The 51,087-nt window shown below is 33.1% G+C and carries 50 protein-coding genes, 1 pseudogene and 1 riboswitch (1 of these 52 cut by a window edge); of the genes and pseudogenes, 31 read left to right on the top strand and 20 right to left on the bottom strand.

Features of this window, described 5'->3' with window-relative positions; all coding sequences use genetic code 11:
• The 7 genes from ACNQGO_RS08800 to ACNQGO_RS08830 all read left to right on the top strand — a co-directional run.
• Positions 1-476 carry the 3' portion of an ion channel gene (locus tag ACNQGO_RS08800; RefSeq protein ID WP_417985028.1) on the top strand. Its footprint begins 469 nt before the window's first position, so only the last 476 of its 945 coding nucleotides appear in the window; its start codon lies off the left edge, out of view; the stop codon is at positions 474-476.
• 87 nt (positions 477-563) lie between these two features.
• Positions 564-1,460 (top strand): MerR family transcriptional regulator, encoded by an 897-nt coding sequence (locus ACNQGO_RS08805; RefSeq protein WP_417985029.1) that lies wholly within the window; start codon positions 564-566, stop codon positions 1,458-1,460.
• Positions 1,461-1,496: 36 nt separating this feature from the next.
• Positions 1,497-2,972: a phytoene desaturase family protein gene (locus tag ACNQGO_RS08810; RefSeq protein WP_417985030.1), complete on the top strand. Its 1,476-nt coding sequence runs from the start codon at positions 1,497-1,499 to the stop codon at positions 2,970-2,972.
• 1 nt (position 2,973) lies between these two features.
• Positions 2,974-3,813, top strand: coding sequence for a phytoene/squalene synthase family protein (locus tag ACNQGO_RS08815; RefSeq protein WP_309760330.1), 840 nt, complete (start codon positions 2,974-2,976; stop codon positions 3,811-3,813).
• Positions 3,814-3,863: 50 nt separating this feature from the next.
• Entirely contained in the window at positions 3,864-4,304 is a 441-nt protein-coding gene (locus ACNQGO_RS08820) for a sterol desaturase family protein (RefSeq protein WP_309760327.1), read from the top strand.
• Positions 4,305-4,468: 164 nt separating this feature from the next.
• Entirely contained in the window at positions 4,469-4,930 is a 462-nt protein-coding gene (locus ACNQGO_RS08825) for an SRPBCC family protein (RefSeq protein WP_417985031.1), read from the top strand.
• Complete coding sequence (locus ACNQGO_RS08830; protein WP_417985032.1) at positions 4,930-6,225, top strand: cryptochrome/photolyase family protein; 1,296 nt, start codon at positions 4,930-4,932, stop codon at positions 6,223-6,225. The genes ACNQGO_RS08825 and ACNQGO_RS08830 overlap by 1 nt, the downstream gene beginning before the upstream one ends.
• Positions 6,226-6,301: 76 nt before the next feature.
• Here the strand turns inward: ACNQGO_RS08830 and ACNQGO_RS08835 are convergent, their stop codons facing one another.
• From ACNQGO_RS08835 to ACNQGO_RS08875, 9 genes are all read right to left on the bottom strand, one after another.
• Positions 6,302-7,723, bottom strand: a complete 1,422-nt coding sequence (locus tag ACNQGO_RS08835) for an SDR family oxidoreductase (RefSeq protein ID WP_417985033.1) — start codon at positions 7,721-7,723, stop codon at positions 6,302-6,304.
• A 230-nt stretch (positions 7,724-7,953) separates the two neighbouring features.
• Positions 7,954-8,553 carry a GTP cyclohydrolase I FolE gene (folE, locus tag ACNQGO_RS08840; protein ID WP_417948080.1) on the bottom strand — a complete coding sequence of 200 codons (600 nt, stop codon included), beginning with the start codon at positions 8,551-8,553 and terminating at the stop codon, positions 7,954-7,956.
• A gap of 50 nt (positions 8,554-8,603) precedes the next feature.
• A complete protein-coding gene (locus ACNQGO_RS08845; protein WP_417985034.1) occupies positions 8,604-9,287 on the bottom strand; it encodes an SDR family NAD(P)-dependent oxidoreductase in 684 nt (227 codons plus the stop codon).
• A 57-nt stretch (positions 9,288-9,344) separates the two neighbouring features.
• Positions 9,345-9,629, bottom strand: coding sequence for a TIGR03643 family protein (locus tag ACNQGO_RS08850; protein WP_309758573.1), 285 nt, complete (start codon positions 9,627-9,629; stop codon positions 9,345-9,347).
• Between the two features lie 52 nt (positions 9,630-9,681).
• Positions 9,682-11,166, bottom strand: coding sequence for a cryptochrome/deoxyribodipyrimidine photo-lyase family protein (locus ACNQGO_RS08855; protein ID WP_417978929.1), 1,485 nt, complete (start codon positions 11,164-11,166; stop codon positions 9,682-9,684).
• Between the two features lie 8 nt (positions 11,167-11,174).
• The gene (locus ACNQGO_RS08860; protein WP_417985035.1) at positions 11,175-12,476 is read right to left on the bottom strand and encodes a DASH family cryptochrome; all 1,302 of its coding nucleotides are present in this window, start codon (positions 12,474-12,476) and stop codon (positions 11,175-11,177) included.
• Positions 12,452-12,586 (bottom strand): DUF2256 domain-containing protein, encoded by a 135-nt coding sequence (locus ACNQGO_RS08865; RefSeq protein WP_417944634.1) that lies wholly within the window; start codon positions 12,584-12,586, stop codon positions 12,452-12,454. The genes ACNQGO_RS08860 and ACNQGO_RS08865 overlap by 25 nt, the downstream gene beginning before the upstream one ends.
• Positions 12,586-13,893: an ABC1 kinase family protein gene (locus ACNQGO_RS08870; RefSeq protein WP_417944633.1), complete on the bottom strand. Its 1,308-nt coding sequence runs from the start codon at positions 13,891-13,893 to the stop codon at positions 12,586-12,588. Before ACNQGO_RS08870 ends, ACNQGO_RS08865 begins: the two co-directional genes overlap by 1 nt.
• Complete coding sequence (locus ACNQGO_RS08875) at positions 13,893-14,552, bottom strand: TetR family transcriptional regulator C-terminal domain-containing protein (RefSeq protein ID WP_309757017.1); 660 nt, start codon at positions 14,550-14,552, stop codon at positions 13,893-13,895. Before ACNQGO_RS08875 ends, ACNQGO_RS08870 begins: the two co-directional genes overlap by 1 nt.
• A 116-nt stretch (positions 14,553-14,668) precedes the next feature.
• Here ACNQGO_RS08875 and ACNQGO_RS08880 point away from each other — a divergent pair, with 116 nt between their 5' ends.
• Complete coding sequence (locus ACNQGO_RS08880; RefSeq protein ID WP_417985036.1) at positions 14,669-15,583, top strand: TIGR01777 family oxidoreductase; 915 nt, start codon at positions 14,669-14,671, stop codon at positions 15,581-15,583.
• Between the two features lie 2 nt (positions 15,584-15,585).
• On the opposite strand, the gene ACNQGO_RS08885 is transcribed toward ACNQGO_RS08880, so the two are convergent.
• The 4 genes from ACNQGO_RS08885 to ACNQGO_RS08900 all read right to left on the bottom strand — a co-directional run bounded on the left by ACNQGO_RS08885 (position 15,586) and on the right by ACNQGO_RS08900 (position 18,599).
• Positions 15,586-16,125: a YceI family protein gene (locus ACNQGO_RS08885; RefSeq protein ID WP_417985037.1), complete on the bottom strand. Its 540-nt coding sequence runs from the start codon at positions 16,123-16,125 to the stop codon at positions 15,586-15,588.
• Positions 16,126-16,303: 178 nt separating this feature from the next.
• Positions 16,304-16,855, bottom strand: coding sequence for an acyl-CoA thioesterase (locus ACNQGO_RS08890; RefSeq protein WP_417985038.1), 552 nt, complete (start codon positions 16,853-16,855; stop codon positions 16,304-16,306).
• The gene (locus ACNQGO_RS08895; protein ID WP_417944628.1) at positions 16,856-17,221 is read right to left on the bottom strand and encodes a 6-phosphogluconate dehydrogenase; all 366 of its coding nucleotides are present in this window, start codon (positions 17,219-17,221) and stop codon (positions 16,856-16,858) included.
• 7 nt (positions 17,222-17,228) lie between these two features.
• Positions 17,229-18,599 carry a DNA recombination protein RmuC gene (locus tag ACNQGO_RS08900; protein ID WP_417978938.1) on the bottom strand — a complete coding sequence of 457 codons (1,371 nt, stop codon included), beginning with the start codon at positions 18,597-18,599 and terminating at the stop codon, positions 17,229-17,231.
• 136 nt (positions 18,600-18,735) lie between these two features.
• Here ACNQGO_RS08900 and ACNQGO_RS08905 point away from each other — a divergent pair, with 136 nt between their 5' ends.
• On the top strand, positions 18,736-19,374 hold the full coding sequence (locus tag ACNQGO_RS08905) for a Pr6Pr family membrane protein (protein ID WP_417944626.1): 639 nt from the start codon (positions 18,736-18,738) through the stop codon (positions 19,372-19,374).
• A gap of 144 nt (positions 19,375-19,518) precedes the next feature.
• Here the strand turns inward: ACNQGO_RS08905 and ACNQGO_RS08910 are convergent, their stop codons facing one another.
• Both ACNQGO_RS08910 and ACNQGO_RS08915 read right to left on the bottom strand, forming a co-directional pair.
• Entirely contained in the window at positions 19,519-22,959 is a 3,441-nt protein-coding gene (locus ACNQGO_RS08910) for a choice-of-anchor J domain-containing protein (protein ID WP_417978939.1), read from the bottom strand.
• A gap of 243 nt (positions 22,960-23,202) precedes the next feature.
• Entirely contained in the window at positions 23,203-23,580 is a 378-nt protein-coding gene (locus ACNQGO_RS08915; protein WP_417978940.1) for a hypothetical protein, read from the bottom strand.
• 171 nt (positions 23,581-23,751) lie between these two features.
• Between ACNQGO_RS08915 and ACNQGO_RS08920 the strand changes: the two genes are divergently transcribed.
• Together ACNQGO_RS08920 and ACNQGO_RS08925 are read left to right on the top strand one after the other, a co-directional pair.
• Positions 23,752-24,327, top strand: a complete 576-nt coding sequence (locus tag ACNQGO_RS08920; protein ID WP_417978941.1) for a pseudouridine synthase — start codon at positions 23,752-23,754, stop codon at positions 24,325-24,327.
• 58 nt (positions 24,328-24,385) lie between these two features.
• A complete protein-coding gene (locus tag ACNQGO_RS08925; RefSeq protein ID WP_417978942.1) occupies positions 24,386-24,841 on the top strand; it encodes a tRNA (cytidine(34)-2'-O)-methyltransferase in 456 nt (151 codons plus the stop codon).
• On the opposite strand, the gene ACNQGO_RS08930 is transcribed toward ACNQGO_RS08925, so the two are convergent.
• The 3 genes from ACNQGO_RS08930 to ACNQGO_RS08940 are packed head-to-tail and all read right to left on the bottom strand — an operon-like array spanning position 24,838 to position 27,795.
• A complete protein-coding gene (locus tag ACNQGO_RS08930; RefSeq protein ID WP_417978943.1) occupies positions 24,838-25,620 on the bottom strand; it encodes an ABC transporter ATP-binding protein in 783 nt (260 codons plus the stop codon). The genes ACNQGO_RS08925 and ACNQGO_RS08930 overlap by 4 nt on opposite strands.
• A complete protein-coding gene (locus ACNQGO_RS08935) occupies positions 25,620-26,651 on the bottom strand; it encodes an iron chelate uptake ABC transporter family permease subunit (RefSeq protein ID WP_417978944.1) in 1,032 nt (343 codons plus the stop codon). The genes ACNQGO_RS08930 and ACNQGO_RS08935 overlap by 1 nt, the downstream gene beginning before the upstream one ends.
• Before the next feature lies 1 nt (position 26,652).
• Positions 26,653-27,795 carry an ABC transporter substrate-binding protein gene (locus ACNQGO_RS08940; protein WP_417978945.1) on the bottom strand — a complete coding sequence of 381 codons (1,143 nt, stop codon included), beginning with the start codon at positions 27,793-27,795 and terminating at the stop codon, positions 26,653-26,655.
• A 202-nt stretch (positions 27,796-27,997) separates the two neighbouring features.
• On the opposite strand from ACNQGO_RS08940, the gene ACNQGO_RS08945 reads away from it, so the two are divergent.
• The 10 genes from ACNQGO_RS08945 to ACNQGO_RS08990 all read left to right on the top strand — a co-directional run bounded on the left by ACNQGO_RS08945 (position 27,998) and on the right by ACNQGO_RS08990 (position 37,455).
• Complete coding sequence (locus tag ACNQGO_RS08945; protein WP_417978946.1) at positions 27,998-28,921, top strand: ABC transporter substrate-binding protein; 924 nt, start codon at positions 27,998-28,000, stop codon at positions 28,919-28,921.
• Positions 28,921-29,298 (top strand): DUF5522 domain-containing protein, encoded by a 378-nt coding sequence (locus tag ACNQGO_RS08950; RefSeq protein WP_417985039.1) that lies wholly within the window; start codon positions 28,921-28,923, stop codon positions 29,296-29,298. The genes ACNQGO_RS08945 and ACNQGO_RS08950 overlap by 1 nt, the downstream gene beginning before the upstream one ends.
• Positions 29,299-29,331: 33 nt before the next feature.
• Complete coding sequence (locus ACNQGO_RS08955; protein WP_417968815.1) at positions 29,332-29,697, top strand: four helix bundle protein; 366 nt, start codon at positions 29,332-29,334, stop codon at positions 29,695-29,697.
• 59 nt (positions 29,698-29,756) lie between these two features.
• Positions 29,757-30,272, top strand: coding sequence for a bifunctional adenosylcobinamide kinase/adenosylcobinamide-phosphate guanylyltransferase (locus ACNQGO_RS08960; protein ID WP_417985040.1), 516 nt, complete (start codon positions 29,757-29,759; stop codon positions 30,270-30,272).
• A 90-nt stretch (positions 30,273-30,362) separates the two neighbouring features.
• The gene (locus tag ACNQGO_RS08965; protein ID WP_417985041.1) at positions 30,363-31,007 is read left to right on the top strand and encodes a Dph6-related ATP pyrophosphatase; all 645 of its coding nucleotides are present in this window, start codon (positions 30,363-30,365) and stop codon (positions 31,005-31,007) included.
• A 123-nt stretch (positions 31,008-31,130) separates the two neighbouring features.
• On the top strand, positions 31,131-32,807 hold the full coding sequence (cobT, locus tag ACNQGO_RS08970; RefSeq protein WP_417985042.1) for a nicotinate-nucleotide--dimethylbenzimidazole phosphoribosyltransferase: 1,677 nt from the start codon (positions 31,131-31,133) through the stop codon (positions 32,805-32,807).
• 88 nt (positions 32,808-32,895) lie between these two features.
• On the top strand, positions 32,896-33,702 hold the full coding sequence (locus ACNQGO_RS08975; protein ID WP_417985043.1) for an adenosylcobinamide-GDP ribazoletransferase: 807 nt from the start codon (positions 32,896-32,898) through the stop codon (positions 33,700-33,702).
• A complete protein-coding gene (gene cobC / locus ACNQGO_RS08980) occupies positions 33,687-34,223 on the top strand; it encodes an alpha-ribazole phosphatase (RefSeq protein ID WP_417985044.1) in 537 nt (178 codons plus the stop codon). Before ACNQGO_RS08975 ends, cobC begins: the two co-directional genes overlap by 16 nt.
• Before the next feature lie 40 nt (positions 34,224-34,263).
• A riboswitch (cobalamin riboswitch) is annotated at positions 34,264-34,532 on the top strand.
• A 31-nt stretch (positions 34,533-34,563) separates the two neighbouring features.
• Positions 34,564-36,393, top strand: a complete 1,830-nt coding sequence (locus tag ACNQGO_RS08985; RefSeq protein WP_417985045.1) for a TonB-dependent receptor domain-containing protein — start codon at positions 34,564-34,566, stop codon at positions 36,391-36,393.
• Positions 36,394-36,396: 3 nt separating this feature from the next.
• A complete protein-coding gene (locus ACNQGO_RS08990; protein WP_417985046.1) occupies positions 36,397-37,455 on the top strand; it encodes a YncE family protein in 1,059 nt (352 codons plus the stop codon).
• Between the two features lie 195 nt (positions 37,456-37,650).
• Here ACNQGO_RS08990 and ACNQGO_RS08995 read toward each other — a convergent pair whose 3' ends face one another.
• On the bottom strand, positions 37,651-39,078 hold the full coding sequence (locus ACNQGO_RS08995; RefSeq protein WP_417985047.1) for a S41 family peptidase: 1,428 nt from the start codon (positions 39,076-39,078) through the stop codon (positions 37,651-37,653).
• 121 nt (positions 39,079-39,199) lie between these two features.
• On the opposite strand from ACNQGO_RS08995, the gene ACNQGO_RS09000 reads away from it, so the two are divergent.
• Genes ACNQGO_RS09000 through ACNQGO_RS09015 form a run of 4 tightly spaced genes read left to right on the top strand, consistent with a single transcriptional unit; the run spans position 39,200 to position 41,345 of the window.
• Positions 39,200-39,709, top strand: coding sequence for an RNA polymerase sigma factor (locus ACNQGO_RS09000; protein WP_417944607.1), 510 nt, complete (start codon positions 39,200-39,202; stop codon positions 39,707-39,709).
• Positions 39,696-40,181, top strand: a complete 486-nt coding sequence (locus ACNQGO_RS09005; protein WP_417985048.1) for a hypothetical protein — start codon at positions 39,696-39,698, stop codon at positions 40,179-40,181. Before ACNQGO_RS09000 ends, ACNQGO_RS09005 begins: the two co-directional genes overlap by 14 nt.
• 53 nt (positions 40,182-40,234) lie before the next feature.
• A complete protein-coding gene (locus ACNQGO_RS09010) occupies positions 40,235-40,810 on the top strand; it encodes a DUF4252 domain-containing protein (protein WP_309757885.1) in 576 nt (191 codons plus the stop codon).
• A 1-nt stretch (position 40,811) separates the two neighbouring features.
• Positions 40,812-41,345 carry a DUF4252 domain-containing protein gene (locus tag ACNQGO_RS09015; protein WP_417985049.1) on the top strand — a complete coding sequence of 178 codons (534 nt, stop codon included), beginning with the start codon at positions 40,812-40,814 and terminating at the stop codon, positions 41,343-41,345.
• An 82-nt stretch (positions 41,346-41,427) separates the two neighbouring features.
• Here ACNQGO_RS09015 and ACNQGO_RS09020 read toward each other — a convergent pair whose 3' ends face one another.
• A complete protein-coding gene (locus tag ACNQGO_RS09020; RefSeq protein ID WP_417985050.1) occupies positions 41,428-43,269 on the bottom strand; it encodes a hypothetical protein in 1,842 nt (613 codons plus the stop codon).
• 485 nt (positions 43,270-43,754) lie between these two features.
• On the opposite strand from ACNQGO_RS09020, the gene ACNQGO_RS09025 reads away from it, so the two are divergent.
• From ACNQGO_RS09025 to ACNQGO_RS09050, 6 genes and pseudogenes are all read left to right on the top strand, one after another.
• Positions 43,755-43,916 (top strand): hypothetical protein, encoded by a 162-nt coding sequence (locus tag ACNQGO_RS09025; protein WP_417978961.1) that lies wholly within the window; start codon positions 43,755-43,757, stop codon positions 43,914-43,916.
• 169 nt (positions 43,917-44,085) lie between these two features.
• Positions 44,086-44,751 (top strand): annotated as a pseudogene (locus ACNQGO_RS09030) (TolC family protein); the annotation flags it as partial.
• Between the two features lie 437 nt (positions 44,752-45,188).
• Positions 45,189-47,411 (top strand): AAA family ATPase, encoded by a 2,223-nt coding sequence (locus ACNQGO_RS09035; RefSeq protein ID WP_417985051.1) that lies wholly within the window; start codon positions 45,189-45,191, stop codon positions 47,409-47,411.
• Positions 47,393-48,319 (top strand): UvrD-helicase domain-containing protein, encoded by a 927-nt coding sequence (locus ACNQGO_RS09040; RefSeq protein WP_417947451.1) that lies wholly within the window; start codon positions 47,393-47,395, stop codon positions 48,317-48,319. Before ACNQGO_RS09035 ends, ACNQGO_RS09040 begins: the two co-directional genes overlap by 19 nt.
• An 86-nt stretch (positions 48,320-48,405) precedes the next feature.
• On the top strand, positions 48,406-49,533 hold the full coding sequence (locus ACNQGO_RS09045) for a 3'-5' exonuclease (protein WP_417947453.1): 1,128 nt from the start codon (positions 48,406-48,408) through the stop codon (positions 49,531-49,533).
• Between the two features lie 210 nt (positions 49,534-49,743).
• Complete coding sequence (locus tag ACNQGO_RS09050; RefSeq protein ID WP_417968784.1) at positions 49,744-50,874, top strand: DUF418 domain-containing protein; 1,131 nt, start codon at positions 49,744-49,746, stop codon at positions 50,872-50,874.
• The last annotated feature ends 213 nt before the right edge of the window (positions 50,875-51,087 follow it).

Here is a 51,087-nt window from a genome sequence, read left to right on the forward strand (position 1 = left end):
TAAAATTTTCACACAATGCACTTGTTGCACCTTATGGCGAAGGAACTGGATTAATGATTCGGGTAGCACCTTTTAAAAACACCAATCTTACTGATGCTTTGGCAAAAGTTACGCTGGGAATAAGCATCAAAGAAAATGGACTAATGACCAATAAATTTTTTGCCTTGGACCTAGAATTGGATAAAATAAATTTGTTAACTCTAAGCTGGACACTCGTGCATCCCATAACCGAGGATAGTCCGCTATATAAGTATACACAAGAGGATTTTGAAGCTATTCATGGTGAAATAATAGTCATGATCACCGCTTTTGACGATATGTTTAGCAACACGGTAGCCATAAGAACATCGTATACTTTTAATGAGTTGGTTTATGGAGCTAAATTTGAACCCATGTTCACCAGGAGTACCGATAATTCTAAAACAATCCTAAATTTAGATCTGTTGAACGTTTACAAAAGGGTTTCTTTACCATAAATTGCTCTTTTTTTATGTGTTTTGGAATTTTAAAAGCTGTTTTTAATTAAATTTATTTTACATTTGTTCAATAAATTTGAATAAACGATGAACAATGTAAAAAATGTGTTTAGTATTAAGGATCTTGAGAACCTTTCGGGCATCAAGGCGCACACGATACGTATTTGGGAAAAACGCTACGATATTTTGCAGCCCATGCGTACAGATACTAACATTCGTTTGTATGATTTGGCGAGCTTACAAAAATTATTAAACATCACGTTGTTACACGATTACGGCTATAAAATTTCAAAAATAGCTACGTATCCACAGGAAAAAATACCTTCTTTAGTACGTGAAATAATTTCGAGCAAAACAGCAAAAAGTCATGCCATAAGTGAGTTTAAAATGGCTATGATGAACTTTGATCAGGAGCTTTTTTTTAATACCTACAATTGGTTAATTGCAGAAAAGTCGTTCAAAGAAATTTTTCACCAGGTTTTTATTCCGCTGATGAATGAATTGGGATTGCTGTGGCAATCCGATACTATAACTCCAGCTCATGAACATTTTATTAGTTATTTGATTAAACAAAAATTATTGGTCAACACTGAGAAACTTCAAGTGTTGAAGCAAACTAAATTGGATCGTATTTTTGTGTTATCACTTCCTATGAACGAAATTCATGAATTAGGACTGATGTACTTAAACTATGAAATTTTATTGCATGGCTACAAAACCATTTACTTAGGGGAGAGCATGCCAATCGAGAACTTGAAAGATTTGAAAAAACATTTTAGTTCTATTATTTATGTATCGTACATGACAGTGCAACCCGAAAGAGATGTTGTGGATAGTTATGTTCAAAAAATGTCAGAAGAATTACTAGATGATACTACTGAATTATGGTATATTGGTCGCATGGTTGAGTTTGTAAAAAAAGAAAAATTATCTCAAGGAATAACAATTTTTAATTCCATCAACGAATTAGTCGATTGGATTTAATTATTTGTTTAAACTATTTGTATATTTGCTAAACAAATGAAGAATATTAAAAAGATTACAATCATAGGTTCTGGTTTCTCTGCTTTGGCTGCTTCGGCGTACCTAGCGCAAAGTGGATATGATGTTACAGTATTCGAAAAAAACGATGCTATTGGTGGTCGTGCTAGACAATTAAAAAAAGATGGGTTTACCTTTGATATGGGACCAAGTTGGTACTGGATGCCAGACGTTTTTGAACGTTTCTTTGCTGATTTTGGAAAAAAAACTACCGATTATTATGAGCTTATAAAATTGTCTCCAGCCTACCGCGTGTATTATGGAATTGATGACTTTATAACCATTGCCGATAATTTAACTGAAATTATAGCTGCTTTTGAAGCTATCGAAAAAGGAAGCGGTGCTCTGCTGCAGGATTTTATGGCTCGAGCCAAAAGTAATTATGATATTGCCATTAAAGATTTAGTGTATCGTCCGGGCGTTTCGCCATTGGAATTAATTACTCCAAAAACTGCTATGAAAGTAGGTGAATTTTTTAGCAACATCAGTAGAGATGTTCGCAAGAAATTCAAAAACAAAAAGCTGATTCAAATTCTAGAATTTCCAGTTTTGTTTTTAGGCGCCAAACCTTCAGATACTCCATCGTTTTATAGTTTTATGAATTACGCCGACTTTGGATTGGGAACTTGGCACCCAAAAACAGGAATGTTTGATGTAGTTCGTGCCATGGAAAGTCTGGCTAAAGAGTTGGGAGTGAAATTTCAAACGAATGCCAACATTGAGAAAATTATTGTCGAAAATAAAACCGCTGTAGCCATTCAAGTTAATGGTGAACGTATAGATTCTGATTTGGTTTTGAGTGGTGCTGATTACCACCACACCGAAACTTTATTGGAGCAGGAGCACAGAGCCTATACAGAGAAATACTGGGATAGTAGGGTTTTTGCACCTTCGTCTTTATTATTTTATGTGGGTTTCAATAAAAAAATCGATAACATTTCGCATCACGCTTTGTTTTTCGATGTAGATTTTTATCAACACGCTAAATATATTTACGATGAACCACAATGGCCTAAAGAACCTTTGTTTTATGCGAACTTCCCTTCGTTAACAGACAAAACTGCTGCTCCTGAAGGAATGGAATCGGGCTTTTTTCTAATACCTTTAGCACCAGGAATCAATGATACTGAGGCGTTGAGAGAGGAATATTTTGATAAAATAATTGATCGTTTTGAAACTTTAACAGGTCAAAGTATCAAAAACAATATTATATTTAAACAATCTTTTTGTAAAAATGATTTCGTGTCAGAATACAACTCATACAAAGGAAATGCCTATGGAATGGCAAACACTTTATTACAAACCGCATTTTTGAGACCAAAGTTAAAGAGCAAAAAGGTTAAAAATTTATATTTCACAGGTCAGTTGACCGTGCCGGGACCAGGCGTTCCACCTGCATTAATTTCTGGAAAATTGGTGTCGGAATTAATTAATAAGCAATTTTCAGAACAATAGTATGAAGCAATTATTTGATGATGTATCTTTTAAATGTAGCAAGTTAGTTACTAAGAATTATAGTACTTCTTTTTCACTGGCGGTGTATATGTTATCACCTGTTATTAGAGATGCCATTTATAGCATCTATGGTTTTGTTCGCTTTGCGGATGAAATTGTCGATTCTTTTCATGGATACGATAAGGAAAGTTTAATTACAGAGTTTGAGGATGAGTATTACAAGGCCAAAGACCGTGGCATCAGCTTAAATCCTATCTTGAATTCGTTCCAGCAAACGGTAAAGCAGTACAATATTACAGATGATCTCGTTCAAGCTTTCTTGAAAAGTATGAAATTAGATCTTATTAAATCAGATTACAACAGCAAGGAAGAGTATGATGATTACATCTACGGATCAGCTGATGTAGTGGGATTGATGTGTTTGAAGGTATTTGTAGCAGGAGATGACAAGCGTTATGCGCAGCTCAAAGACGAAGCGATGCGATTGGGATCAGCTTTCCAAAAAGTAAATTTTTTACGCGACTTGAAAGATGATAACTTGGTTTTGAATCGGAATTATTTCCCTGGAGTCGATCTAAATTCATTCGACGAAAATGCTAAAAAATCAATTATCAATGAAATTGAAGAAGATTTTAGAGTAGCCTACGAAGGAATTGTTAAACTACCTATTGAGGCTAAGTTCGGTGTTTATACCGCTTTTGTATATTATAAAAAATTGCTTAAAAAGCTAGAAAATACACCTTGTGAGGAAATAGGAAGTGCCAGAATTCGAGTTTCAAACTATACTAAAGCCGGATTATTAGCCAAATCTTTTGTTTCCTATAAATTGAAGTTAGTTTAGATTACCCTTACTTTTTTTAAAAAAATTGTTTGACTTTAATACAGAATAAAATGATATTTTTTTTGATTTTTCTAAGTACTTTTCTAATAATGGAATGTATTACGTGGTGCACCCATAAATATGTAATGCACGGTTCTATGTGGTATTTCCATGCCGATCACCACCAACCAAAATATGCTAATATTTTTGAACGAAACGATATCTTTTTTGTAATTTTTGCCGCCCCAAGTATAGCACTTTTTTACTACGGAGTAGAGGGAGGTTTGAATTACAAATTCTTCATAGGTTTGGGAATTATGTTTTACGGTTTGTGTTATTTTATGATTCACGATGTACTGATTCACCAACGTTTCAAATGGTTCAAACACACTAATAACAAGTATTTAATTGGTTTGCGAAAAGCACACAAAGTACACCACAAACACTTGGGTAAAGAACATGGCGAGTGTTTCGGAATGTTATTCGTACCGTTCAAATATTATAAAATATAAGTTTAATTGGGGCGTCACCCCACTTTCACTAGCGTTACAGCGGGGTCGGGCAATCCGTTCCCGCTTTTTTTATCCTGCTTAAAAAAGCAGCACAAAAAAGAGCTCCACTGCTGTCCCTTACGCGAGTCTGTTACTAAGACATCATTTATTTTAAAACACCAAAAATGAAAATATACAAACAAGAAACCGTGCAGCATGTCAATGCCACTGTAGAAGAATGCTGGACTTTTTTCTCTAATCCAAGAAATCTTCAAAAAATTACACCAGAAGGAATGGGTTTTCAAATCACTGATTTTGATCAAAAATCAATGTATCCCGGCCAAATTATTCAATACAAAGTAACGCCTCTTTTAGGAATTACCTTATCATGGATGACATTGATTACTCAAGTAAAAGAAAACAGTTATTTCATCGATGAACAAAAATTTGGGCCTTACAGTTTTTGGCACCACAAGCATTTCTTTGAAGCAACACCTACTGGAACTAAAATGACAGATGTGGTGCACTACGGATTGCCATTAGGGATTTTAGGACGTATAATGAATACGTTAGTGGTGAAAAACAAATTAAAATCCATTTTTGAATATCGGGTTACTAAAGTGGATGAACTATTCAATAATAAGTAATGAGCAAGCAAGTAGTTTCCATTTTTTGGTTCAGACGCGATTTGCGTCTCGAGGATAACATAGGATTGTTTCACGCGCTGAAATCTCCATATCCTATAATACCTGTTTTTATTTTTGATGAGGCAATTTTAAAAAAGTTGCCAAAAAATGATCCACGGGTTGGTTTTATCCATGAAAATCTTTCTAAAATAAATGCACAACTAGAGGAAATAGGAAGTTCCCTTTTAATTCAAAAAGGAGAAACTGAAACTGTTTGGCAATCGTTATTGACACAGTATGATGTCAAAGAAGTTTTTTTTAATAAAGATTATGAACCGTATGCTGCAAAACGTGATGCTGCTATTTGTGAATTATTAGAAGCAAATCATGTTGTTTCGTATTTATTTAAAGATCAAGTAATTTTCGAAGAAAAAGAAATTACTAAAGCAGATGGATTGCCGTACACCGTGTACACTCCTTTTAAAAATAAATGGTTAGAAAAATACAAATCGATGGCTCCAGTTCAGGAGTACGATGCCACTTCACTTTACGCTAATTTTCATAAAAATAGTTTTGTGATACCTACTTTAAACGAAATTGGTTTTGAAGAAAGTAACATCAAAGTTAAGCCACATAATCTTAAATTTATAAGCAATTACCAAGACACGCGAGATTTTCCAGCGATGGATAAAACCTCGTATTTATCCCCTCATCTAAGGTTTGGAACAGTTAGTGTTCGCAAATTAGTTAACTGGGCTTTTCATAAAAATGATGTTTTTTTGAGTGAACTTATTTGGAGAGAGTTTTTTATGCAAATCCTTCACAGTTTTCCTAAAGTAGTCAATCGTAATTTTAAATCGGCGTATGATGGCATTCAGTGGCGCAATGACGAAGCTGATTTTAAGCGTTGGTGTTCAGGAAATACAGGTTATCCTATGGTAGATGCAGGAATGCGCCAGCTCAATGAAACCGGCTACATGCACAATAGAGTTCGTATGGTGGTTGCTAGTTTTTTATGCAAGCATTTATTAATCGAGTGGCAGTGGGGCGAGGCATATTTTGCTGAAAAATTATTGGATTATGAGATGTCATCCAATGTAGGGAATTGGCAATGGGCAGCAGGTACCGGTTGTGATGCAGCTCCGTATTTTAGAGTGTTCAATCCCGAAATTCAACAAAAGAAATTTGACGAAAAAGGAGTCTACATCCGCAAATGGATTAAAGAATTCGATTTGGGTTATGGAAAACCTATGGTAGAGCACGCTATCGCTAGAGATAGAGCTATTGCTACCTATAAAGCTGGAATTTTAAAATAAAATACAGATTGAACAGTGTATAAATAGTTCAATCTGTATGGTCCTTGTTCTAGTAGACATTGAAAAGGATATTTTTTTATTCCTTAATTAATTTATTGAGCATTCCATTAAAGATAAAACCATGGAAAGGTAAAACAGAGTACCAATAGAGTTTACCCCAAATTCCTCTGGGTCTAAAAGTAGCTGATTGGTATAAAGTTTGATTTATAATTTTAAATTCGAGCCAGGCTTCTCCCGGAAGTTTCATTTCGGCAAACAAAATAAGTTTACCCTCTTCCTTATTGGCATACAAAACCCTCCAAAAATCCAAAGCGTCTCCAGAATGTATATCGTGTCTGTTGGTTCTTCCTCGTCTGGAGCCCACACCACCGTATAATTTATCAATAAAGCCACGTAAGTTCCAGAGCCAATCTCCATAATACCAGCCTGAGTCGCCACCTATAGACCAAATTTTGTTGATGGTAAACTCCCGATCAATAAGTTCCATTTTTCGACGGTCGATAAAACAATCCTTTTTGGGAACTTTTAAGTAGCCCGACATATTAGTTGTAAAACGACCACTCACCAAGGAATCTTTCCAACTGGATGCTACTTTATCTTCATCAACTTTGATCAAAGCACGTGAGAGTCCTTGTTGGTAAGTCATAGGCGTTACGTGCAGCAATTCATTAATTCGGGTATCACTACAAACTACTTCTACTTTCATACTGCTGACTAACGCAGATGCCAATCTGTAAGACGTTGAAGTTACAAAATACAACCAGTAGGAGGACAATTTAGGTGTCATTACTGGCACAGTAAAAATCCATCGTTTTAGATGTTTTGCTTCTGCAAAACCCAAAAGCATTTCTTTATACGTTAATATATCTGGTCCGCCAATGTCGAAACTTTGGTTGTAAGTAAGCGGATTTAATAGTGATTTAGATAAAAATTCAAGCACATCAGGAATGGCAATAGGCTGACATCTGGTATTGAGCCATTTTGGGGTAATCATAACGGGCAGCTTATTTACTAAATCCCGAATAATATCAAAGGAGGCGCTTCCTGAACCTACTATAATCCCAGCTCGTAAAGTGGTAGTGGCAAATGAACCTGTATTTAAAATTTCTTCTACTTTTTTTCTTGAGGACAAATGTTTTGATAACGATGTATCGTTTACAATACCACTCAAATAAATCACCTGTTTCGCTTTGGTAGTATTCAAGCGGGTTACAAAATGATGCGCGGATAGGCTCTCAAGTTCATCATAATTAGCGTCAGATCCTGACATGGAGTGAATCAAGTAATACGCAGCATCAATCTCATCGGGTATCGCTGTTAATGTATCTTCATCAAGAAAGTCAACTTCTATGATTGTGATATGGCTGACGCAGTCAATTGGACAATAAAATCTATTCTTATCTCTTACACAACAGATTATTTCGTGACCTTGTTCTACCAATAATGGTAAAAGTCGCTTCCCGATATAACCTGTTGCACCTGTTAAGAGAATTTTCATAATATTTAACTTTAGTAACTTAAAAATAAGATAAATAAAAGGTGTTATTTTTTGTATCCTAACGAAAATTTAAACCATACTTTGAATAAAATAGCTATAATGTAATTTAAAGCGAAGTCCTAAAGTATCATTATACAAACACTTCTCTCTATATTAAAAAAATAGATTTGTAATTAAAGAGCAACAATTTTTTTTGTCTTAATCCATTGTCTAACCCTTGTAAAGTAAAGTTAACTCAATTTATTTGAAAGAAGACTAATAAACTCTTTCCTTGTTTTATCTTTCTCAAAAGCACCTGTAAATGAAGAGGTTGTCGTGACAGAATTTTGTTTTTGAATCCCACGCATCTGCATACACATGTGCTGTGCTTCGATTACAACTGCTACTCCAAGTGGGTTTAAAGCATCCTGTATACAATTCTTTATTTGGTCTGTCAATCGTTCTTGCACTTGCATTCTTCTGGCAAAAGCATCAACCACTCTAGGAATTTTACTTAAACCAACAATCTTTCCATTTGGAATATAAGCCACATGTGCTTTTCCAAAAAATGGTAACATATGATGCTCACACATCGAATAGACTTCGATATCTTTTACCACAATCATTTGTTTGTGATCTTCTGTAAACATAGCTGATCTCAATATTTCTAATGGATCGAGCCCATAACCATGTGTTAAGTACTGCATGGCCTTAGCAACACGTTCCGGAGTTTTAAGTAAACCTTCGCGGTTTACGTCTTCGCCTAAGTTTTCAATAATTACTTTATAATTATCAGCTAGAGCATCCGTTATTTCAGTATCGTATTGTTCAATTTTCTCGTAACTTTTCATTTCTTTTATCATTGTATTCTGTATTTCAATTTTATGGTAATCAATTTTTTTTAAATTTTAAATGTAACTATTCCATAGTCCATTTCAAATATTTGACCGGATATGGATTTAGCATTTTCAGAAATTAAGAAGTGGGCCATGTTCGCAACTTCTGCAGGTTTTAGATAGCCTTTCATTGGGTGGCGTTCTATCATGTTTTCTTTCATACGGTCGTTTCTTAGAATACCAGCTGCAAGAGATGTTTCGGTAATAGTTGGTGCTATAGCATTGATGCGTACAACCGAAGCTAGTTCAGCCCCCAATGATTTTACCAATCCTTCGACACCCGCTTTTGCAGTAGCGATGCTCGCGTGAAAGGGCATCCCTAATTTTGCCGCTACTGTGCTGAACAGAACGATTGAAGGATCTGTACCTTTTCTTAGAACAGGTAAATATTTTTGAATGGCCTTCACTGCACCAATCACATTAATTTCAAAATCGTTTTTGAAATCGTCAATGCTTAAACTTCCAATAGGTTTCAAGTTAATAGAACCCGGGCAATAAATCAAAGTGTCTATCGCTTCAATTTCAGGAAGTGCTTCTTTTAAAACATCTACCGAAAAATGTTTGAGGTTGGGGTGTGTGATCTCAGGAGCATTTCTGCTGATGTTGTAAACTATGTTTGTTTCTAATTGTTGCAACAAAATGGCACTACCAATTCCTTTACTACCACCAATGATTACTATATTTTTCATATCTATTATTAATCAGTTATATAAATTAAGGGCAAGTTTATTTATAGGTATCTAAAATTATCTTTTTGAAATTTTATTGTTATTGATTTGTCGCTGCATGGTACATTTAAAACGACCCTCGCGGAATTCGCGTAATTTTTCATGTTTGGTTTTACGACCTTGCACACGTTCACGCCACATTCTAAAACTAGACGGTTTCATTTCGGTTCGCATCAAGTTGATTACTTCCTGCTCTTTTAATCCAAATTGCAGTAAAATAGCATCAAAAGTGGTTCGGTCCTCCCATGCCATTTCGATGATTCTGTCTTTTTCTAAATCGGTAAGTTCTTTTTTTGTGGTCACGCTATTTTAAATATTAAATTCTTGTACTTGTTTAAATTCGGTTTGTTAAATATTATTCACTATCGCCAATATCTGCCATAGTATGTAATCGTAATATTCGGGTACTTTCTTCTTTTACCAGTGGGTTTTTCTTCATTTTCCATAAAAAATCACTAGCAAATTTCCGTGTTCTTTCCATATTCACAATAGGTTTTGGATAATTGACACCAACTTCAAAGTCGTTAAATTTTTGATCCAAATACGTCATTTTATACGGTTCATGAATAAAAGCACGGGGTAAGCTTCTTAATTCTGGAACCCATTTTCTAATGAATTCACCTTCAGAATCGTGTTCGTAGCTATTTTTTATCGGATTGTAAATACGCAACATATTAATGCCTGTTTCACCCGCTTGCATTTGCAACTGCGGAAAATGGATACCTGGCTCAAAATCTAGAAACATTTGTGATAAATGTTGTGTTGCTTGCTGCCAAGGTTGCCATAAATTATGAGTAAAAAAGGAAACTAACATCGCTCTCATCCTAAAATTTAGATAACCAGTTTCATTTAGGCAGCGCATACAAGCATCTACCAATGGGAATCCTGTTTGTCCCGTTTTCCAGGCAATAATGTAATTTTCATTCACTTTTTTATCCAAAGAATGAAAACCTTTATTTACGCTTTCGAACTCCATAATTTCCTCCATTTCAAATTTTTGTATGAAATGAGCTTGCCAAGTCAGTCTGGATAGGAACGAGTCTATTTGTTTTTTATCATTGCAGTGTAATTTAAAGGTGGCTGCTTTTTGTAAAACTTGTCTAGAGGATAAATTTCCCCAAGCTATATAAGGTGACAACCTGCTGCAACTTTTTCGCGCTAGTAAGGGTTTTGATATGTGAGAACTATAATTATGATAGCGTTCATCAAAAAAAGTCTTGAGGTATTTCTCGGCCATAGTAGCACCTCCTTTTTGGAAAATGGTATCAGGGACAGTTGCTAAATCTGCTTTTTCGAAAACAGTTTCTAGTTCATTGATTTCCTCAACACTGATATAATGATCTGGTTTTGGATCAAAGTCAAACTGCGGCTGATTCATATAATCTTCCCATTTAGAAACCCAATTATTTCTGTTTTTGAGAGCTCTAAAAATACCATTATTGATATTTTCTTCCCAGTTGATTAAATTATTTTTACAGAAACGTTTAAAGGTTTTATCTCTTTCATAGGTGATTTTCAAACCTGTTTCTTGGTGAGAATATACATTGTCAATTTTATAAGTTTCCTCTAAAATATTAAAAACTTGAAGTACTTCTGATGAAACGGCTAGCACTTTAGTATTGGATTTTTCCAATTGCTTGTTGATATCTAACAGAGATTGCTTTATAAAATTCCAATGTCTCTTGCTGTAATGGGAATCATTTTCTAGTGATTTTTCGAAAACATAAAGAAACAAGGTCGGAATACCTGTTTTAGTTGCATTAAAAATTGCTTCGTTATCTTGTAAACGAAGGTCTCTTTTAAACCAAACTACATTTATATGTTTTTTATTTATACTCATCTATTTTTTTAAAATAATTTTTGTTGCAGCCACAATTTCTGAAATTTAAATTGCCCGTCATAATTGGATGCTTGCAACTTGATATTAAATTTACGATCTCTAGGGTCGTTTCCTACTCCTGAAACATACATCCAGTTTCCGTAGTTGCTGTGTACATCATAATCTACAAGCATGGCTTCAAAATACGCTGCTCCAATACGCCAATCAATCAGTAAATCTTTGGCAAAATAAGACGCTACATTTTGTCTGCCACGGTTACTCATGAAACCTGTTTCGCGTAGTTCGATCATATTGGCATTTACAAATGGTTCTTTTGTGGTCCCGTTGATCCAACCCTTTATCGCTAATTGATTGTTTTTCCAATCGTAATCTCTATCTAATATTCCACCAATTTTAAATATGGTGTCTCCATTTTTCAAGGAAATGTATTTAAAATAATCTCTCCAAATCAATTCAAATATCAGCCAATAAGTAGATTCGTTTTTTTCTATCTCTTCTTCATAATTCAGAATCTCCCAATAAATCCTTCTAGGCGAAAGTGTACCGTTTGCCAACCACGGTGAGAACTTAGAACTAAAATCGGCTCCTATTAAACCATTACGCGTCAGTTTGTAAACGCTTAATTTTTTGGTTTCCCAAAAATAATTTTTCAGTCTTTTTAAGGCTTGATTTTCACCACCTAAAAATGGAAATGCTGATCTTGGATCTGGGATAAAAGCATCAAAACCAAGTTTTTCTAAAGTCGGGATTTCAGTTGTAATTTCCTGCCAGTTTTGCTTGGGTAATGCGAGTATTTCAAACTCTTCTCTTACCTTAGAACGTTTTTCGCATTGATTTCTAAATTGTGTAAAAACATTTGGAATCGACTCTATAGAAAACGGAATATCCTTTGGATGAAATAAAAACTGATTGTACGTTCCCAAGAATTTGGTTTCCTTGCAATTTGCTTTTACAGCTTCAAGTACTTTAGATTCCTCACTGGTCCATTCGTTTTGAAAGTAAACAGTCGTGATGTCATGCTCAGTACTAATTTGTGGAACTACTTTTTCAGGCTCATCAAAATGGACTAAAAGCGGAATATTTAATTTCGACAAATTCGATCTTAGTTCTGCTACTGATTCGATTAGGAATTTAGCTCTAAATTTTTCTGTCTTTTTAAAACCAAATCGAGATTCTTCAAAATGTCTTGGATCAAAACAATATACCGCGATCACGCTTTCATTATTTTCCACAGCATTAAATAAGGATTCATTATCATGAACTCTTAAATCATTTCTAAACCAGATTAACCCTTTTTGTTTCTTTTGCATTTTTCGCTACAATATTTTACTTCATCCCAAACCTTTTCCCATTTCTTGCGCCAATCAAATGGTCTGTTGCAGACCAAGCACATTTTAGAGGGTAGGTTGCCTTTTTTCACTAGTTGTATATCTTATATTCGTTAACCACTATAGTTGCTTTTAGATCAAACATCAAATTGTATAATCCAAAAAATGTACGGTTCATATAGATAAAGTGTTTCGATCCACGATTACCATTCATTTTTTTCAAATTCGTATCCTTCGAAAAACGCTCCCCTAATTGTGCAATACTGTCAAAAAATGATTCATCAGAAAAATCAAAAGTTTCTGCTTGGAACGGTTTTGTAAATAAGGATAATAAGTCATGAAACATATCCGTGAAATAAGCTATTTCTTCTTTGGTATCATCCGTTCTTAATATTTCTAATTCAAATAATTTGGCATTAAAAATTTTGGGATCGTTGATTACTTTTTTGTCAATCAATTCAAAATAAGGCGTGTAAAAATCATTAGGAATCTGTTTCATACAACCAAAGTCTAATGCGACTAATTCATTGTTATCGTTCACTAAGAAGTTCCCAGGATGTGGATCAGCATGTACTTTTTTCAAAATATGAATTTGATACATATAGAAATCCCATAAGGCTTGACCCACTTTGTTAGCTATATCTTTATTGCTATTGGATTTTGCAAATTCAGAAAGGTGATTTCCCGTCATCCAATCCATAGTGATGATTTTTTCTGTCGAAAATTCAGGATAATATCGTGGAAAAACAAGATTTTCAATTTTTTCGCAAGCTGCAACAACTTCTTGGCTTTGTTTTAGTTCTAATAAGTAATTGGTTTCTTCAATTAGTTTGTCTTCTACTTCTTTAAAGTATTTATCAGAATCTTTGCCTTGTAAGTTAAACATCCTAATAGCAATAGGTTTTACCATGGATAAATCTGAAGAAATACTGTTGGCAACACCCGGATATTGAATTTTAACGGCTAGTTTTTTGCCGTTTTTTACCGCCACATGTACTTGCCCAATACTTGCTGCATTTACAGAATTAGCATTGAACTCGTCAAAAATTTCATTTGGTGTTTTCCCAAAATTATTTTTGAATGTTTTCAAAACCAATGGCGCTGATAAGGGCGGAACTGAAAATTGCGATAATGAAAACTTTTCAACATAGGCTTGTGGCAAAAAACTTTTGTCCATGCTTAGCATCTGCGCTACTTTTAAGGCACTTCCTTTTAAACTTTTAAGTCCATCATAGATATCTTCAGCATTGTCTTCGTTTAATTTATCACGTGTCAAGTCAGAGTTTACTATTTTTTCTCCGTAGTACTTCAAATAATTTACGCCCACTTTTGCACCAGTTTGCACCAGTTTAGTAGCTCTTTCAATTTTTGAAGTTGGGATGTAGTCAATTGTTTTCATTATTTATTGTATATTTTTTCTTTGAAAATGAATTTTCCAAAGTCAATTAAGCTGTCAATAGGAGCAATGTTCATCAATTCAAATGTTGCTTTCACTGATTTTTCGATATAAATATCTGTTTTCTCAAATGCTGGAGAGGAATCATCTAACCAAAACTTCATAGTCAACAAAAGCTGAATCCAAGACGTTTCAATAAATGTTTTTTCTTGGAAACTTTGAAATCGTTCTTGTTGCGTTCTAAAATCGTCTGTGATAATTTCGATTAAGAAATTTTTGTAGCTATTTCTTAAACCCGATAAAAGCGCTAATTTTTTTAATTGATTGTTGTGTTCCTTTAAGACCATTACAACATAACTTCTGTTGGCTGTAAGGATTTCAAAGAAGGTAAAGTAAAAACTGAGCATTTTACTCCTCATATCATACATCTCGTATTCCTTATTTTTGTGCAGTAAATCGATTGTTTTCTCAGTAAACATTTTGAAAATTTCTTTTTCGATACTTTCTATAGTTCCAAAAAACGCGTAAAATTCTGTTTCTGTAAAATCATTCAGTTTTGTAAAATGATAAACTGACTTAGGTTTTTCACTGTTTTCAAGTACATAATTCATGTACATTGAAACTATTTTATCCTTTGTGATGCTTGATTTTTTAGTTGCCATTTTTATGTATTTCAAATTAGAGTATAAAGGTAGTAAATGTTTAACTATATATTAATAAAGTTAAACAAAATTTAATATAATTTTATATCGTTATAAATTGTTAGTTTTACACTACTATGAAAAAAAATGTTTTAATAAGTGGAGGTTCTGGATTTATTGGGGGTCATTTAGCAAGTTTATTAGTTTCAAAAGGATACTCTGTTTCTATACTGAGTAGAACTGAAAAACAAAATAGAGATGGTATTTCTTATTACAAATGGGATGTTGCCAAAATGACAATTGATGAAAACGCAGTTTTAAAAGCGGATTTTATTATACACTTGGCTGGTGAAAATATTGCAGAAAAAAGATGGACAGCCAAACGAAAAGCTGAAATTATCGATAGTAGAGAGCAGTCTACTCAACTGTTGTATTCGGTGTTAAAAAAGAATAATAAGAAACTAGAAGCCTTTATTTCAGCATCAGCAATTGGTATTTATGGTGCTGTAAATGGACAAGAAATTTGTACAGAACAAATGACGCCTGCTAATGATTTCTTGGGTTATACCTGTCAGAAGTGGGAAGAGTCACTAGATTTTATAGAAAATTTAAACATTAGAACGGTTAAAATTCGTACCGGTTTAGTGTTGGGAAAAAACGAAGGTTTTTTGAGTAAACTGGTTCCGCTTTTTAAAAATAGATTGGGTTCCGCTATAGGCTCCGGCGAGCAATACATGCCATGGATTCATATTGATGATTTGTGTGGTATGTATTTGCAAGCGATTTTAAATCCTACAATGGAAGGTGCTTATAATGCAGCTATTTTAGATGATACCACTAACACTATCTTTTCTAAAACCTTAGCCCGCATATATGGATATTCGATATGGTTGCCCAATGTTCCTGCTTTTATTCTAAAATTGGTAATGGGCGAAATGGCGGTTATTGTTTTGACAGGACGCAGGGTTTCATCTGATAAAATTGAACAAGTTGGTTTTCAATTTAAATTTAAAAACTTGGAAGTTGCATTAAGAGATTGTTTAAAAAAATAAGTTTATTGTAGGACGCAACTGACTGTAATTTTCACTGTTTTGGATATTTTAGTATCTACTATGGCGGGAATTTTGATGTTAAAATCAGCTGTGTTTACTATAACTGATGTCACAAGTTCTAATCGGTTGTCTATTTTTTTCAAAAAACCGACACAGTTTATTTTTTTAGTTTTACCATGAATAGTAATTTTCCCGTTGATTTGATGCTGTTTTGCAGTTGAAGTACAATTTTTTAAATCAAATTTTTCGATTCTACCCTTGAAAATAGCTCTAGGATACTCGTTGCTTTCTAAGTAATTATCGTTAAAATGTTCTTGCATCAAACTTCTTTCAAACTGAAAATCCTTAACATACATCCAACAAGTAAAATCACCAGTTTTAGTTATTAAAACACAGCTTGCTTTTTTATTAATAGCTTTTACTTCTTCAAAAAATGGAATAGAGGCTTCAAAAGATACGTTTGCACGATCTGTCATCATTCTTTCTTGAGCAAGCAGTTGCACGGCAAAAAGTAAAAGTAACGCTATTGTAATTTTTTTCATAGAATTGATGAATTAAATTACTTAAAGTTACAAAAATTATTTTTTAAAACATAAGACTTTGACGACTAAAAAATAAATAAAATGTATTATTTTGTACGTTTTAATTAAAAAAAAAGGAATTTTATTTAATGTTTTAGCAGTGTTTCTTGATTTTATTTAGAACTAACGTTTGCTTAAGTTAGTCTTGTATTTCTAATTTAACGTTGTATTTTTTTAAGTTTTCTAGCGTCGCTACTGAGTTGTAATCAAATTTTTCTTCGTGCAGTTCTTTTTCTTTTTTCAACTCTATTTGTTTGATACAATTGCAAAAGCGGCGCACTTCATTTTTATTAGATAAAATTAATCCTGGAACAAGCATACTATTGCCTAGCTCGTCCTTGGCAACCATCGTAAAATAAGAGGAATTGCAATGTTTGATTGTTCCTGTTTGTATATTCTCGGCTTCTACACGAATGCCAATAACCATAGCACTTTTACCAACATAATTTACAGAAGCTTTCATAGTTACTAGTTCGCCAACTTCTATAGGCTTAAGAAAATTTACAGTGTCTACGGATGCCGTTACACAATAATTTCCAGAGAATTTTGATGCACAGGCAAAAGCAATTTGATCTAACAAAGACAGTATGTAACCTCCATGAATCTTTCCGCTAAAGTTAGTGTGCGACGGAAGCATTAATTCTGAAATACTGATATTCGATGAAGCTACAGTTTTAAAGGTCCTATTCATTTATTTGATTTTGAAAGGCGAGTTTACTTTTTTTACGGCTACAATAAAGTAGCGAGTGTCTCCCCACCACGGAAACGTTCGGTAGCGCTCCACATAGTTCACTTGAACATATTGACCTTCCATATCTTTTAAATCAGCAATCACTTTTTCTTCACTATCCATCACAGAAAAAGTAAAAATCTGTGCTCCAGAAATTCCTTGACTAATTTCACCTTCCCAAGTTTTGAATGCAACTCCTTTGTGACTGACCTTGATCAACTCACCAGATCGCACGCCTTCACTGTAGGTTGCTGTGTATAAAAAGCCAAAATATCCTGCTACTGCTACTACAAGGATAACTGTGATAATCAATAAAATTTTTCTCATTTTAGATTTAGTTTAAAAGTTTATTTTCGTCTTTTTCTGCTCGGTTTAAAATGCTTTCAGGAAGTGCTTTTTTAGCTTTAGCCCCCATTTTTTTTAATTTCTCGACACTTACAATTAAGTTTCCTTTGCCTTCTACCAGTTTGTTCATGGCACCACTATATTCTGTTTTGCTTTCGTCTATTTTTTTTCCGATTTTGATTAAATCACCCACAAAACCTTCGAATTTATCATATAAAGCACCAGCCTGCCTAGCAATTTCGAGTGCGTTTTCTTGTTGCTTCTGGTTGGTCCACATGCTGTCAATAGTTCGCAAAGTAGCTAATAAAGTGGCAGGAGTAACTATGACAATGTTTTTCTCGAATGCCTTGTTGTACAAACTAGTATCCTCATTGAGTGCCAAAGCAAAAGCAGGTTCGATAGGAATAAATAATAATACAAAATCTGGGCTTTCAATTTGGTATAAATCCTGATAGTTCTTGTTGCCTAATTGCTCTACGTGACGTTTTATAGAATTAACGTGTTCTTTTAAAAAACCAACTTTTACCTCGTCGTCCTCTTCATTGATATATTTTTCATAGGCAGTTAAAGAAACTTTAGAGTCTACAATCATTTTTTTGCCATCTGGTAAATTGATCACTACATCAGGGAAAACGCGGTTTCCATCAGCAGTTGTAAAGGCTTGCTGTACTTCATACTCTCGTCCTTTTTCTAAACCTGATTTTTCTAGCACACGTTCCAGCACGAGTTCGCCCCAATTGCCTTGCATCTTGCTATCCCCTTTTAATGCTTTTGTCAAGTTGATAGTTTCTTTGCTCATTTGGATATTCATTTCTTGCAATCCCAATATTTGTTGACGCAAAGCGGCATGGTAATCGATGCTTTCTTTGTGTGTGTCTTCGACTTTCTTTTCAAACAATTGAATTTTATCCTGCAAAGGGGACAAGATATTTTTCATGTTTTCCTTGTTCTGTTCAGTGAATTTATTCGATTTTTCCTCTAATATTTTATTGGCTAGGTTCTCAAATTCTTTCGTGAATTTTTCTTGAAGTTTTTCTACTTCTTCTTTTTGTTCTTTGTTTCGTTCCCAAAGATTCTCAAAATCTACTTCCTTTTTTGAGAGTTGAATTGCAAGACTGTCCTTTTCACTTCTGATATTTTCTTTTTCAGTATTGGATGTTTTTAATTGTTTTTCAAAGGCTATTTTCTCCGTTATAATTTGCTCTTTTAGTTGATTAAACTGTGAACTGGAAGCAATGAGTTTCTCCTCTAAACTAATTTTTTCGGACTGGAATCGTGCAGCGTATAGCATCTTACCAAGGAAAATACCTATAGCGAGCGCAACTATGAAAATCAATAAAAATGGAAGCATATTTGACATAAAATTTCTTTTTGTAAGTTTGTAAAAATAAAGAAAAGTTTTCGAGTTTCTTTTGAGAAATCAAAATCTTATTTATTTTTTAGCATTCATTAAATTATAAATTTAGTATTAACTTCATCTTTAAACTTTAGAATACATGCAGGATAAATCTTTAAAATTCAAAACGCTATTTTGTGCTACAATTTCAATTGTGGGTTGGTTTGCTGTGATTTTTCAATTGTATCTTATTATCATTAACCGTGTGGCTTCACTTCCTGAAACCATTGTTCGGTTTTTTAGTTTCTTTACTATTCAGATCAATATTCTCGTAGCAATTTGCTTTTCCTGTCTTTGCTTGGGGCCTAAATCCAATTGGGGTTTGTTTTTTTCAAAAGCGAAGAATGCAACTGCCATTACTTTGTATATTTTAATAGTAGGGCTGGTTTATAACGTTATCTTACGTTTTTTATGGGCTCCCACAGGTTCTCAAAAAATAGTAGATGAGTTGCTACATCTCGTAATTCCAGTATTAGTTTTATTGTATTGGATTGTATTTGTAACCAAGAAAGAATTGGAATATAGCACAATTTTTAAATGGCTAATTTTTCCTTTTGTGTACTTAATTTATACCTTAATTCGCGGTGCTTTTTTTGATTTTTACCCGTATCCATTTGTTGATGTAAACGCTTTGGGATATTCTGAAGTGATTCGTAATAGTTTTTTTATGCTATTGACGTTTTTATTTTTTGGAATGCTATTAATTGCTGTTGGCAAAAAGACTGCAGTAAAGTCGTAATACGGTTGTTAATTAAGTTGCTGAATGTACTCGAATAAACCTAGTAATAAGTGCACTCTTATACCATATTTTGTAAATACTTTAAATAAATAAAGCCAGATTTCAGTTGTGAAATCTGGCTTTTATTTAAAAAATTAATTCTATTTATTTTTTAACAATTTTATTTTTATACATTACTTTGTTGCCATCGCTCACGGTATAAATGTATATTCCAGCAGGAAGTTTAGCGATATTTATAGTAGTGGTATTGCCATTAGAACTGCTATTCAATTTATACGGCATACCCATTGATCGTCCTAAAACATCGTAAATATTAAGCTGTAAATCTGTTGTGTTTTCTAAATTCACGACCACATTAAATGAGTCAATAGTTGGATTTGGGTAAGCAATTGCACTCAACTCATCTTTACCTATAACATCATTGGTACTTAACGTAATGTCTTCTTTAAGTTCAAATCGTGCGATTACTGGGCCATGATCTGACGTAGTAGTCGTGTAACTAAGTATGTCTGTTCTTGGATCGTAAACCATTATCGAATTTGGTACGTATTCATCTGAAAGTTCATTTGAGACTACTATATGATCCAGAAAACCACCAGAAGACAAGTAGCTAAAAGCGCCTGCTTTACTGATTTCCAGTGTCAATGTATTGTAACGTGCAGTATCTTCAACCATTTTTTGATAAGAGGAAGGATTACCAGCAATAACGGACTGATCCACATCATCATTAAAATCTCCTAAGAGCATTACATTGGCATTTGGGAACTCAACATCTAAACTGTCTTTTAAAACTTCGACATCATATTTTCTCATATTGTATCGTGCTATATCCCCTCCGCTGTTGGCTCTAGCATGAAGATCTACAATTTTAATGTCTTTTTTGACACCACCAATATTTGTTTCTATTTCAACTAAATACGGTAAACGACCAGACGAATAAAAGCTTGAACCGTCGCCACCTGGGTAATTAGGGAGTGTTTTTGTTCCAGCACGTACTTCGTCGTACAATTTAGAGAATAGTACACGTGTCTTTTTTACTGCAGTAGTTTGTGTATTGTAAATCACTACTAATTTTTGCGGTGGAAAATTTGCATCTGGAGCTTGAAACGAGCGTGACCACACTGGAGAAACTGATTTCGCAAAAGTTTTTCCGTTAATACTTATTTTAGTTAGTAACAGATCTAGAGCTGCATCATCCGAAACTTCTTGAACAGCGTAAACATCTGCATTTAAAGTATTCATGACCTTGGCCACGTTGTCTATTTGTAGCGCATCATTTGTTGGACCAAATTCAGTTCCGCCTGTATCTTTAACATCAGTTCCAAAAAATTCTAAGTTATAGGTAACAATATCAAAAGTTTCCGCTTTAGTTATGGAAGAACCTTTGAAAGCGCCAACTTCTTGATTAAGTCCTGTTCCAGTTAACTTCAAAGGACCAGAAATGGTAAGGGCTTTTACAGAGGGAGCGAAACGAGCAAAAATTGTTTTGCCAGCTACAGCCTCGGCAGCGGTGATCACTACACTAGTTTGAAAGTTAGTATTGTCAGTTGATATTTGGAAATCAGAAGGAGCAGTTAGGTTGATATCACCGTAACCACCTGCCATAAATGCAAATGATTGACTTGATGAAGTAGTGTTAGGGCTAACCTCTCCAAAATTTAAATTAGGGTTAGATGCTATAAATGTTTCATTATTTGCTATTCGTACATCATCCAGTGTCCATTCCGCACTATCAGAACCGGATCCAGAACCAGTCGATTCATAAACCCAAGCAATATAGGTGTGGTCGGTTTTATATGCTTGTAAGTTGATGAATTGTGATTGTTTAAATGTACCCGTTGTGGTAGGAAAATCTCCTTCTAATGCGGTCCATGTTGCATTTTCAGGGTTGCTTTTTCCATCATAATCTACTGAGACCATTAACTTAAGAGGTGTTCCTGAGAAAAATTTACGGGAATAAAAAGACAATAACGGAAATTGATTAAATGTATCTAAACGTAAATTTGGGGAAATCAACCAGTCTTTACTAGCACCATTTTCAGAAAAACCATTCATTTGTACCGCTGCGGGTGAGCTATTGAAACGAGAGGTTGTGCTTGCCCATTTAATCCTATCGCCAGTTACACTGTATGCCGTCCAGCCACTGTTAGAAAGAACATTTACATCATTAAAATCTTGGATGTAGGGATTTATTCCTATACCTGTTAAGCTTACAGACTTAGTAGTTGCATTTGTAGCTGCATGGTTTGTTTGACCTGAAAAAACGCCAGTTGTATTGGGCGCAAATTTCACATATACGGTTGGTGTTGCTCCATTATTAAAGTCAGCAGCTGCAAAAACTAAATTCGTTCCAAACCCTGTAGTTGCCGCTTTTGAAATGGTATAATTTCCTGATGCAGTTACTATTACATCACTTGCTAAATTGAGTGCTGTTATTTGATAATTTAATGGTGTTGAACTGAAATTTTGCTCTACAAAACTAAAATCTAGTGCCGTTTTAGACGTTGTAATAGAAGGCACTGCAACGCTCGAAGTGGTAACATTTAATGTGTTTACTGTAGTTTGTAAGTTTCCTGCAGTATCTTCTGATACAGAGTAAACCACATAAGCAGTACCCGAAATTAATCCAGTATTGTTTTGGGTATATTCTAAAGCAGGATTAACAATTGTAAGCGTTCCAGCTCGTAAAGCTGCAGTATTAGAAGCATTTGTTCCTTCCTTTATTTGTGTAGCGGTTGGAGTAGTACTTCCTGAAGCTTCAACTATAAAATAAGTTTTTCCAGCTTCATTAATTTTAGTCAAAAAATCAAATCCATCAGAAAGGATTCTGTTTATTTTAGGAAATCCATCTGCATTTACTGGAGAAGTAACATCATTAATAATGCTAATGTTATCAATGGCAAAAGATGGTCGTGAGCCACCTCCAGAAATTTGCCTGCAAATCCATCTTATTTGAACTACCGCTTTGTCATCGCATTCCGAAGGGAGTACTACTTTAATCGTTTGAGGATTTTGTGGTGTAGTTACTCCAGAACCTGTTTGTGTTGTAGTATTATTTTGATATGTTGTATTCTGCAAAGTAATAAAATCAGCAGTAGTACCTACGCGGTACTGCAATGCCATTTCGTTAATTCGAGTATTTGTTGATGTGCCATATGGATTACGAATTGTCATAGCATTGTATTGTACTTCAATGCCTAATTTGCCAGAAGTGTTAATAGCAAAACCAATGGCAAAGTCATTACTACCACTATTTAGCATTCCTATTTTTCCATCATAGTTATGAGTACTACCGGAAGTGTTACTAGCACCGCTGCTTGCTATTAAAGGTTGATCTGCAAGTAAAACTCCAGTTGTTAAGAATGGCGTTGTACCTGAAGGTAAAGAAGTTGCGGATGTAGCTGTTTTCCAACCTTGAAATCCAGCAGGATAGGTTGTGGATGTGTAAGCAAGGCTAGAGAAATCTTGTGTATAAGGTAAATTTTGTGGCACAGGTGATGTTCCTTGTGCCAGTACCGTTGTTGAAAAACAGTATAAAAAAGTAAAAAAAGCTACAATGTAGCGCAAATAGTAATTCTGTTTCATAGAGATTTAAAGTAAATTTAGGTCGCAAATTTATAAGTTTTAATGTTAAGAGAATATTATAAATTCATCTAATTCAGTATTTTAAAAATTAATGATTTGGACACTTATTTTTCTTTTTTGCCAACCGATATTAAATACCTTTTTTTAATTCAATAAAAAAGCCGGCAAGAAATAAATTCCTTGCCAGCTATTAAAATTTTGTAAAACAGTATTTCTGTTTTGGTATAGCGCTATGAGACTATTTTATTCGTCCAATTTTATATTTCCGCGATTTTCTTTGTTATCTGGGTGTTCATTTGGATATCTTTTTGCTGTAATATCAGAGTTGTAATCTTCATTTTCAACGGTTCTCATGGTTTCTTTTTCTGAAGATACACCGCGACTTAAACTTTCGTTTTCATTCCAATTCCTTTCTTCAGGCTCTGGTATAGAAGCTATTTTTTGGTCAACATTACGGGCTCTTTGCACCAGTTTTTCATTCCCACTGGCGTCAATTTCTACTTCTTCTTTAAGTATTGATGCGCCTGTGGCAGGATCTTCGGGACTATTATTTCCGCTTAATCCTTCATTTGTAGTTTGTTTATTATTGGATTTTTTGTTACTTAAATCGTCGCTTTGCATGATATTATTTTTAAAAGTTACTATTTTATGCTACTATAAGATTACGACAAAAATCCTTATTAGTTCAATCATTTAACATAGCTTTTGCTTTCTAATAGTAATTGTATAGCGACACGATTTTAAATCCATCAAAAACAAAACTATCTTTGCTCACACAAACAATCGAATAAAATGTCGCATTCTCACTTCATCATTCACAAACCTTACGGATATTTAAGTCAGTTTATTTACGAGTTAAAAAGAAAAAAGAAATTGCTGGGGGAGTTGTATAATTTTCCGATTGGGACAATGGCAATTGGACGTCTTGACGAAGATTCAGAAGGGTTGTTATTGTTGACTACTGATGGGATGATGAGCGAAATTATTCGAAGTAAAAAAGTAGATAAAGAATATTATGTGCAAGTAGATGGCGTTATCAATCAGCAAGCCATTGATCAAATAAAAAAGGGAGTTGAAATCGGATTTAACGGTGCCAAATATAAAACTAAGCCTTGCCAATCCTTTATTTTGAATGAAATTCCTAATTTTGGCCAACGCGGAAAAAAAATTCGAGATGACCGTCATGGTCCCACTTCTTGGGCATCGATTACAGTCAACGAAGGCAAATTTCGCCAAGTGCGTAAAATGACGGCCGCTGTTGGTTTCCCCACGTTACGTTTGGTTCGTGTTCGAATTGGAAACATGCATCTCAATGATTTACAGGCAGGGGAAGTTAAAGAAGTTGAGGATTTTCAAATAGAGATGTAACGGATTCGATCTGAATTTTTTAATCTTTTAATTTTTCAATATTTTAATAAAGTATAATATGTTAAATATCGTTCTAGTAGAACCTGAAATACCTAACAATACCGGAAACATTGGCCGCTTGTGCGTGGGCACAGAAAGTCGTTTGCACTTAATTCATCCTTTTGGATTTGTCATTAATGATAAAAACCTAAAACGTTCTGGATTGGATTATTGGGTGCATCTTGATGTGACGGAGTATCAAAATGTGGCCGAATGGAAAGCGCAGATATCAGACTTGTCACGCGTTTTCTTAATGAGTTCTCATGCTTCAAAATCGTATTTAGAAACTGATTTTCAGGATGGCGACTGGTTGGTTTTTGGTAAAGAGAGTAAAGGCTTGAGCCAAGAAGTTCTCGCACAGTTCGAAAATCACTTAACTATTCCTATGTCCCCACTAATCAGAAGTTTTAACATAGCGAATTCTGTAGCGTTTGTTATTGGTGAAGCAAAAAGGCAAATAAGTTTGAACGTTTAAGAAATTACAAACTTCCCTTTTTCAGGATCAAAAACAATATGCTCGTCTTTAAATAGCGTGTTGAAACTGCCTTTTGCAATGAATTTGCAGGGTTCGTCTTGTAGCACTATTTCTGGAGTCATAATAATCATTTCGTCACTCAATTGTATGGCCATATCGATATCATGCGTAGAAAACAAAATGCATTTTCCGGTTTCCTGTGTGAGTTTTTTTAAAAGTTTGAACAGTGCTACTTTATGCAATAAATCCAAATGGGTAGTGGGTTCATCCAAAATTATTAACGGAGTATCCTGCGCTAAAGCTCGTGCAATCAGTACTTTTTGTAATTGTCCGTCACTGATTTCATAATGCTTTTTGGCGGCTAAATGACTAATTTGTGTCAACGACATGGCTTCGTTAACTTTTACAATATCAATGTCAGATAAAGTTCCCATCCAGTTGGTGTAGGGTTGTCTTCCCAGGGCAATGAGCTCAAAAACGGTTAAATTACTGGGAGGTAATTTTTCGGTTAAAACGATACTTAGATTTTGTGCTAAGTCCAAAGGTTCATAAGAAGTAATTTTCTTTTCATTCAGAAAAACAGCACCAACTAGCGGTTTCTGTATTCCTGTTATTGTTCTTAAAAGTGTTGATTTTCCTATGCCATTGGCACCAATTAAAGCAATTAGTTTTCCTTTTTTTAAAGAAATAGAAATGTCAGAAGCTACTATTGTTTGCTTTTTTTTATGAGAATACCCAATGCTGATTTGAGAGGCTTGTAAGATGATTTTGTTTTCCATTAGGCAATCATTTTTCGTTTTCTAACCAATAACCAGATTACAACTGGAGCGCCAATTATAGAGGTTACCGCATTGATGGGTAGCGTGATATTTAATCCAGGTAACTCTGAAATCACATCACAAATGAGCATTATTGATGCTCCTAAAAGCAACGTACTCCAGAACAATACCGCATGGTTGCTGGTTTGAAATAGTAATTTTGCAATATGCGGAACGGCTAGTCCAATAAAGGCAATTGGGCCTGCATATGCGGTGATACTTCCTGCTAAAATACTGGTGGCGAAAATTATAATTAAGCGTGTTTTTTTGAAATTCATACCTAAACTACGAGCGTAATTTTCGCCCAATAATAAAGCGTTTAAGGGTTTGATACTAAAAACACTCAACAACAGTCCTGCTACAACACAAACTGTCAAAATTAAAATAGAAGACCAAGATAAATTGCCTAAGTTTCCCATAGACCAAAATGTAAATTTTCGCAACTCTTCGGCTGTACTAAAATACGTGAGAATACCTACTATTGCGCTGGTAAAGCTACCAAACATTAATCCTACAATTAAAATAGCCATAGTATCACGTAACTTTTGGGACACCAATAATACTGCTATCAAAACGATTGAACTTCCTATGGTTGAAGCCAAAACAACTCCATAAGGTGATTGTATTATAGTACTCAAAAATGGTGGCAAAAAGCCAGCTCCCAAAAGTACAAAAGCTACTCCTAAACTCGCACCAGAACTTAGTCCCAATACATAGGGTCCTGCTAGTGGATTTCGAAATAAAGTTTGCATCAACAAACCACTTATCGACAGTCCCATTCCAACTAAAACAGCTGTAATGGATTTGGGTAAACGGTAATTCATAATAATGTACTCCCAACTAGATTTGCTGGCTTGACCGCCCGTTAAACTAGTGTAGATTTCTTTAAAAGGAATCGTAATAGAACCCAAACTAATGTTTACAAAAAACAAAAGCACAAGCACAAAAGTGAGCAAGAAAAATAAAATTATATTTCGTTTTTGATGAGGCAATTTAATTCAGTTTTTGTGCAAAAGTAAATGTATAATTTGGAAGCAATTCCGGATGGAATATTTTTATGTAATCTTTTAATACTAAGTCCGGTCGACTGGCGGCAACTTCATAATATACAGTTCCTCCTGTACTGCCTAATTTACTTTCGAAAGTATACACATTTCTAGATTTTAAAGCATCAAATTGATCGTAATGCGGATTGCTGTTTTCAAATTCTGCTAGATTCTTAAAAGAACCTGTTGCAATCCAGTATTTGGCAGTTTTGGCTTTTTCCAGTATTTTTTCAAACGACAAACTAAGGCTTCCAGTTCCTTCAACAGCAGCCCATAAATAATTCGCTTTAGCATCCTTCATGAATTGGGCAACCCAGCTGTTTCCCCTTGCCACATACCACTGATCTTGATACATAGAGCCGTACAAAACGGTTGCTGTGGGTTTCTGGGAGGCCACTAATTGTTTCGCATCATTATAATTCTTGACAATTCCATCAAATAATAGTTTGGCCTTTTTTTCTTTTCCAAACAAAGCACCATAAAGCTTGATCCATTCTGCTTTGCCAAGTGGAGTTTGTTCCATCCAATCGGCTTGAATGAGCACTTTTAGACCGCTTTTTTGTAGATTATCAATCATAGGATTATTGTTATCAATTCCAAAAGTTACCATTAAATCAGGCGCTAATTCAATCAGTTGCTCAGTATTTAATTTTTCGTTTTGTCCTATGTTTTTAACTGCGCCGGCATCAATTAGTTTCCTAGTTTTTTCGGATGAAACATAATCGGTATGAGGAAAACCTACTAATTTTTTTTCAACGTGTAACATTTCCAAAAAAGGAATATTTGTGGTCGAGGTAACCACAATCGTTTCTAAAGGAACTGAAATTGTAATATATTTTTGCAGGCTGTCAGGAATGCTGCCGTTTTTTTCTTTTAGTATATAAGTAAAGTCCTTATTTGCTTCAGGCCAAGGGTTTGAAACTTTTACTACTGAATAGCCTTCGTGCTTAAAGATAGCTAGACTTTTTGAATACGTTATGGAATTCCCAGTTGTAACTACTGTTTTTATTGAAGTTTGCTCGTTTTTTTTGCATCCAATTAGCATTAAAAACAATATAAAATAAGTTAATTTCAGCGTATTTCCTTTCATGATTTTTTGCAAATTTGAAGACAAAGGTAAATTATAATTTTTTTATAATCAGAATCAAATTTTTAAAATGAGGCAGGAAGTATAAAACATAAAATAAGATTTATACTAATAGTTAGCTGCATACCTTTATATTTGTACTTCGTTTTTTTTCTGTTTTTATTTAAAAAAAGCCAGTAAAAAAAACCTTAAATTGATAACTACAATGATGAAAATTTGTTCTTTTCTGCCAGCTGCCACTTCTATGATTTACGAAATGGGATTAGAAAGTCAATTGGTTGGTGTTACTTTTGAATGCCACTCGGATAAACCAAAAGTAGTTCGTTCCTATCTTGAAGGTACCAATCACACAAGCAAGGAAATAGACCAAATTGTATCACAATCAAAGGCACAAGGAAAAAGTTTATACTATATAGACGATGCTTTACTAGAATCGATTGCTCCGGATATTATTTTTACCCAAGATGTTTGCGATGTATGTCAAATAGACACCAGTCATGTGGCTCGTTCCATTTATAAATTGTCAAAAGAGCCTGAATTAATCGCACTTATCCCTAGGAATTTAGACGATATTTATCAAAATGCGATAACGATTGCAAAGGCTTTCGATAAAGAAGAGCGTGCTTATGAGTTACTGGCAAAACTAAAAAAACGAACCGATTTTATTCTGGATACGCTTCGCAAAAATAACGCGCCATTAAAACGAGTTATGGTTATGGAGTGGCTGGATCCTATTTATAATTGTGGACATTGGATACCGTATCAAATTTCGAAAGCTGGAGGCGTTGATATGCTTTCGAATCCATCTGGCTATTCGATTGTTACGGATTGGGAACGTATTTTGCTCTATAATCCAGAGGTTTTGGTTGTGGCACCTTGTGGTTTTGAAGTCAGCCGTTCGGGGCAAGAAATTGAAGCGCTGACAAAATTAGAAGGTTGGGAGACTTTAAAAGCAGTTCAAAATAATGCTGTTTTTCTAGCTGATGCCGATTTGTTTACGCAACCTAGCATGACCGTTGTAGACGGAATTGAATTGTTGGCAGCACTATTTCATCCAGATCTTTTTGAAGTTCCAAGTACATTAAAGCACAAATATTTGTCTTTTCATTTTAATGAAAAAGTGAAATAATGACTGATACTTTTCCAACCGCTAATCGAATAAAAAACTGTTCTACCTGCGGAACTCCTTTTCATTGTGGGGACACACCTGAAGGAGCTAAATGTTGGTGCAACGATTTTCCGCCCATTTATAATCCGTCAGAAGTAGTGGATTGCCTTTGCGTAAGTTGCTTTACAACGGCTTGTTCCACTAAAATTGACGAATATGTTGCTACAATAACTCCCGAAACGGCAACAAATACTATAGCTAAAGATTTACCCAAAACGACTAATCTGTTAGAAGAAATCGACTATTATCTAGAAAATGGGAACTATGTTTTTAAGGCTTGGTTTCATCTTAAAAGAGGGCATTGTTGTACCAATGGATGTAGACATTGTCCGTATTAATAATTATAAATTATAAATTATAAATTATAAATTATGAGAGATAATATTGTCAAAACCAAGAGTTTTGATTTTGCTGTACGAATAGTTAGATTATATCAATATCTATGTTGTGATAAAAAAGAGTTTGTGCTATCAAAGCAGCTATTAAGATCAGGGACAAGTATTGGGGCTATGATTCGTGAAGCAGAACATGCAGAGAGCAAGCAAGATTTTATTCACAAGTTTGCGATTGCACAAAAAGAAGTTAATGAGGTAGTTTATTGGTTAGAATTATTAAAAGCTACGGATTATTTAAATGAAAAAGAATATGAAAATATAAATAACGATGCAATATCAATATTAAAACTTATAACAAGTATTATTTTAACGACTAAATCAAAAGTTGATGTCAAGAAATGAGTTACTCAATTGGCAAAAAAGATGTTATAATAATTTACAATTAATAATTTACAATTAAAATGATATATTTAATAACTGGTGGTGAACGCTCAGGGAAAAGCAGTTATGCCGAAAATCTAGCAAAAGGATTGGCGGATAAACCAATGTATGTGGCGACAGCCCGAAAATGGGATGATGACTTCCAAAAAAGAATCGATCGCCATCAAAACGATCGCGACGAAAGATGGATTAATATTGAAAAAGAAAAACACTTGAGCGAAATTAATTTTTCAGGGAAAGTAGCCGTTGTAGATTGTGTTACACTTTGGTTAACGAACTTTTTTGTAGATACTAAAAACGATATTTCTTTGTGCTTAGAGCAAGCTAAAGCTGAAATTGATGCAATTGCCAATCAAGAAAATACAACGATCATCATTGTCACGAATGAAATTGGTATGGGGCTTCATGCTGATACAGCAGTTGGAAGAAAATTTACCGAACTTCAAGGTTGGATGAATCAATATATTGATGCAACTGCTGATACCGTTGTGCTTATGGTTTCTGGTATTCCTGTAACTATAAAAGAAAAAAAATGAAATAGCTCTGATTTTACATTAGTGAATTCAAAGATAATATTACCTCATAGCGTATTACATATTCAATTAAAAATCAATAAATAATTACTTATGAATTTTGTAACTTCTTGGAGTGGAGGAAAAGACAGTTGTTACGCAATGATGCAGGCAATTCTGCAAGGGTTTATTCCAAAAGTGTTACTCAACATGATGAATGAAAATGGTAAAGTGTCTCGTTCTCACGGATTGCCATTGTCTATATTGAATCAGCAAGCCCAAAAAATGGGATTGCCTCTGGAAGGAATTCCGGCAACTTGGGGTGATTATGAAGTCAAGTTTATTGCAGTTTTGAAAATGCTAAAAGCCAAATATGATTTGGAAGCAGCTGTTTTTGGTGATATTGATTTGCAACCGCACAAAGATTGGGAAGATAAAGTATGTGCCGCCGCATCACTAAAAGCAATTTTACCTTTGTGGCAACAAGACCGAATTGTATTGGTAAACCACATGCTTGAAAATGGAATTGTAACGATGATTGTTTCTTGCAATACAATGATGGGAGAACAGTATTTGGGGAAAATTTTGACTAAAGAACTAGCGCAAGAATTACACGAAAAAGGAATAGATCCTTGTGGCGAAAATGGTGAATTTCATACTTTGGTACTTAACTGTCCGTTATTTTCGGGAGCGATTGAATTGCCAGCATTCACTAAAATTACCTATGAAAATTATTGCTTCATTGTTTGGGAAGAATAACTTTTCAAGAACAAAGAAATAATGGCAATATCAACTACAAAAATCAATATCAAAGCAATGTTTTTAAAATTGATTTTTTGCAATTGTCATTTAATTTGCCATTGAACTTTTAAATAAAAAAACATGACTTATTTAGATGAAATTTTAAAATCCCGTCGCGACACCCGCCATTTTACGGAGGATCCAGTTCCGGATGATGTTATTAAAAAAGCAATACAAGCGGGACATTGGGCACCTTCTGTGGGTTTGACCGATGCCACAAAATACTATTTAATCAAGTCGGCAGAAATAAAAAAGGCAATTAAAAATTTGTTTACAAACTATGATGAAAAAGCAATTGCATCAACAGATAATGAACAACAAAAACAAGCCTACAAAGCCCTTAAGCTAGAAGCAATTGAAGAAGCACCATTGGGATTAGTGATTTGTTACGATCGTTCCGTTTTGAATAATTTTACGATTGGAACTGTTGGGAGTAATGAAGCAATCAAGTTTAGCGCGGTTTGTGCAGCGCAAAATATTTGGCTTTCCCTAACGGAGCAAGGCTATTCTATGGGTTGGGTTTCTATCTTGAATTACTATCAGTTTAAGCAATTATTGAGTTTGCCAGATAATATGGAGCCGTTGGGGTATTTTTGTGTGGGAAAACCAGCTACCAATTATGATAATCAACCCATGTTGCAACAACTGAATTGGAAACAAAAACAAGAAATTCCATTGGTTGAGGAAATCACTGTTTTGCATGAAAGTACGGTGGAGAAAGTATTTTTTGATACTAAAAAGGAGATAGATTCTGCTGCTTTTGCAAATGTATTACAACATAAAATCGATCAAAAAACCAAACCAACAGGTTCGTTAGGAATTTTAGAAGTGCTCGCCAAACAAATTGGGATGGTGTTTCAAACTTTAGAACCTAAAATTATAAAACCTAATCTGGTTGTTTTCGCTGCTGATCACGGAATTGCAAATCACGGAGTAAGTGCCTATCCGCAAGATGTAACTAGACAGATGGTTACAAACTTTTTAGTAGGTGGCGCAGCAATCAATGTATTTTGCAAACAAAACACCATCAAACTTTCTATTGTGGATGCGGGTGTGAATTATGATTTCCCTTTGAATACGAATTTGATTTCGGCAAAAATTGGGATGGGAACACAGTCTTTTTTGCACGGTCCAGCCATGAGCGCCATGGAACTGCAATTGTGCTTAAATAAGGGGCAAGAGGTCGTGAAAACGATTGCAAAAACAGGTTGTAATTGCATTGGTTTTGGTGAAATGGGAATAGGAAACACCGCTACTGCTTCAGTTTTAATGAGTATTATTTTAGCTTTACCCATTGCCGATTGCGTAGGAAAGGGAACGGGTATCACAGACGAAAAGCTGATTGAAAAAATTAATATTCTCAAAAAATGCCTAGATAATTATGAGGGTGAGAATAACTTAGAAAGCAAATTAGCCTACTTTGGCGGATTTGAAATTATGCAAATGGTAGGTGCAATGCTGGAAGCAAAAGAACAGAATATGCTCATTCTGGTAGATGGCTTTATCTGTAGTGTTGCTTTTTTAATTGCTTTTAAAAAGAAACCATCTGTTATAAAAAATGCTATTTTTTGCCATTCATCAGCAGAGCAAGGACACCAAAAAATAGTAGATTATCTAGGAGTTCGATCCCTGTTGCAACTCGATTTACGGTTGGGTGAAGGCACGGGTTGTGCGATTGCTTTTCCTATAATTGAATCTGCTGTAGCTTTCTTGAATGAGATGGCTAGTTTTGAATCAGCGGGGGTTAGCGGTCGATAAACAGCAGTAGAGACGCACTGCAGTGCATCTCTACATGCATCTCTGCGTGCATCTCTACAGGAAAATGAACCAAAAAATAATTCTAAAAATGAAAAAAGAACTACATATATTTTTTACGGCTTTAATGTTCTACACAAGGATTCCGTGTCCTGCAAACATCGATCATAATCCAGATTATTTAAATAAAGCATCCCGTTATTTTCCTCTTGTTGGTTGGATTGTTGGGAGTGCTGCTTTTGTAGTTTTTTATGTTTTTAATTTTTTAGTTGGGCCTGATATTGCAGTACTATTCTCTATGATTGCTTCTGTTTTAGTGACCGGAGCTTTTCACGAAGATGGTTTTGCTGATGTTTGTGATGGTTTTGGTGGCGGTTGGACCAAAGAAAAAATCCTGATGATTATGAAAGATAGTGCAATTGGCGCGTATGGTGCCATTGGTTTAATCTTGTTATTGCTGTTGAAATATCAAGGATTGACTCAATTAATTTCAGTTCCGGAGAATCCTACTTTTATAATTTATAATTCACAATTTACAATTCTTTTACTTTTTATTACAGGCCATTCTATCAGTAGATTAGCGGCAATATCAATTGTTTTTACGCATCAATATAGTAGGGAGGATGCATCTAGTAAAAGCAAACCCATTGCACAAAATTATTCTAGGAGAGAAGTAGTAGGAGCTTTCTTTTTTGGATTAGTACCATTGGTATTTTTGTCTTATTTTCAGTGGCAAATCATTTTGGTTTTAATCCCTGTTTTTGTGACTCGATTCTTTTTAGCACGTTATTTTCAGAAATGGATTGACGGCTATACCGGAGATTGTTTGGGCGCAACGCAACAAGTTTGTGAAGTAATTTTTTATATAACCTTTATTGCATTATGGAAGTTTATTTAGTACGCCACACCGAAACCGTTTGCCCAAAAGGAATTTGTTATGGACAATCCGATATGGATATCATAGAGCCTTATGATGCTGTTTTTCAGTCTATTTTAAATCAATTGCCTCAAGATGCAAATCTGTATTCTAGTCCTTTACTTCGCTGTGTTCTTTTGGCAAATTACATCAAAGACAATTCAGAAATTACTGCTGTAAATGAAGATGCTCGTTTAATGGAAATGAATTTTGGCGATTGGGAAATGAAAAACTGGGACGTTATTGATCCTGATGAGCTTAATTCGTGGATGGCTGATTTTGTAACAATTCGCGTTCCTAATGGAGAATCATTTACCGATTTACACAGTCGTGTTGTCGATTTTATACAAAGTGAATTCCAAAATACGCATTCGAAACCAGTGATTATTGTGGCTCACGCTGGAGTAATCAGAAGCTTTTTATGCCACATTTCAGCATTACCTTTGAAAGATGCTTTTAAAAATAAAGTAGATTTTGGAGCTGTAATCAAGATTGAATTATAAAATTCGCAATTATTTAGGTTATTAACTTAATATAATTTTATCTTTGCCACCGTATTGAGGTTGTGGTTTAAATTTTTTAAATCGCATTAAAAGGGAATCAGGTGATAGATTTCAAGTTTTAGTTTTCAGATTTTAGGGTGTAAATCCTAAATAAAGAATCCTAAATCTTAAATCAAAAATCCTGAGCTGTACCCGCAACTGTAAGCTATAAAGCTTGTTGTTATCTACAAAACCATTGTTCGTCACGGCGAATGAGAAGGTAAACAACAAGACGCAAGCCAGGAGACCTGCCTTTTTACTTAACAAATATCGAGCTCTCGGGAAAAAGAGTTCAGAAATTATGACTACAAAAAAATTACTTATATTTTGTTTTTTAAGTGTGTGCCAATATGTCTTGGCTCAAAATAAACCTGCAATTTCTTTAAACGAAGTAATTGTAACTGACGGCGCCCTAAAAAAATTTTCAAAAACACTTCAGGTTCAGGTATTGAATGATTCTGTAATTCAGAGAAATTACAGTTCATTGACCAATTTATTGCGATACAATAGCTTGCTCTATCTGAAAGAATATGGTAACGGAATGACTTCTTCTGTTTCCTTCAGAGGTACAACTGCTGCACAAACAGCAGTAATTTGGAACGGGATTAATATAAATTCACAGCTTCTGGGACAAACGGATTTTAATACCATAACTCCTATGGGATATACTGATGTCTCTGTACGAACTGGTGGTGGTAGCGGTATTTATGGTAGTTCAGCGATAGGGGGGAGTATTCATTTGAACAATGAGTTGCATTTTAAAAAACAATTTCAGAATCTTTTACGAATTAATTTTGGAAGTTTTAATACGCAAGGGTATTACTACCAGCTTATTGCCTCAGATAAAAAAGTTGCTTCACAGTTTAGTGTTTCCAGAAATAGCTCGGATAACGATTATAGTTACCCCAATTCAAATCAAAAAAATCAAAATGGAGATTATTACAATACCAGTTTAAATGGAAGTTTTGGTTATAAAATCAATTTGAATCATAAAATCAATTTTTACAGCCAGTTATATGACGGTTTACGGCATTTTTCTGGAACTTTAGCTTCCATTTCTGTTAGTAAATATTATGATTTGAACACAAGAAATTTGCTGGAGTGGGTTGGATTACATAGAGATTTGACTTCTAAGTTGAAATTAGCGTATGTAACTGAAAATTTTAGGTATTATGAGAATAAAGACAAAGATATTTTTAGTGAAGGTGGCGCCAAAACGAAGATAATAAAATATGATTTAGATTATTCTCCAACTAAAAACTTCACCGTCAATTCAGTTATTGATTTCACTCAAATCAATGGTTTTGGGACCTCTATTGATAATGCTAAAAGAAATATAGCCACTGCAAGCCTCTTAGTTAAACATATATTAAGTCCTGTTATACAATATGAAGCAAGCGTTAGACAGGAAATTGCCACCAGTTATAAGAATCCCTTTTTATATTCTTTTGGGTTTGTTTATCAGCCACTTGAATTATACAGCATAAAATTGAACACATCTAAAAATTTCAGACTCCCATCTTTCAATGATTTATACTGGGAAGGGAGTGGTAATTATGAACTCATTCCGGAACTTTCCCATCAAATTGAACTGGGACAGGAATTAAAAATTAATGCTTTGAAGTTTTCATTGACGGGTTTTTATATTCAAACCAAAGCAATGATTCGTTGGATTCCTAATGAAACAGGACAATGGACGCCTATTAATACAGCAAGTGTTGTAAATAAAGGGGTAGAGGCGACAGGAAGCTATTTCAAAAATTTCAGAGGACATAATTTTAATTTCAGTGTAGCTTACGGCTATACTTCGTCTGTGGATCAAAGCAATCAAAAACAACTTATTTATGTTCCGTATCATAAAATGACAATGAATGCAGATTACTCTTATAAAAACTGGTCTTTAAATTATCAATATTTATTCAATGGAGCTGTTTTTACCTCAGCGGATAATTATTACAGGTTAAAAGAATATCAGGTTTCAAATCTTAGTGTCTATTACAAAATAGGAGAATTGGACCATTATAAAATAGGAATTCAAGCACTGAATTTATTTAATGAAAACTACCAAATCGTTGAGGTAAGACCGATGCCTGGTAGCAATTATAATTTAACTCTAACAATTAAATACTAACACATGAAAATTAAAAATTTTACAATCGCAGTCTTGGCTTCAACATTATTTTTAGGGTCTTGTACCAATGATACTAATGAGGAAAAATCATTAGGAGCTTATGATAATGGTTTTTTTATAATCAATGAAGGAGGTTTTGGTAAAGCCAATGCTGAAATTTCTTTTATCAGTAATGATCTTATCACGCAACAAAACTCGCTTTATTCCGCAATTAATCAAGGGAAGTTATTAGGTGACACAGCACAAGATTTTAATGCTAATGGAGAGTTTGGTTACATAGTAATGAATGGTTCTAATACAATTCAAGTTGTAAACAGATATTCTTTCAAAAGTATTGCGACTATTGATAAAGATTTGAAAAATCCAAGATATATTGTTTTTACAAATGGAAAAGGATATGTTACAAACTGGGGAGATGGAAGTGATGCAACAGACGATTATATAGCTGTTGTGAATTTGACTTCAAATACAATAGAAAGCAAAATTCCAGTAGTTGAAGGTCCAGAAAAGTTGATCGTTTATAATAATAAATTATATGTAGCACATTTAGGTGGATATGGTTCAGGAAAGACTGTTTCAGTGGTTGATGTTATGACTTCTAAAGTAACAGCTACTATTTCAGTAGGAGATAAGCCGGCAAGTATTGAAGAAAATCAAGGTGTTATCTATGTTTTAAGTAGTGGTAAAGCTTCTTGGACTGGTGATGAAACTGCTGGGAAGTTGCAAAAAATCAATCCTACTACAAATATGGTTAGTACAACTTTAGATTTCGCCTTGACTTCTCATCCTGGTCAAATGGATATAGAAAATAATAAATTATATTTCACTCAAGCTAAAAATGTATTTGTGATGAATACATCGGATACTGTATTGCCTTCAAAAGCGCTTTTTACAACAAGTTTTAGTGCCTATGGTTTTGCTGTTCACAATAATTCAGTTTACTTGGCTGATGCAGTTGATTATAGTTCGAATGGTAAAGTTGCTATTTATGACACAAACGGTGTTTTGAAAAATAATAGCACTGTTGGAGTAACTCCTAATGGATTTTATTTCAATAATTAATAGTTAAAAATAAATTTTAAAAATAAGGTTAGTTATAATTGGAAACGAAAAAGAGAGACAATCAGCGGTGAAAGTCTCTCTTTTTTAATTACAACAGTTTTTATTTTAATTCGGAAACGAAGGATAGTGTATCGAACGCAGTTTTCTGCTAAAACATAGCTTAATTCTAGTTTGGAAATTGTGAACAAGAGCTATTTACTCCAAAGCTTTCAAGAGCCCTTTTGGTGCTTCTTCAAGATACATTTCATTTTGAAATCTTCGCATTGCTTTAGAATCTTTAAAAAATTCGAAGTCATTAGTGGTATTTGGTCTCATCATTCTATTTGTCCCATTAATTTTTCCAATAGCATAGCTTAACAAAGGCTCTGATGGATCTCCCAGAACGCCATAGGTGCTGATCGTTTCTTTTACCAGAAAATCAGGTTGTAATCCGTCAGGATAATCTCCAAAACCCACAGAGTTCGAAGTCTTAGCTACAATAGGCTGCATGGCATATCTGTGATTTGGATTTCTTTTGGTTGAACCAAAAGTAGGCGAATCGTATAATGTTATTGAGGCTACATTTTTACCATATGTTACGTCACCTATTTGTACAACATTCATGTAAGGCTTCAGTCCATTAATAACAAGTTCACTTGCAGACGCGGTACCTTTTGTAGTCAAAACATAAATTTTTGCCATACTGACGCTATTTATTGATGCAGCATCTATGTTACTTGGGAAAAGATAATTGGTATTATTATCGCTATAGTTACTGTTCCACTCTAATTTTGAAAATATTTGACCTGTAAATTGTCCCGTAATCATACTTGCTAATCGGGTCGCAGTTTGCACTGATCCTCCACCATTGTAACGTAAATCTAAAACTAAATCGGTAATTCCTTGTGATTTTAAAAAACCAAATGCATCATTTAACTGTCCATCAAAATTGGAATAAAAACCATTGTACATCAAATAGCCTATCTTGTTTGTTCCAGAAGTAATCACCTTGTTGATTAAAATTGGATTTTCTGTTAATACAGTTTTTGTTAAGTTTACTGTTTTACCATTGGTAACAAAGTCAGTTCCGTTATAATCAGCTAAATTTAAAGTGTAATTTTCATTAGCACCAAATAACAAGGACTGGTAATTGCTGATCGTCAATTGTGTTCCATTAACAGCTGTGAAAACATCGCCACGTTTAATATTTTTTGTGGATGCATCTGAATTATTAATAATGTAACGCACATAACCAAATATGGCGGTGGTACTGCCAGGTTTATAACTGAGTCCAAATTCAACCCCATTATTTTTGGTAGTTCCTTGTATTTGACCTTCGAGTTCTAGGTAGTCATCTACAATCCAACTGAATTTATCTTTTGTTTTAAAAAGTAAAGCATCAAATAGTTCTTCAGGAACTGGATATCCTTGCAAAAAAGCATCTAGTGCAGCTTGGTCAGCAAATCGGTCGTTTGCTAAATTGGGTACATCTCCTTGCCATAAGTAAAATTGATTCATTCCACTCCAAATAAAATTTTGAATGGCTAATCCCTGCGGTTGTGCGATATCATCGTTATCTTGACAGCTTTGAAACGCGAAAGCCGATATAAACAATAAGAGGGCAATTTTAATGGTTGTTTTCATGGTTGGTATTTAATAAGATAAACGTAAAAATACTAACTTTAGTTTTTATTTTATGTTTTTTTGTTGCAAAAAATAATACGAGTCGTCTAGCTTATATAACCAGTTTAAAACCAAATTATTTATGAACCAAAATGACTTTGTTCTTCTTGTCAATCCGTTTAAAGACAAAGTCTTCAGGTTGGCCAAAAGGTTGCTCGTGAGCACAGAGGAAGCAGAAGATGCTACTCAAGAAGTTTTGGTTAAATTATGGAATCGCAATGGTAATTTATCTGATTTTGGGAGTGTTGAAGCTTTTGCCATGACCATGACCAAAAATTATTGTTTAGATCAGCTTAAAGCTAAAAGAACAGGAAATCTCAAAATTGTGCATACGAATTATGTAGATCGAGAGGCAGGTTTAGACAAGAAAATGGAAGACCTGGACAGTTTGAATTGGGTTGAGAAAATAATGGAGCAATTACCCGTTCAACAACGATTAATTATTCAAATGCGGGATATAGAACAATATGAATTTGAAGAAATTGCAAAAATACTCGAAATGAATGAAAGTGCGATTCGGGTGGCGCTATCTAGAGCAAGGAAAACGATACGGGATTATATGACAAAAACACACAATTATGGAATTAGTTAAAATAGACTATTTAGTAGAAAAATATTTTCAGGGAGAAACCAGTATTGCAGAAGAAAAGGAATTACGTACTTATTTTTCTTCATTAGATGTTGCGCAGCATTTAGAACAATACAGGCCTATTTTTGAATATTTCTCTCTTGCCAAAGAGCAGCAGTTTACGTCTCAAGTACCACAACTCCCAAAAGCGGGAAACATAAAGCGTAATGCTACGTGGCTATCACTTGCAGCGTCTGTTGTTGTTTTGTTGGGAATAGGAACCTATGTCTATCACAATTATGATGATGCAACAAATAATCAGAATTTAGGAACGTATGACGATCCTGAAGAAGCTTTTAGAGCTACTCAAAAAGCATTGTCCTTATTGTCTAGTAATGTAAATGTTGGCATAGAAAGTGTACAGTACATTCAGGTGTATCAAACTACAAAAGACAAGATTTTTATTGACACTAGAACTCAGTCAAGTGGTTTGTAATTCCCTTGTATGTGGAATAAAAACAAGAAAAATAATTTAAAAAAAAATCTAAAATGAAATCAACAAGTAATACAACCAAAATGAATAGTAAATTCAGTACCACAAAAAAGTTGATACTAACCCTAGTATTCGCCTTAGTTTCCAGCACCTTTTATGCACAAGCTATTTTTGATAAATTCGATGGGCAAGTAGGTGTAACCTCAATCATTGTTAATAAAAAAATGTTTGACTTGATGAGCAAAGTAAAAATGGATGCTTCCGATAAAGAAACGCAACAATACTTAAGTTTAATCAAGAAACTCGATGATTTGAAAGTGTTTACCACAAAAAATGCACGTTTAGAAGGCGAAATGAAAGCAGTTGCAGACAAGTACATCAAATCGGCAAATTTAGAAGAGTTAATGCGTGTGAATGAAGACGGACGTAGTATTAAAATCTTAGTAAAATCAGGAGCGAATGATTCCCAAATTAGAGAGTTATTTATGTTTATTGAAGGAGCTAAAAATGATGATACCGTGCTAATGTCGTTAAAAGGAAACTTTGATTTAGATGAAATTGCAGTCCTTACCAATAAAATGAAAATTCCTGGCGGAGATGATTTGAGAAAAGCAACTAAAGCAAAAAGATAAGATGAAAACAGTTTATGGAATAGCACTGCTATTAAGTTTGTTTCTGTCAAGTTGCAACTCAGAACCGTCCTTACAAAAGTACTTTGTTGAAAACACAGAAAATAAAAACTTTATTGCGCTGGATGTGTCACCTGATATTTTGAATGTTGATAAAACAAAATTATCAGTAGCTCAAAGTGATGCTTTAAAATCTTTTGACAAGATGAATGTTTTGGCTTTTAAATTGAACGCTACGAACAAAGCAGAATTTGAGATAGAACGTGCTAAAGTAAATTTGATCTTAAAAGATAAAAAGTACCAGCAGCTGATGAAGTTTGCGTCTGGAAAAGAGGGCGCTTCGGTAAGTTTTGTAGGCACCGATGATCATATTGAAGAATTTGTATTCTTTGCCAACAAAGAAGAAAATGGTTTTGCTGTGGTTAGAATTTTGGGTAAAGATATGAATCCGACTAGCATTATGACCATGATGAGTGTTTTACAACAATCAAATATTGATGTAGAACAATTAAAACCATTACAACAATTAATGAAGTAAGTTAATTAGATAATTTGAAAAACCTCACATTGCTGTGAGGTTTTTTTGTTACGCTGTTGGTGAAATTATTTACTTAAAAACTTTATTCATATATAAATATTCGCTCTACAAAATTTGCACTTGGCTTTTCTGAATCTAGTCCGTCTTCAAAAAACATTTCAGTCCAGTTTTTTTGATTATCAATTTTAAGATATTGAATTCTTGTATCTAACTTACTTTTTCCATCTCCGAAAAAGGAATCCGAACTAGATTCTTCAATTCTCCTATTATCAGTGTTGTACTTACGATAAATAACCAATTTATCCAAATAAGCTGAGCCCTCTTTATTATTTTTAAAATGTTCTTCTATTAGATTTCCTCTTTCATCGTATACTAAATCATCTTGTGACTCAGTTATTTCAACCGCTCCTTCAATATATTCGTAAGAATTTTTGTTTTTAAATATGTGGTTTTTATTATATTCGTATTTCACCGAACTTCTTAAAGTATCATTATCCAAATAATTTCTCTCTTCGATTAACTTGTTATCAGGTCCATAATTATAAATCGTTTTTTCAATCATTTTATCTTCATCATCATAATTTATTGATTCTATCTTTAGTTTCAAATTATTATACTTGTTCTCCGGATAATCAGATTTTTTAGGGAACAATTTATCTTCTACAAACTCACCATTAGAGTTCTTTTTGAAAGTTCTATAGTTTTGCATTTTTCCTTTTACATATTTGTCACCTTTTTTTGTGGCATAATAAAAGTTTTCAGTGTATTCTTTTATATTTCCAAATAGTTTCTCCTCCCATTCAGCAGACAACTGTGGCGCATTATAATCTTCGATGGCAAGTTTTTTTGCTATTGCTTTTTCCTGATTAGGAATCATCTCAAAATTCCTGTCTATTCCATATATGGGTTCGTAAAGTATAAAGTCATTTTTAATTGGCGCAATAGTGTGAACAAATATGTACTTGTTTGTTTCATTTATTACATCTTCTACATTAAATATTTTTTTATATTCTTCAAAAGTCATTAAAGGGTTAACTTTAAAAGCATCAAAAATACGCTTACTTAAATCACCTCCAAAATACCCAAAACCCGCTCTTTCATCATTTATTTTTTTATTTTTCTTCTTTAATTCAATCATTTCCTGATCATTATAATTGACTAAAACATTGCCTATTTCATCATAATTTATCAAGCGTATTTGATTTTTTCGATCACTGTTTTTCAAGTCAACTATTTCGAAAACAATCGTGTTGTTTAAAATAGCAATTAAATTGTATTCTATGTTGTTGAGCTTAAAAATTTTCCCTACATCCTTTTGAGAAAGCTTTACTTGAGAATAATCTGTAATAAATTTAATGTTATAAACGACACTTCCTTTGATTTCAGAAAGCTCTTTGTTGTTTTTAAAGTTTACTTCATTGTTTATTTGATCTTGCTTACGAAGGGTCGTAAAATTCAAATTGGTGTTTTTTCCTTTCTCATATTTAGACAAAAATTCACTTCCGAAAGAAGTTCCGCCAACATTTTGAATTTCAATCAACTCTTTTTTTAAATTAAATAACTTGCTTTTTATAGGATGAAATTCTACAACATCAATCTCGTCATTATCTTTATAATAAGAGGGAAAGCGCGAATTAAACAACAAATCATATCCATATTCAGATTGCTCCAATTTTAAAATCCCTCTTGCAATTAGCGTATCTACTGAAGAATTTAGTACTTCAATAGATTGAATTGGCTTCTTTTGAATCTCACTTATCTTTTTACTTACCTTCTTATAAGGAAAATCTGTGACTTTAAATATTCCTTTACCTACATTATAAGTAAATTCATAAATCATATCTTTTTCCTCTTTATCTAATTGCTTTTTTTGGGAAAACATAGAAAGACTGCAACTCATAAATATCAATAAAACTTTATTCATCTTTTTTTTGGAAATTTACAATTTTTGAAGCAAAAAATAAATTTTTCATTTCGTTTTTAACCTGTTTTTAAAAAACAATGTGCATCAAAATTAAAACCATTTGTATTACATAATTTGGTTTTCAAGTATTGAACTTTGGAAACAGATTTTTCGATTATTTAGCTAAAATCAAAAAGCGTCTTGAATTTTTCGAGACGCTTTTTTTATGATTTAGTTTTTGGGAGTTGGGTTGTTTTTAAATTAGTAATCCGAGTTATGCTCTTTATTGCCAATTATTTAACGGCATTTAAAATAAAGATTTACATCGTCGAGATTCATTTTAAAAGTATTCAAGTAATACTATTTTCGCTATTGGAATAAGGATAAAATGAGTGTAATAATGGTGGTAAATATCACTAAATGTAGGTATTGTATGAGTCTTTTATTATAGGTAAATTTGCACAAAATAATTTCTTTTTATTTATCAAATTAAAACAGGATCTTACATGAAAAATGAAGTACAAGGGCGATACAAATCTCAAGTATTGGCAAAAAAAGCCGATAAGAGATTTTTTTATATTGGCGCTTTTATCTTGTCGTCTGTTTCTGTTTCAACAGTAATTTTGGTAGTTTTACTTTTATCAAATACGTTAGACAAATATTCTTAAAATTTGTAATTTAAAAGCTATTTAGAAACATTCATAAGCTTACTATTTTTGTTAAAGTCCAACTTTTTATAATCTTGAAAAGTGAATCTCATTTTATTTATTTCTGCCTAGTTTGATAGGTAAGCGATAAATAAATGATTGAGAGCGTTTATAAATTGATAGTATGAATAATACTATCAACTTTTTACTCGGACAATATCCGCAAGAAATTAAACGAGATAGTGTTGTTTTTGATGCTGGTTTGCCTGCCATAGTTCAAGCGGGTGTTCCTGCTCAATTGCTTGCTAATCGTCCGGATATCAAACAAGCGTAATTAGAATTAGAAGCTGCTAAACTGGATGTAAAAACGGCTCGCGCTGAGTTTTATCCGTCACTAGATATTACAGCGGCAATAGGTTTTAACGCTTTTAAACCAAATTATTTGTTTAAGATGCCAGAGTCTTTGCTGTATTCTTTAGTGGGAGATGTAGTCGCTCCTTTAATTAATAGAAATGCGCTCAAAGCCGAGTATAGCCCTGCTAATGCGAGACAAATATAGGCGTTGTATAATTACGAACAGACGATTCTAAATGCGTATTTAGAAGTTTCCAGTCAGTTGTCTAAAATCAATAACTTAGAAAAAAGCTATGATCTAAAATCCCAACAAGTAGCCGTGTTGAACCGTTCTATTGACTTGGCAGGTGATTTGTTCAAGTCAGCCAGAGTAGATTGTTTTGAGGTATTGATGACACAGCGCGACGCCTTAGAATCAAAACTGGAATTAATCGAAACGAAAAAAGCCCAGCTTAATGCCGTAGTTCATGTATACCGTGAATTAGGTGACGGTTGGAAATAAGAGTAAGGATAAAAACTGAAACTGTGCAGCAATTCGAGTAGTGCGCACAGTTAAGATAAAATCCATTCAAAGTTATAAATCGTGAATTAGAACCTGTATATGGGTTTTAATTCACGATTTTTTTTTTCAGGTTTGAAATGTTTTAAGTGTATGATGAAGGAAAATTTCAAGTCAGTGCATTTTCGATAAGCAACCCGTAAGACTTTGTAGTTTAAATTAAGAAAACAGTTTAGGTTATTTTAATTACAAAAACAGGTAGTTATACCCTGTTTTTGTAGTTTGTTTTTGTTATTTTTGAGAAATACCTTATGGAAAATAAAATACGAGAGAAGTATTTCAAAATATTATTTGTATTCGAGTGGATTGGGAAGCGGGAAGAAGAGGATTGAGGAGTTGGATGGGGGCTTTAGGGAATTGATAAAGTTAAACAAACATATATGATAATAGAATCAATACACATTAGTAATTTCAGATTACTAAAAGACTTTAAGTTAGATTTAGAAGATACTTTATCGCTGGTATTAGGAAAAAATAATACAGGAAAGACTTCTATCCTCACATGCTTAGAAAAATTTATCAATAGTGAAAGTGATAAAAATAAAATTAAAGCGGAAGATTTTAATTTAGATTATAAAAAAGAAATTGAAAATCTAATCACTATTCCTGAACAAATTACAAACAAAGAGGAATACGATAAAACCCTCTATGGTATTAAGTTAAGATTAATTTTATCCTATGATGAAAATGATAACACGAGTACTATATTTGATTTAATGATGGATTTAGAACCTAATCACAACAAAATTGTTTTGGGTTATGAATATTCCCTGCATTTCAATGATTATGAAGAAATGCGAAAAGAGTATCAATCTTTTTATCGAAATGAAAGATTAAAAAGAATTAAATTGTATGCATCTGAAAAAAGTAAACCTAAAAACGAACAAAAAGAATATGCTTTAAAAACCTTTAATCATTTTTTTAAGTTATACCAAGACAAATATTTTAAGAGAAGATGGAAAAGTATCGACTATGATTATGATAACAATATAATCCTTGAATCAAATTTTAATGATTTAGAAAAAAGCAAGCTTAAAAATAATTTGAAAGACATCATTAATTTCAAATATATAGATGCTAAAAGAGGTGTAACGAATAAGGATAACGATAAAACCTTATCTACACAAACGTCAGAAATATATGAAAGAAGTGAAAAAAATGATGCTGATGAAGAAAAAATTCAAGAATTCAATGAGGCAATAGAAGAAACGGATGAAAAATTAGGTGAAGTATATAAAGGTTTGTTTAGTGAAACAATTGAAACAGTAAAAGAGTTTGGAGGCATAAAAAAAGAAGAATCTATTATCAAAATTATTTCCACATTACAACATAAGGAGTTGTTAAAAGGAAATACAACGGTAGTATATAATCATAATGAGACAGATTTTCCTGAACAGTATAATGGTTTAGGATATATGAATCTTATCAGTATGATTTTCCAAATCAAAATTTTAGTCTCAGAATTTGCACGAAAAAAAGACGAAAATCCAGCGAGTATCAATTTATTATTAATTGAAGAACCAGAAGCCCATACGCATCCACAAATGCAGTATGTCTTTATTCAAAACATTGCGAATCTTTTAAACAAAGGGATAGTAAAAAAGGATAAAGATGGTAATTCTCTAATACCACAACCTTTTCAATATATCATTAGCACACACTCTTCACACATCGTTGCGAATTGCCAAGATTTTGATACAATAAAATATTTGAAGAAAGAAGCTATAAATGACATTAAAGCAAAGAATTTAAAGGATTTAGAGCAAGAATATAATTCGGAAGGCGAATTAGGAAAGAAAAACTACCGTTTTTTAAAACAGTATTTAACATTAAACAGATCAGAATTATTTTTTGCTGATAAAGCAATTTTCATAGAAGGTGATACCGAGAGAATTTTATTACCTGCAATGATGCAAAAAATAGATAATGAAGAACCAAAAGAAAATAATGAACTTAAATTATTATCTCAGAATATTTCAATTGTAGAAGTTGGTGCGCATTCTCAGATTTTTGAAAAGTTTATTGATTTTATTGGTGTAAAATCTTTAATAATCACTGATTTGGATTGCTATTACACAGAACCAATATTAAAAGATGATGGGACTCATGATACTTATAAAAACGGTAATACTAAGTTCATAGAGCATAAATGTCCCGCAAGTTGTAGTTCTGTCCAATTCATTAAAAATAACGCATTAATATTTTTTCATCGCACAAATAAAATAGATGATATAAAAAAGTTATCATTTGATTGGAAAGTACTTAGAAAAAATAAAAAAGGAATTTGGAATTCAAACAAAAAAGGAAAACTACTTGTAACATTTCAAACAGAGCAAGATGAATACCACGCAAGAAGTTTTGAAGATGCCTTTTTTCATATCAATAAAGATTTTATTTGTAATGAGAATATTAGTTTTCAAGGTTTAACTGATAAATGGTTAGAAGAATTTAAAAGTAATAAGTGTGCTTTTACTTTAGCTGAAAAAGGGGTCGACAAAAAGCCAACTTTAGCAATCGATATACTGTTAAATGAAAAGCCAGATTCACAATGGCAAATACCAAATTATATTAGAGAAGGATTATTATGGTTACGAAAAGACTAGAAATAAAAGACAAACAGCCAGAAGTTTTTCAAATTTTAGAGCACATAGATAATCAAAATCATTTTTTATTAAGTGGTGGTGCTGGAAGTGGAAAAACCTATTCTTTAGTTTCCATTATTAGACAAATTCTGGAAGAACAACCTGCTGTGCAAATCGCTTGTATTACTTATACAAATGCGGCTGTAAGAGAAATTGAAGAAAGAGTTAATCATAAAAAATTAAAAGTTTCTACGATACACGATTTTCTTTGGGATTGTATTAAGAACTTTCAAAATGAGCTTAAAAAATGTATAATCAATTTAGCTAAAAATGATAGTATAACCAGTTTTCAATTAGATAACCCAGATAAATCCATTTTTGAGGGGAAGAAGATTGAATATAAAGAATTTGTTAGGTTAACAGAAGGTATCATTTCACACGATGAATTGCTAATATTGGCAGAAGCTATGTTTGCGAATTACCCGAAACTTTGTGATAGCATCAATGACAAGTTTAATTTTATTTTTGTAGATGAGTATCAAGATACCGACAAGCTAGTTGTTGAAATTATATTAAGCCATTTATCTCGTTCCAAAAAAATGAACAAGACAATAATTGGTTTTTTTGGTGATACTATGCAGTCTATTTATGATGATGGTATTGGTAATTTGAAAATTTATTTAGACCAAAAAGATTCTAATTTAAAAGAAGTTAAAAAACCTGACAATAGAAGGAATCCTAAGAATGTATATGACTTGGCAAATAAACTTAGAACTGATCCTTTAACCCAAAAGCATTCTAGTGATTCAAAAGCTCCCAATATGCTTGCGAATGGAAATGTAAAAAAGGTAATGTTTTATTCTTACATTCAAAAGAATCTGATTTACCAAAACTCAAAAAATATCTTTCTAATCTTGATACTGATGTAAAATGGAATTTTGACGATTCTAAAAACACTAAAGAATTAAACTTAACCCACAATCTTATTGCTTCACAAGCAAAGTTTTCCACTTTAATGGATATTTACGATAAGGATAAATTTATTGAATATTTATCAAAAGTTAGAAAATATTTAAGAATTAGAGAGGTCGAGTTTGATGACAACACAACAGTAAATCAGGTTTTTACTCAAATTGCTAAAAATGTTAAAGAAGAAATTGATAGTAAAAGTTTAAGTCATTTTACGGTATTAAAATATTTAGAAAAATTAAGAACTTTACATCTTTCTCAAAATGAAAGTTTAAGTGATTTAATTCAAAAATTAAAGCCAATTAAAGAAGATAAAATAGAGCCTTCAAAAAAATATTTAATCAATGATTTCAAAAATAATACTGGTATAATTGAGATTGATTACGTTTATGATATTAAAGTACTGAAAGATGTTAAAGAAAAGTTAGATGAAGAACTTTATAAATCAGTAAAAGAACAACCTTTTATTAATTATAAAAAACTTTATGCTGTCAAGGATCAACTTGTTGATGATAAAAAAGAATCTGAAGATGAAGAAAATAAGAAAGGTTCAAAACGAGATAATTTAATTAGACATCTATTTAAGATTCAGCATACTCTTTTGTATTATGAGAACAAGAATTTTTCTGAGTTTTTTAGAATTATCAAAAAGAATGGAATAAGAATTAATTCCATAGAAGAAAAAATAAAACTCAAAGAAGCTATTGAAAAACTATTAAAAAATAGAACTACTACAATTGGAGAAGTAATTGACAGAGCAGATGAATTAGGAATTGTTATTAAAAATGACAAGTCATTAAATGAATTTATAAAATCATCTGAATACATTTATACTAGAGTTCGAGAAGTATCTTATCAAGAATTTATCAATTTGTATAATTACTTAGAAGGGTTTACACCTTATTCAACACAACATAAAACTAAAGGTTCTGAATATGACAACGTCTTAATTGTTTTAGATAATGGAAACTGGCCAAAGTACAATTTTAAATATTTATTTGAAAACACAAAAGACAAAGAAGAAATTATTGAAAGAACACAAAAACTATTTTATGTTTGTTGTACTAGAGCTAAAGAGAATCTAGCAGTTTATTATTTAGCACCTTCTGAAAAGGTTCTAGAAACAGCAAAAAAATGGTTTGGTGTTAGTATTATTGATTTAGATAAATTATGACCATCCAACTCCTAAAATCCCAAAACCTATTCCTCTTCGCGTTAATCTCATGAAGTAAATATTTTGGGCTAAATACGCCAAGCTCTACTACTGCTATAAAAATCGTGTACTAGTTGCCGCGAAATGAGTTTTACGGGTTAAATTATAGGTACTAGTTGGTGAAACAAAATACAATTTACAAATTAAAAAGTTACATAGAATTTAAAAACAATGATGCAAAAAGAACAAAGAGTCGAAATTATTGATATGCTGAGAGGTTGGGCACTTTTAATAGTAGTTATTTCAAATTATTTATATTATGCCTACAGCCCAGAATGGACAATACATGGAGAGGGAATTATCGCAACAGTAATAAATGGAGTAGAATCCATACTTTTTTCAGCTAAAGGATGGACTTTACTTTTTACTCTTTTTGGTTTTGGTTTCGGAGTCATTTATGCTAAAAAGAAGGGACAAACTTATTTTTTTATTATTCGCCGCATGTTGGTTTTATTTGTATTCGCCTTTATAAACAGTCTGTTTTATGATGGTGATATTTTACGGGATTATGCTTTTTTAGGCTTACTAATTTTGTTTTTTATTCATTTTTCTGCTAAAACATTATTGTATATAGCTGGCGTATTGTTTTTATTTACTCCTTTACTAACAGCTTACATAAATACTGTTGATACTACATATGTTACTACATTAACGAATAGTATTGCGCCTTTACGATATAGTACACAATTGCTACAGGTTTTTAAATACAATATTTTGAATTCATTTTACACTGAAGTTCTTAATTTGGTCTATTCTGTAACAGCGCATTATGTCATGTTTACGTGTATGATTTTAGGATTGGCGATACAAAAGAGTAAGTTCTTGGAAACTGTTTTTGCAAGCAAAAATCAAATAAAAAAATCCTTATTTTCATTAGTAGGTATCACTATCGTTTTATGGGGAGTTTCTTTACTTTCTATGATGTACAAACCGCCTTATTTAAAGTATTTCTCATTTCATTATTGGATCGTTTTAACAACTATGCTTTCTACAAGTTTGTTTATTATACTGCTGTATACAAATCAAAAATTAAAAAAAACACTTAAAGCATTTTCATGGGTTGGCAGAATGACTTTTACGAATTATCTAACCCAAAATTTAATTGCTTTTTTCGTATTTCAGGGAGTTGGTTTAGGATTGTTTCATCATATGCCTTTCTATTTTTACTTTTTGTTTGCAATCGCTATTTATTTACTTCAAATCGGATTTAGCTATTGGTGGTTAAAAAATCATGTGTACGGACCTTTAGAATGGCTTTGGAGGCAATTAAGTGATACAAAGAATGATGTTTTTATGAAATAAGTTTAAAACTATTCAAAGACCATTCAAGACTTAATCCTAGTTACAGTCCTTTAAGATAACAAACTAACTTATCCTAAATCAAAAACAAAATAAACCAGGATCAAGTCTAAAACCTGTGGGGAAATATTAAATTTCGATATTTGTATTTTAAAAATAGATACAAATGCAAGATTCTTTTAGTGAGCTAATCAAATTATTATTACCTGAAATTGT

Origin of the sequence: Flavobacterium frigidum (genome assembly GCF_048286735.1) — a bacterium.
Classification (GTDB): Bacteria; Bacteroidota; Bacteroidia; order Flavobacteriales; family Flavobacteriaceae; genus Flavobacterium.

Coding starts and splice junctions, on each gene's coding strand:
- ACNQGO_RS08805 (WP_417985029.1), top strand. CDS start 564: ATGAACAATGTAAAAAATGTGTTTAGTATTAAGGATCTTGAGAACCTT.
- ACNQGO_RS08810 (WP_417985030.1), top strand. CDS start 1,497: ATGAAGAATATTAAAAAGATTACAATCATAGGTTCTGGTTTCTCTGCT.
- ACNQGO_RS08815 (WP_309760330.1), top strand. CDS start 2,974: ATGAAGCAATTATTTGATGATGTATCTTTTAAATGTAGCAAGTTAGTT.
- ACNQGO_RS08820 (WP_309760327.1), top strand. CDS start 3,864: ATGATATTTTTTTTGATTTTTCTAAGTACTTTTCTAATAATGGAATGT.
- ACNQGO_RS08825 (WP_417985031.1), top strand. CDS start 4,469: ATGAAAATATACAAACAAGAAACCGTGCAGCATGTCAATGCCACTGTA.
- ACNQGO_RS08830 (WP_417985032.1), top strand. CDS start 4,930: ATGAGCAAGCAAGTAGTTTCCATTTTTTGGTTCAGACGCGATTTGCGT.
- ACNQGO_RS08835 (WP_417985033.1), bottom strand. CDS start 7,723: ATGAAAATTCTCTTAACAGGTGCAACAGGTTATATCGGGAAGCGACTT.
- folE (WP_417948080.1), bottom strand. CDS start 8,553: ATGAAAAGTTACGAGAAAATTGAACAATACGATACTGAAATAACGGAT.
- ACNQGO_RS08845 (WP_417985034.1), bottom strand. CDS start 9,287: ATGAAAAATATAGTAATCATTGGTGGTAGTAAAGGAATTGGTAGTGCC.
- ACNQGO_RS08855 (WP_417978929.1), bottom strand. CDS start 11,166: ATGAGTATAAATAAAAAACATATAAATGTAGTTTGGTTTAAAAGAGAC.
- ACNQGO_RS08860 (WP_417985035.1), bottom strand. CDS start 12,476: ATGCAAAAGAAACAAAAAGGGTTAATCTGGTTTAGAAATGATTTAAGA.
- ACNQGO_RS08870 (WP_417944633.1), bottom strand. CDS start 13,893: ATGAAAACAATTGACTACATCCCAACTTCAAAAATTGAAAGAGCTACT.
- ACNQGO_RS08875 (WP_309757017.1), bottom strand. CDS start 14,552: ATGGCAACTAAAAAATCAAGCATCACAAAGGATAAAATAGTTTCAATG.
- ACNQGO_RS08880 (WP_417985036.1), top strand. CDS start 14,669: ATGAAAAAAAATGTTTTAATAAGTGGAGGTTCTGGATTTATTGGGGGT.
- ACNQGO_RS08885 (WP_417985037.1), bottom strand. CDS start 16,125: ATGAAAAAAATTACAATAGCGTTACTTTTACTTTTTGCCGTGCAACTG.
- ACNQGO_RS08890 (WP_417985038.1), bottom strand. CDS start 16,855: ATGAATAGGACCTTTAAAACTGTAGCTTCATCGAATATCAGTATTTCA.
- ACNQGO_RS08895 (WP_417944628.1), bottom strand. CDS start 17,221: ATGAGAAAAATTTTATTGATTATCACAGTTATCCTTGTAGTAGCAGTA.
- ACNQGO_RS08900 (WP_417978938.1), bottom strand. CDS start 18,599: ATGTCAAATATGCTTCCATTTTTATTGATTTTCATAGTTGCGCTCGCT.
- ACNQGO_RS08905 (WP_417944626.1), top strand. CDS start 18,736: ATGCAGGATAAATCTTTAAAATTCAAAACGCTATTTTGTGCTACAATT.
- ACNQGO_RS08910 (WP_417978939.1), bottom strand. CDS start 22,959: ATGAAACAGAATTACTATTTGCGCTACATTGTAGCTTTTTTTACTTTT.
- ACNQGO_RS08915 (WP_417978940.1), bottom strand. CDS start 23,580: ATGCAAAGCGACGATTTAAGTAACAAAAAATCCAATAATAAACAAACT.
- ACNQGO_RS08920 (WP_417978941.1), top strand. CDS start 23,752: ATGTCGCATTCTCACTTCATCATTCACAAACCTTACGGATATTTAAGT.
- ACNQGO_RS08925 (WP_417978942.1), top strand. CDS start 24,386: ATGTTAAATATCGTTCTAGTAGAACCTGAAATACCTAACAATACCGGA.
- ACNQGO_RS08930 (WP_417978943.1), bottom strand. CDS start 25,620: ATGGAAAACAAAATCATCTTACAAGCCTCTCAAATCAGCATTGGGTAT.
- ACNQGO_RS08940 (WP_417978945.1), bottom strand. CDS start 27,795: ATGAAAGGAAATACGCTGAAATTAACTTATTTTATATTGTTTTTAATG.
- ACNQGO_RS08945 (WP_417978946.1), top strand. CDS start 27,998: ATGATGAAAATTTGTTCTTTTCTGCCAGCTGCCACTTCTATGATTTAC.
- ACNQGO_RS08950 (WP_417985039.1), top strand. CDS start 28,921: ATGACTGATACTTTTCCAACCGCTAATCGAATAAAAAACTGTTCTACC.
- ACNQGO_RS08955 (WP_417968815.1), top strand. CDS start 29,332: ATGAGAGATAATATTGTCAAAACCAAGAGTTTTGATTTTGCTGTACGA.
- ACNQGO_RS08960 (WP_417985040.1), top strand. CDS start 29,757: ATGATATATTTAATAACTGGTGGTGAACGCTCAGGGAAAAGCAGTTAT.
- ACNQGO_RS08965 (WP_417985041.1), top strand. CDS start 30,363: ATGAATTTTGTAACTTCTTGGAGTGGAGGAAAAGACAGTTGTTACGCA.
- cobT (WP_417985042.1), top strand. CDS start 31,131: ATGACTTATTTAGATGAAATTTTAAAATCCCGTCGCGACACCCGCCAT.
- ACNQGO_RS08975 (WP_417985043.1), top strand. CDS start 32,896: ATGAAAAAAGAACTACATATATTTTTTACGGCTTTAATGTTCTACACA.
- cobC (WP_417985044.1), top strand. CDS start 33,687: ATGGAAGTTTATTTAGTACGCCACACCGAAACCGTTTGCCCAAAAGGA.
- ACNQGO_RS08985 (WP_417985045.1), top strand. CDS start 34,564: ATGACTACAAAAAAATTACTTATATTTTGTTTTTTAAGTGTGTGCCAA.
- ACNQGO_RS08990 (WP_417985046.1), top strand. CDS start 36,397: ATGAAAATTAAAAATTTTACAATCGCAGTCTTGGCTTCAACATTATTT.
- ACNQGO_RS08995 (WP_417985047.1), bottom strand. CDS start 39,078: ATGAAAACAACCATTAAAATTGCCCTCTTATTGTTTATATCGGCTTTC.
- ACNQGO_RS09000 (WP_417944607.1), top strand. CDS start 39,200: ATGAACCAAAATGACTTTGTTCTTCTTGTCAATCCGTTTAAAGACAAA.
- ACNQGO_RS09005 (WP_417985048.1), top strand. CDS start 39,696: ATGGAATTAGTTAAAATAGACTATTTAGTAGAAAAATATTTTCAGGGA.
- ACNQGO_RS09010 (WP_309757885.1), top strand. CDS start 40,235: ATGAAATCAACAAGTAATACAACCAAAATGAATAGTAAATTCAGTACC.
- ACNQGO_RS09015 (WP_417985049.1), top strand. CDS start 40,812: ATGAAAACAGTTTATGGAATAGCACTGCTATTAAGTTTGTTTCTGTCA.
- ACNQGO_RS09020 (WP_417985050.1), bottom strand. CDS start 43,269: ATGAATAAAGTTTTATTGATATTTATGAGTTGCAGTCTTTCTATGTTT.
- ACNQGO_RS09025 (WP_417978961.1), top strand. CDS start 43,755: ATGAAAAATGAAGTACAAGGGCGATACAAATCTCAAGTATTGGCAAAA.
- ACNQGO_RS09035 (WP_417985051.1), top strand. CDS start 45,189: ATGATAATAGAATCAATACACATTAGTAATTTCAGATTACTAAAAGAC.
- ACNQGO_RS09040 (WP_417947451.1), top strand. CDS start 47,393: ATGGTTACGAAAAGACTAGAAATAAAAGACAAACAGCCAGAAGTTTTT.
- ACNQGO_RS09045 (WP_417947453.1), top strand. CDS start 48,406: ATGGATATTTACGATAAGGATAAATTTATTGAATATTTATCAAAAGTT.
- ACNQGO_RS09050 (WP_417968784.1), top strand. CDS start 49,744: ATGATGCAAAAAGAACAAAGAGTCGAAATTATTGATATGCTGAGAGGT.